Consider the following 57,671-nt stretch of genomic DNA (forward strand, 5'->3'; position numbering starts at 1 on the left):
ACCCGGCCGACGCTTTCCGCCTGTGGAACATCGCCGCGACCGAGGGCGTGGCCATGGCGTCCGGCATGACCGGCGCGGCGCAGGCCCTACCCGCCTGGGCGGCGCCCGGCTCGCTGCTGATCTGGCCGGTGCTGGCCTTTGCCCTGGCCCGGTTGGCGTTCCGGAGAGTCGAGCCATGACACGCCTTGCCCTGATTGCCTTGATCGCGCTGGCAGCCTGCAAGGAAGAACAGGCCGCCGCCCCGCCGGATCCGGTCGATCTGACCGAAACCGCGCTCAGCTATTTCTGCCAGATGAACGTGGCCGAACACGGCGGGCCCAAGGGGCAGATACATCTGGAGGGCTATCCCGCGCCGCTGTTCTTTGCGCAGGTGCGCGACATGGTGGCCTATCTCAAAAGCCCCGAGCGGGATGCCGAGATCACCGCGGTCTATGTCAGCGACATGGGCGCGGCCCCCAGCTGGCACGAGCCGGGCATCTCGAACTGGATCGCCGCCGATCAGGCCACCTTCGTGGTGGGCGCCGGCGTGGCCGGCGGCATGGGCGCGCCCGAGATCGTGCCCTTTGCCACGCCGGACGCCGCCGCGCGGTTCATCGAATCCTATGGCGGTGCCGCCCTGCCCCTGACCGACATTCCCGACGACGCGGCGCTTGGCCCCGTCGATCTGACGCAATCCCTGGAGACACCCGCATGACCGCCCTGTCCCGCCGCCGTTTTCTGACCATCTCGGCCGCCTGCGCCGCCTTGCCGACCATGGCGCGCGCCGCCCCGGTTGCCCGCTGGCGCGGCATCGCGCTGGGGGCACCCGCCAGCCTGCAACTGGTCGGGCTGAGCGACGCGCAGGCCGCGCCGATCATCGCCGCGCTCGAGGCCGAACTGGACCGGCTGGAGAACATCTTCAGCCTGTACCGCCCGGACTCGCAGCTGAGCCGCCTGAACCGTGACGGCACCCTGCCCACTCCGGCGCCGGAACTGCTGCAGGTGCTGACCCAAAGCGCCGCCCTGCATGACGCGACCGGCGGTGCGTTCGACCCGACCGTTCAGCCGCTGTGGATGGCGCTGGCCACCGGCGCGCCGGATGCCGAAGTGGAACGGTCGCGGGCGCTGGTCGGGTGGCAGGGGGTTTCGGTATCGGCCGAAGCGATCCGCCTGCCCCATCCTGGCCGCGCGGCGCTGACACTGAATGGCATCGCGCAGGGCGCCGTGACCGACCGCATCGCGGCGCTGTTGCGGGCGCAGGGGCTGACCGATGTGCTGGTCGACATGGGCGAAATCGCCGCCATCGGCACCCGCGTCGACGGGTCGGACTGGCGTGTCGGGCTTGCCGGACCCGCGGGCGTGACCCGGCGCATCGAACTGCGCGACCGGGCGGTGGCAACCTCGGCCCCTGATGCGACGCAACTGGCCGGTCGTCATGGCCACATTCTGGGCCCGCAGGGTCAGCCGGTCCGACATCGGGCGGTTTCGGTCTCGGCCCCTGACGCGGCGCTGGCCGACGGGTTGTCGACCGCGCTGTGCCTGCTGCCCGCCGACCGGATCGCGCCGGTTCTGCAACGCTTCCCTGAGGCCCGGCTCGAGATGCTGATCTGACCGGAATGGCCGTACCGGAACTCTGCCGTTGAAATTTGTCGCGCGATAAGAAAAGGTAAAACACCGACAAATTCAGAGTGGCGCGGGCCGTATCCCGCGCCAGAGGCAAGGCATGGCACCCAGAAAAATCCGGAACATGGAGGAGTTCGCCGCCGTCAGCGGGATTTCGCGCCCGACGGTCTCGAAATACTTCAACGATCCCGACAGCGTCCGCCGGTCGACGCGCGAACGGATCGAGCAGGCGCTGGAGCGGTTCGACTATCGCCCCAACATCTTTGCCATGAACCAGAACCGCAAGCTGACCAAGAATGTCGGCATCGTGGTGCCCTATCTGGCCGACCCGTTCTTTGCCGAGATCGCCCGCAACATCGAGGAAAAATGCATAGAGGCCGGGTTCCGCCCGACGCTCTACAGCGCCTATGGCGACCCCGCGCAGGAGGCCGAGATTCTCGACAGCCTGCGCGCGCTGAAACCGGCCGGCGTGCTGCTGGCGCCGCTGGGGCGCGATTCCGACCGATCATTCATCGAGAAGTTCTGCAAGGATATCCCCACCATCCTGTTCGACAGCAACCTGGAGGGCATGGGCGCGGCCTTTGTCGGGTCGGACAATGCCAGCTTCATCGAACAGACCGTCGATTACCTGTGCCGCAGCGGCGAACCGCCGGCGTTCTTCGAAATGCGGCATCCTGCCAACCCCAACGCCAACAAGCGCCGTATCGCCTATGTCAATAAGATTGAGAGCCTGGGCTTCGAACCGCAGGTGATCAAGGTCGATGGTCGCGGCTGGGGGTTCGAGGAAATCGGCCGCGAGGGCGCATTCAAGCTGTTGGAGCAGCCCAGGCTGCCCTCGCGCACCATTCTGTGCAGCAACGACCGGCTGGCCATCGGGTTCCTGTCGGCCTGCTATGAAAAGGGCCTGCGGGTCGGGTTGGGCGACGACTGCGACCTGCGCGTCGCCTCGCATGACGACCATCCGTTTTCCAAGTTCACCTGCCCGTCGCTGACCACCGCGGCGCATGACTACAACGCGGTGTCGAATCGCTCCGTCGAGACGCTGACGCAACTGGTCGAATCCGGCGGGCGGCTGAGCGCGCGCACCGAAACCCTGTTTCCCGCGCGTCTGATACTGCGGAGTTCGGCCTGATTTTCGACACTTTTTTACGCGCGTAAAATTTTAGTTGACGCGCGCCAAATAATTCGTGATGCTTTCCTCCAGGTAATTCGACACCAGGGAGGAAAGAATGTACCTGAAATCTGTTCTATGGGCGGCCAGTGCCGCGGCCCTGACCGCCGGCGCCGCGTCGGCCGAGACGATCACGATCGCCACCGTCAACAACGGCGACATGATCCGGATGCAGAAATACACCGACAAATTCACCGAAGCGACCGGCCACGAGGTGGAATGGGTCACGCTGGAAGAGAACGTATTGCGCCAGCGTGTGACCACCGACATCTCGACCAAGGGCGGCCAGTTCGACATCATGACCATCGGCATGTACGAAACGCCGATCTGGGGCGCGAACGGCTGGCTTGTGCCGCTAGACGGCATGTCGGCCGAATATGACGTGGACGACATCCTGCCCGCCATGCGCGGCGGCCTCAGCCACGACGGCACGCTGTACGCGGCGCCGTTCTATGGCGAAAGCTCGATGATCATGTACCGCACCGACCTGATGGAGAAGGCCGGTCTGGAGATGCCTGAGGCGCCGACCTGGCAATTCATCCGCGAAGCGGCAGCTGCGATGACGGACCGGGACAACGACATCAACGGCATCTGCCTGCGCGGCAAGGCCGGCTGGGGTGAGGGCGGCGCCTTCATCACCGTGACCGCGAACTCGTTCGGCGCGCGCTGGTTCGACGAAGACTGGAAACCCCAGTTCGATCAGCCCGAGTGGAAAGAAGCACTGACCTTCTTCGTCGACATGATGAACGAATCCGGCCCCGCCGGGTATGCCACCAACGGTTTCAACGAGAACCTGTCGCTGTTCCAGCAGGGCAAATGCGGCATGTGGATCGACGCCACCGTTGCGGCATCCTTCGTGACCAACCCCAACGACTCGACTGTCGCCGATCAGGTTGGATTTGCTCTGGCACCGAACTCGGAAGGCGTTGACAAGCGCGCCAACTGGCTGTGGGCCTGGGCCCTAGCCATTCCGGCCGGCACCCAGAAAGAGGATGCCGCCAAGCAGTTCATCGAATGGGCCACCTCGAAAGACTATATCGAACTGGTTGCCGAGAACGAAGGCTGGGCCAATGTTCCTCCGGGCGCACGCCAGTCGCTGTACGAGAACCCGAACTACAAGGACATCCCCTTCGCGCAGATGACGCTGAAGTCGATCCTTGCGGCCGATCCGGAAAACTGCTGCGTCAAGCCGACGCCGTATACCGGGATCCAGTTCGTCGCCATCCCCGAATTCGCGGGCATCGCCACCCAGGTGAGCCAGGAATTCTCGGCGGTCTATGCCGGACAGCAGTCGGTTGACGAAGCTCTGGCCAAGGCTCAGGCCTTCACGGCCGAAGAAATGGAAGCCGCAGGGTACTGAGGCCTCCTCCCGGCGGGTGGGCAGGTTTCTGTCCCCCGCTCTCCCCCCTTCCACAACCCGTGTTAGTCTCGCAGGCAACAAGCCGCCTGAACAGAGAGGTCTTGCGTCATGGCAACTCAACACTCCCGATCCGTCGCACGCCTGATGATGGCCCCCGCCGTGGTCCTGTTGCTGGGCTGGATGCTGGTTCCGCTGACGATGACCATGTATTTTTCCTTCAAGAAATACCTGCCGCTGCGCGGCGGTGATCTGGGTTGGGTCGGATTCGACAACTACGTCCGGTTCGTAACCTCAAGTTCCTTCTGGCCCGCCGTTCAGGCGACGCTGGTGATCGTGGGCGGTGTGCTGGCCATCACCGTGGTGCTGGGCATCCTGCTGGCACTGCTGCTGGATCAGCCGATGTGGGGCCAGGGCGTCGTGCGCATTCTGGTGATCGCCCCGTTCTTCGTGATGCCCACCGTTTCGGCGCTGGTCTGGAAGAACATGTTCATGGACCCGGTCAACGGTCTTTTCGCCCATCTGTGGCGGTTCTTCGGGGCCGAGCCGATCTCGTGGCTGTCCGAGGCGTCGATGCCGTCGATCGTGATGATCGTGTCCTGGCAGTGGCTGCCGTTTGCCACCCTGATCCTGCTGACCGCGATCCAGTCGCTGGACAGCGAACAGCTGGAGGCCGCCGAAATGGATGGCGCGCCGCCGCTGAAACGCTTCTTTTTCATCATCCTGCCGCATCTGAGCCGCGCGGTCACGATCGTCATCCTGATCCAGACGATCTTCCTGCTGTCGATCTTCGCCGAGATCTTCGTGACCACAGGCGGCGCCTTCGGCACCCGCACCCTGACCTACCTGATCTACCAGCGCGTGCTGGAAAGCCAGAATGTCGGGCTGGGCTCGGCCGGCGGGGTCTATGCCATCATCCTTGCCAATATCGTCGCCATCTTCCTGATGCGCATCGTCGGCAAAAACCTGGACGCGTGAGGAGGACGACATCATGGCCCGCACCGTCACCACACAACGCAAGCTAATCAATACCGCCTTTGCTTGGGCTGTTGGCTTGCTGATCTTCTTCCCGATCCTTTGGACGATCCTGACCAGCTTCAAGACCGAGGCCCAGGCCATCGCCAGCCCTCCGATCTTTCTGAACTTCGACTGGACGCTGGAAAACTATGCGGTGGTTCAGGAACGGTCGAACTACACGCGGTTTCTGTGGAACTCGATCATCATCGCGGGCGGGTCCACCCTGCTGGGCGTGATCGTCGCGGTGCCCGCCGCCTGGGCCATGGCCTTCGTGCCCTCGGCGCGCACCAAGGACATCCTGCTGTGGATGCTGTCCACCAAGATGCTGCCAGCGGTGGGCGTTCTGTACCCGATCTACCTGCTGTTCATCCAGCTGGGCCTGCTGGACAGCCGCGCCGGGCTGGTGGTGGTTCTGATGCTGATCAACCTGCCGATCATCGTCTGGATGCTGTACACCTATTTCCGCGAAATCCCCGGCGACATTCTGGAAGCCGCGCGCATGGACGGCGCCACGCTGAAAGAGGAAATCCTCTACATCCTGACGCCGATGGCGGTGCCGGGCATCGCCTCGACCGTGCTGCTGAATTTCATCCTGGCCTGGAACGAGGCGTTCTGGACCCTAAACCTGACCGCCGTCGACGCGGCCCCGCTGACCGCGTTCATCGCCAGCTATTCCAGCCCCGAGGGCCTGTTCTTCGCCAAGCTCAGCGCGGCATCGACCATGGCCATCGCCCCGATCCTGATCCTTGGGTGGTTCAGTCAGAAACAACTGGTCCGCGGCCTGACCTTCGGCGCCGTGAAGTAAGGAAAGACACATGGGACGCATCGTACTTGAGAAAGTCAGCAAGAGCTTTGGCGACGTGGAAGTCATTCCGCCGCTGGATCTCGAAATCAACGACGGCGAATTCGTGGTGTTCGTGGGCCCCTCGGGCTGCGGGAAATCCACCCTGCTGCGCCTGATCGCGGGGCTGGAGGACGTAAGCGGCGGCCGCATCCTGATCGACGGTCAGGACGCCACCGCGGTGCCGCCGGCCAAGCGGGGTCTGGCCATGGTGTTCCAGTCCTACGCGCTGTATCCGCACATGACCGTGCGCAAGAACATCGCCTTTCCGCTGCGCATGGCCGGGCTGGACAAGGCCGAGCAAGACCGCCGCGTCGAACAGGCGGCCGAGGTTCTGAACCTGACCGACTATCTGGACCGCCGCCCCGGCCAGCTGTCGGGCGGCCAGCGCCAGCGGGTCGCCATCGGCCGCGCCATCGTGCGCGAACCGGCGGCCTTCCTGTTCGACGAACCGCTGTCGAACCTGGACGCGGCGCTGCGCGTGGGCATGCGGCTGGAGATATCCGAGCTGCACAACCGACTGGAAACCACGATGATCTACGTCACCCATGACCAGGTCGAGGCCATGACCATGGCCGACAAGATCGTGGTCCTGCAGGCGGGGGTAATCGAACAGGTGGGATCGCCGCTCGAGCTGTACCGCGCGCCGCGCAACAAGTTCGTGGCCGGCTTCATCGGCTCGCCCAAGATGAATTTCATCGAAGGGCCCGAGGCCGAAAAACACAGCGCCCACACGATCGGCGTACGTCCCGAGCACATTGCCGCCTCACCCAGCGAGGGTCTGTGGAAAGGCACGGTCGGGGTATCCGAACATCTGGGCTCGGACACGTTCTTTCACGTCCATGTGGACGGGTTTGCCGAGCCGATGACCGTGCGCGCCGGCGGCGAGGTCGGCCTGCGCCATGGCGACACGATCCATCTGACACCGGAAGAAGACAAGATCCACCGGTTCGACGCGGCGGGGCTGCGAATCGCATGAACCGGCTGGTCGGCAAACGGGCCCTGATCACCGGGGCCGCGCGCGGCATCGGGCTGGCCTTTGCCCGGACCTATGCCGCCGAGGGCGCGCAGGTGGCGCTGGCCGATATCGACGTGCAGCAGGCGCGCAAGGCCGCGCGCGAGATCGGGCCGCAGGCGATCGCGGTAGAAATGGATGTCTCGCAGCAGGACAGCATCGAGGCGGGCGTGGCCGACGCCGTGGCGCGGATGGGCGGGATCGACATCCTGATCAACAACGCCGCGATCTTCACCGCCGCCTCGATCGTGGAAATCACCCGCGCGGATTACCAGCGCGTTTTCGACATCAACGTCGCCGGCACCCTGTTCACCCTGCAGGCGGTCGCGCGACACATGATCGGGCAGGGCACCGGCGGCAAGATCATCAACATGGCCAGCCAGGCCGGCCGCCGCGGCGAGCCACTCGTGGCGGTTTATTGCGCCAGCAAAGCGGCGGTGATCAGCCTGACCCAATCGGCGGGGCTGAACCTAATCAAACACGGGATCAACGTGAATGCCATCGCCCCCGGCGTGGTGGATGGCGAGCACTGGGACGGCGTCGATGCCTTCTTTGCCAAATACGAGGGCAAGGCGCCGGGACAGAAGAAGAAGGAAGTGGGCGAAGCGGTGCCCTTCGGCCGGATGGGCCGGGCCGAGGACCTGACCGGAATGGCGGTCTTTCTGGCCTCGTCCGAGGCCGATTACATCGTCGCTCAGACATACAACGTGGATGGTGGAAATTGGATGAGCTGATGGTGGAGCGCCCCGCGGATACCCGACCGGTCCAGTTGTGTCAGGCCAATCTGGGCGCGTTGCCCAAAGGTGTTCTGCGCCCGGAATACGATCGCGCGGCGCTGACGCCGGGGATCGTGCATATCGGAGTGGGCAATTTTCATCGCGCGCATCAGGCCTGGTATTTGCACCGGCTGATGCAGCAGGGCGCGGCGCAGGATTGGGGCATCATCGGTGCCGGCGTGCGCGCCTATGACGCCGAGATGCGGCGCAAGCTGCTTGCTCAGAACTGTCTGACCACGCTGGTCGAGCTGACCGAAGGCCAACGCCGCGCCGAGGTGACCGGCGCGATGATCGACTACCTGCCCCCGCAAGAGGACAACGGTCCGCTGATCGCGCAGCTGGCCGACCCGGCGATCCGCATCGTCTCGCTGACCGTGACTGAGGGCGGCTATTTCGTGCACCCCGTTACCAAGGGGCTGGACACCGACCACCCCGACATCCGCCACGATGCCGCCAATCCCGACCGTCCGCGCACCGCCTTCGGCGCAATCGTCGCGGGCCTGCGACGGCGGCGTGATGCGGGCGTCGGTCCGCTGACCGGGCTGAGCTGCGACAACCTGATCGGCAACGGGCAGGTTCTGCGTCAGGCGGTGTTGGGGCTGGCGCGCCTGTCGGACCCCGATTTGGCCGACTGGATCGACACGCAATGTACCTTTCCCAATTCGATGGTCGATTGCATCGTGCCCGCCACCGGCCCGACCGAGCTGGAGTTGGTGCGCGCGCTGGGGATCGACGACGCCGCTCCTGTCACCCATGAAAGCTTCCGCCAATGGGTGATCGAGGATGCCTTCTGTGCCGGACGTCCCGACTGGGACAAGGTAGGCGCCACATTTACCGACCGCGTTCATGACTATGAGGTCATGAAGCTGCGCATCCTGAACGCGGGCCATCAGGTTCTGGCCAATGTCGGCGAGATCCTCGGCCTGAATACGATCGCAGACTGCATGGCCGATCCGTTGGTTTCAGCATTCTTCCGAAAGGTTTTGGTCGAAGAGATCGCGCCTTTCGTGCGTCCGGTGCCCAATCAGTCGGTGGCGGACTACATCACCTTGATTGAGGAGCGGTTCCGCAACCCAGCCATTGTCGACACCACGCGGCGCGTTGCTTTTGACGGATCATCCCGGCATGTGGGTTTCGTACTTCCCACCGTCTATGATGCGTTGGCTGCCAGCGCGCCGGTCAACGGGCTGGCCTTGGTCGAGGCGCTGTGGGCCCGCATGTGCGCCGGCACCCGCGAGGATGGAAGTATCATCGAACCCAACGATCCCAACTGGTCCGATTTGGTCACCTCGGCCAACGCGGCCCGCGACAACCCGACCAACTGGCTTGAGCAAACCCAGTACTATCAGGACCTGTCACAATCCGGCGCGTTTCGCGATGCGTTTGACCGTTGGCTCAGGGTGATCTGGGATCAGGGAGCGCGTCAGGCCCTGACGACGTATCTGGGCGCCCAACTCTGACCGGTGCATGATCTAGCTGTTTGCGGCTTTGCCCAGGCCCTCTTCTGCATCGAACAGGGTTTCGGCAACCGACGCCGCATCGTCCAGATGCCGTTCAACGGCTCGGTGCGCGGCGGAGGGGTCGCCTGACTGAATCGCGGAACAGATGGCCTCCATATGCTCGATTCCGGGGCGGTCGCGTTCTGTTGCCGTCAAGGTCATCATCCGCAACCGGCTGATCCGACCGTTCAGGCGCTGGACCACATCCCAGGCCACATTATGCCCTGCCCCCTCAAAAATCTCTGAGTAGAAATCGGAAGTGGCGCGGAAGATCGAGCCCGGCGTCTTGTCCACGAAGCCCTGCTTGAGCCGCACCAGCGCCCCATGCAGGCTACTGGCCCTGTCTGATGTGATGTTGCGCGCGCAGTTCTCGGCGGCCGCGGTTTCCAGCATGCGGCGGATATCGTAGATCTGCCGTGCCTCGTCCCGTGTGATCGAAGCCACGATCGGCCCGCGCCCGGGCAGAATTTCGACCAGGCCTTCGGCCTCGAGATAGCGGATGGTTTCCCGGATGACTGTCCTGCTGACACCAAGCTGATCACATAGCGGACGTTCCACCAGCCGTTCGCCGGGCTGGAAAACACCTTCGATGATGGCCTCGCGCATGCGCTCCTGTACCATGTCGCGCAGGGTTGCCGGGGGATGATCGATCTTGGTCAGTCTTGGCGATGTCATGGACGGGAATCTATCGGTCGCGCGTTGCCTCAGCAAGGTATGATTGACATTCTGTCTTATGGTATACCATCATGCCGGAAACGGAATCACAGGACCTTTGCGATGCCCGCCACCATTCGTAAAACACTGCTGCATGTCGAAAACACGCTGATCGAAGGTGGCAAAACCGCCGAACGCCCTTTGACCTTAATCGCGGCGGTCGCCGTTGTGACCAACCCCTGGGCCGGCCGCGGCTTTGTCGAAGATCTGCGTCCAGAGATACACGATTGCGCTCCGGGGCTGGGCCACATGCTGACCGAGATGATTCTCGAGGCATCCGGCGGCGGTGACCGGGTTGAAGCCTATGGCAAAGCCGCCGTTGTCGGAGTGAATGGCGAGGTCGAGCACGGGTCGGCCCTGATCCATACCCTGAGGTTCGGAAATTCCTATCGCGAGGCGGTTGGCGCAAAATCCTACCTTGCCTTCACCAACACCCGCGGACCGGCAAATGCGGCCATGCAAATTCCCCTGATGGACAAGAATGATGGTGGGCGGCGCAGCCACTATTTAACCATCCACCTGCAGGTCGCCGACGCTCCGGCCCCGGATGAGATCATGATCGCTTTGGGCGCTTCGATCGGAGGGCGCCCGCATCACCGCATTGGGGATCGTTATCAGGATCTGAAGGATTTGGGCCATGACGTCGACAATCCGGCAGCTGTCTGAACCATTCGGACGCCTTGGCTTGCGCTTTGCCGGCCTCCCCGATGGCGAACCTCTGGTCCTGCTGCACGGGGTCGGTATGCAGTCGGAGGCCTGGGCACCGCAGATCGATGCCTTGTCCGACTTGCACGCGGTCTACGCACTGGATCTGCCAGGGCATGGCCAATCCGACCCGATCGCTGTGGGGGCGCAATTACCAGCATTTGTCGAGTGGCTGCGGGCAGCGCTGGACGCTTTGAACCTGGATCGCGTGAACCTTGCCGGCCATTCGATGGGCGCACTGATTGCCGGCGGGTTTGCGGTCGAACATCCCGATCGGGTCCGACGCGTCGCCTTGCTGAACGGAGTGTTTCGTCGGGACGATCAGGCCCGGGACTCTGTGCTGGCGCGCGCCGGCTTGATCAGCGCCGGAACGTTTGATCTGGAAACCCCGCTACAGCGCTGGTTTGCAAACAGTCCGGCCGACCGCACCGCTCGGGATAGGGTCGCGGCATGGTTGGCCGCGGTCGACATAAACGGCTATGCGACGGCCTACGATGCCTTTGCCCGCGGCGACATGGTCTACGCCGATCGCTACCCTCAGATCTCTTGCCCCTTGCTGGCGTTGACGGGTGCTGAGGATCCGAATTCCACACCCGATATGGCCCGCGCCATCGCCGCGGCCGCCAAGGGGCAGGCGGTTGTCGTCGAGGGTCATCGGCACATGGTGAACCTCACTGATCCAAAGACTGTCAACGCGGCCCTTGTTCAATGGCTGAAGACCCCAACGCACGAAAGGTCGCCCGCATGACCGATTTCGACCCTCGCGCCCTGCGCAGCGCGTTCGGAACCTTTCTGACCGGTGTCACGGTGGTCACGACCCATGACAAATCCAGCCGACCGATCGGCTTTACCGCCAATTCCTTTTCCTCGGTTTCGCTGGACCCTCCGCTGGTATCGGTCTGTCTTGCCAATACCTCCAGCAATTTCAACACATTCTCTGAAGCCGCCGGTTTCGCCGTCAACATCCTGTCGGAGGATCAGATCAGTGTTTCGAACACCTTCGCACGCCCTTCACAGGACCGGTTTGCCGGTGTCGAGTGGAAGCCCGGACCCAACGGCGCACCAATTCTTGCCGGGGTTTCAGCTTGGTTCGACTGCTCGGTTTTCAAGACGGTCGAGGCCGGCGACCACCTGATCCTGATCGGTCGGGTCGAGGCATTTGACCACTCGATCGCACCGGGCCTGGGCTATGCCCGCGGCGCCTACGTGACGCCTGCCGCCGAAGCCCGGGCGCTGAACCGTCGCGCGGGCGTCGTGGTTTCCGCGCTGATCGAGCGGGACGGCCAGATTCTGCTGCTGGACGATGGCAACGGCGGACTGACCATTCCGGCAACCGAGGACATGGCGAACGGCGCCGATACTGCGCTGGCCCAGCTGATCGCGGGATGTCGGATCAAGGCAGAACCGGGCTTCATCTATTCGGTCTACCAAGACAAGTCGCGACGACAGCATATCTCGTTCCTTTGTCAAGCCGAGGACGGCTCCCCAGCCAACGGGGCTTTTACGCAAATCGTCGAGTCGACGCTGATGGATGTCGCGGACCCAGCCATCTGTACGATGCTGGAACGTTTTGCCCGAGAAAGCCGTTTGGGCAATTTCGGCATATACTACGGAGATGAAACCAGCGGACGGGTTAAACCGTTGGTTCGGGGGAGTTGAAATGAAGTTCTCGCTGTTTGCGCATATGGAGCGGATTTCGCCAGAGCAGGACCAGAAGCAATTGTATGACGAGTTCATCCAACTGTGCAAAATCGCCGACGACGGAGGGATGCATGCCGTCTGGACAGGCGAACACCACGGGATGAACTTTACAATCGCGCCCAACCCTTTCCTCAGCCTGATTGACGTGGCTCGGCACACCCGGAATGTCCGGCTGGGCACCGGCACCGTGATCGCGCCGTTCTGGCATCCGATCCGGTTGGCAGGCGAGGCCGCGATGACGGACATCATAACCGACGGACGGCTGGATCTGGGCATTGCCCGCGGTGCCTACAGTTACGAATACGAACGCATGATGCCTGGCATGGATGCCTGGGAAGCCGGGCAGCGCATGCGCGAACTCGTCCCCGCCGTGAAACAGCTCTGGCAGGGAGATTACGCCCATGACGGCGAATTCCACCAATTTCCCAGGACCACCTCGTCGCCCCTGCCCCTGCAACCTGGTGGGCCGCCCATCTGGGTGGCCGCACGCGACCCCAACAGCCACGAATTCGCCGTACGCTCAGGGTGCAACGTACAGGTCACGCCATTGTGGAACGGCGACGACGAGGTCATCGACCTGATGGCCAAGTTCAATGCCGCCTGCGCAAAGTTTCCTGACATGCCGCGCCCCAAGATCATGTTGCTGCGCCACACTTATGTGGCCGAAGATCAGAACGACGTGAAACAGGCCGCCATCGAGTTGAACCGGTTCTACTGCTATTTCGGCGCATGGTTCATGAACAAGCGTGACGTCACACATGGCCTTATTGCCCCGCTGAGTGACGCCGAAATCGCCGAGCATCCGTTCTATTCGCCCCAGAACATGGAGCGGGACCTAGTGATCGGAACAGCCGATACCGTTATCGACCGGCTTCGGAGATGCGAGGAACTGGGGTATGACGAGTATTCATTCTGGATCGACTCCAGCATGCCGTTTGAACGCAAAAAGGCCTCGTTGGAGCGTTTCATCAAGGATGTGATGCCGGCCTTTCAATAGGGGAATTCTGGATGCAACGGTTTCAGAACTATATCGGCGGCACTTTCCGCGATGGCGACACCTGGTTCGAAAGTGTAGATCCATCCACAGGTGAGGCTTGGGCGCAGATCCCCGCCGCCAGCCAAGCCGATGTGGACCAGGCGGTGATGGCTGCGGACAAGGCCTTCAATTCCCCGGAATGGGCGTCACTGACCGCAACGGCGCGGGGCAAGCTGCTATACCGATTGGCAGATCTGATCGCCGAAAACGCGCCCGGACTGGCCGAGCTGGAAACCCGCGATACAGGCAAAATCATCCGCGAAACCTCGGCGCAGATCGCCTATGTCGCGGATTACTATCGTTACTACGCGGGACTCGCGGACAAGATCGAAGGCGCCCACCTGCCCATCGACAAGCCAGATATGGAGGTTTGGCTGCGGCGAGAACCCGTAGGGGTTGTCGCGGCGATCGTGCCTTGGAACTCGCAATTGTTCCTGTCGGCGGTCAAGATCGGCCCGGCCCTGGCCGCCGGTTGCACTGTGGTGCTGAAGGCTTCGGAAGAGGCCCCTGCCCCAATGCTGGAATTCGCGCGGATTTTTCACAAGGCCGGATTTCCCGAAGGCGTTCTGAATGTCCTGACGGGCGGGCCCGATGTCGGCGCTGCCTTGACCCGGCACGAAAGAATTGCCCATGTCGCCTTTACCGGCGGGCCGGAAACGGCTCGGCATATTGTGCGAAACTCGGCAGAAAACCTGGCCTCTACCTCTTTGGAGTTGGGTGGAAAGTCGCCCTTCATCGTGTTCGAGGATGCGGATCTGGATAGTGCGGTCAACGCTCAGGTCTCCGGAATTTTCGCAGCGTCGGGTCAAAGCTGCGTTGCCGGGTCGCGGCTTGTGGTTCAGGCATCGATCAAGGACGCGGTCCTGGACCGTCTGCGGCAAAAGGCCGAATCGGTCGTGATCGGCGCACCGGATGAGATGGCAACCGAAGTCGGACCTCTGTGCACGCAGCGACAGCAGAATTGGGCCGCCGAACTTGTCACCCGGTCGCAGGCCCAAGGCGCGCAATTGATTACTGGCGGCCAGCCACTTGATCGCGCGGGATTCTACTTTCCACCGACCATTCTGGATTGCAGTCGGGCGCGCGATGCTGATTGCCTGACGCACGAATTCTTCGGCCCCGTCCTGTCGGTTGTTTCTTTCGAAACAGAGGATGAGGCCATCGCGATCGCAAACGATACCCGGTTTGGCCTGGCCTCGGGCGTGTTCACGCAAAATCTCACGCGGGCCCATCGGATGGTTCGGTCAATCCGAGCCGGCATTGTCTGGGTCAACACCTATCGCGCAGTCAGTCCGATCGCTCCGTTTGGGGGGCATGGATTGTCGGGGCATGGGCGCGAGGGCGGGTTGCAGGCTGCCCTGGACTACACAAAAATCAAGTCCGTTTGGCTGCGCACCAGCGACGACCCTATTCCTGATCCTTTTGTCATGCGGTGACCCGCTGGACACCGGAAAATGCGCAATATTCAGCAGAAAACTCAGAGACGTTCGAGACTACAAAACGTTTCGGCTTGGCAGTAGATTGCCCACCTTTAAACACTGCGCATCCCGGTTGCAGCCTACCCAGGTTGCAAACAGGGATTCAGAATCCACAAGCCGATTTCAAGTAATGCGTGCGCTTCACCGCGCCCGCGTTCACTTCGCTCTGCCCGATGAAGCGACAGTCTGACTTTGCCCATCTGGCGATCGATTACATTCCGGGGGACCGGCTTGTCAGGTCGAAGTCGCTGAAACTGTTTCTGGGATCGATCCGAAACCACGGCGCCTTCCAAGAGGACTGCACCGGTTCCATTGCCCGGCGCCGAGTCAGGTTTTTGACGCAGCGATGGTTGCGGATTGGTGGGTATTGGTATCCACGTGGCGGCATCCCTATCGACGTGTTCATGCAGACATGCGCGATGCCCGAAAATGTCTGGATCTCCGATCAGCGCGTGCGCCCTATCGCGGACACGGTTAATCCTTTGAAAACCCTGCGCCTTGATCAGTCGACAAATGTCGCGGGCGCAGGGTCTGCGGTTTGGTCAAACCTGAACAGAAACAGCCTTACTTGGTGGCGCTGACATCTCCGGGAATGCACCCACGGGCGCAGAACCTCATGTCGCTGGGCGCAACAGACCAAACGTCAACATCATTCGGCGGCTTGTTCTTGAAGTCGATATCAAGGCAACTTGCGGCCTTCGGAGTGTAGTACTTGTTTCTGGGGTCGACATTGCCGAGTTGGTCAAACCCGGAAATTAGACGCATATCCGGTCCCCATCTTTCGCCATGCAGTGTCAGATTGGAATAATATGCCATCAGCTTGATCGATTTACCCTGCGCGAACATCTTGTAGTTCATCTGGACCCCACCGATTGTCTTGTCGATCGGCCCCTGTTCCAACCCAGAACCAATCGAGATAACCCACCGGCGCTTGAGCGGGATGGAAATATCAACTCCGTCTTCACTGCATTCCAGCAACTTGTACGAAAAAATGTTCAGCACGGCGTTTGTTCTAATCGGGTTCGTGTGAAGCCTCAAAACGCTGTAAACCGGCTTGATGGTTGCACTTTGGATCGGAGCACCGTTGACGACACAATTCTTCTGCAGCACCGCAAGTTCTGTCAGAACCATGTCCGAAAAGGACGATGCAAAACCGCCTTCCAGGGACTGCGCCATAAGCGCCGACATTCCGGGGGCTTCTAAAACCCGTGTGGAGTCTCCGTATTCCCGGAAAAGTTCGACGGGATCCAAGGAAACCAACTGACGGTCCGCCGAAAACAACAGGTTCTCAGGATCATTTTCGTCGACGACTTGATGATACTGAAAAGTAAACAACTCGGTGCCGCCGGAGTACTGCGGTATCCCATCTTCAAATTTTACGGTTCCGTCTTCGGACAAAATCTCCTGTGCCGTTGCTGGTCCGTGGATTGCAAGCGCCATTGCTGCGCCAAGAATTGAAACGCCTAAAGCCTTAAGTCTGAACATGATTATCCCCAGTTTTTTGATCTAAAAATCGAAACAATGCCATCAAACACTATCAAATTTTCGTATATGTTTCAATAATTGCACCTTTCGGCGGCCCTGCGGAAGTTATGTCTAGACCATAGATCTGGCGCGAAAAGGGCGTCGAACTGGGTGGCTCACTTCATTGCGACTTCGGACTGTGCATTGCGCAAGGCCGCCTCGACCCGGTCGGTGAACGGGAGCTGATACCGGACACTCCAGGATTTCTCACCCGCTCGCACAAGTTCGATCACCTTCAAGCCCTCGGCAATCTCTCCAGCCATCAAGTGCGCGTCTGCGAGCAATGTCTGAGCGTAGAGAACGATCTGAGTTGAACCTGTTTCAACATAGGCGTCGATCCCGGCCGCGATCTCGGCGATCCCCTCAGCATGGTGGCCTTCTGATGCCTGCGCCCAGCCGTGCAGGATTCGGCCCCAGGCATCCCAGTAGTGGAACTCCCGTTGCCCACTGATCTCGAGAGCCTGGTTGACCATATTCAGCAATGCACCCGTGTCGCCCAAAATCTGATAGATGGTCGCCAGGATGTTCAGCCCGTAGCACCGGGTGAAATCGTGTGGTTCACGACCGATCCGCCCAGCCAGTTCCGCCAGCTCGGCGCGAAACGTTCCGCCGTCTCCGCTTTGCAGCGCCATTGCCCAGCACCGCATCGCCTGATCAACCAAGTATATGTCTGCCTCGTGATAATTCAGCAGATCGTCCGGGCCGGTTGCCCCGCGCAACACAATCGCACGATCGAAAGCAGAGATTGCGACCTCGAGACGCCCAAGCATGAAGTTGCTCATGCCGATATTGTGCGCCGCGAGCGCCTCCATCGTCGGGTTTTCCGCGCGCCGTGCGACCTCCTCCAGGTAATCACACAAAGCCAACGCGCCCATCGGGTCGCCCAGGGTCAACTGAGCACCGAACTGCACATGCACGGCCAGAAACGCATCCGTCACACTGGCGGAAGAACGGTCAAGCAGGTGGCGGAACCGATCCAGATTGGCCAAAACCTCTTTCGACCCGAACGCCCTGGTACTGAGGGCCACGTTCAGCATCTTGCGCAGCGAAATCTCTTCTCGATCCCGGTCGGGGCTTGGGGCGATTTTGTCGTTCTCCGTCAAGGCTTCATCAAGATGGTGGATGGTCTCTTCGTTGGCAAATCGCTCGCCCGAGATGACTGCCGCCCGGCGCCACGCGTCCCGGGCCTGTTTGGGCATGTCCGCGCGGGCATAATGCTGCGCCAGCAATTCTGGGTTCTGACCCACCAGATCACTGAACGAAGTGTCCAGCACCTCGGCGATCCGGCTGTGGACCGCCCGCGCCCGACTGGGCAACATCAGGTCATAGGCCGCGTCCCGTATCAAAGCGTGGCGGAATGCATAGGCGCCTCCCATATTGACCCCGCGGCGCACCAATATTTGCGCCTCGACCAACTCGTCCAACATGCGCAGAGTTGCCTCGTACGATTGACCGCTGACCGAACTGACCATCGCAGGCAGGATGTTGCGATCAATCGCGGCGCAGACCGGCACTATATCGCGGGCCGTGCTCAGCCGGTCAAACATGGCCCAGAAGAGTTCCTTGAGCGTCGATGGCAGTGCCTGTTGCATCTGCATTGCGGACGCGTCGGTCTGGTCAAAGAACCCACCTTGGATCATTCGTGCCATCTCTTCCGCAAACAGAGGGACGCCATCCGTCCTGTTCGCGATCCGGTCCTTCATGGTCTGTGTCACTTGTTTGGACTGCAAAAGCGCATCCAGCATCTGGTGGACGTGGTCCCGGTCAAGGCGGGAAATAGTCAGTGGGACCACTCCATCCAGGCCTTCCCACGGTGGATGGTAGGACGGGCGGAACGTGCACATGATCATGACGGGCATGGACCTGAAGCGCTCGATCAACAAAGCGATGATTTCCTCAGTCGAGGGATCGATCCAATGCAGGTCTTCAAACAGCAACAGAACCGGTCGATGCCGCGCCAGCGCAGCAACGGTCTGCACCATGGCATCCTGAAACTGTTGCTTGAGCCGGTCAAAGGGCAGTTTCAGCAGGTCTTCCTCGGCCTCCACCGGCAAGGACATGGCATAGGCAAACAGAGGAAGGTAGTCTTCCGGAACCTCCGACCACTCCTGAAACAGTTGCCTGAGTTTGCGTAGCTTCCGCTGGTCGGAGTCGGTTCTGCGGAAATCGGCCATGTGGCTGATCCAGCTGAGCACCGGGAAATGGGCACTTCGCTCGTGGTTGGGCGAGCATTGGAACCCAAGCCGCAGATATTGTTTCTCTTCGAATCCGCGGGTCGCTTCTTCGACAAGACGCGATTTTCCGATGCCGGCCTCACCGGAAACCATAACCGCCTGCCCTGCCCCGTTCAGTGCGGCCTGCCAATGCGTCTTGATCGTCGCGATCTCATCAACCCGGTTGACGAAGGGCGAGCCTTGAACCCCGGGACGCGCCTGAAACCGCAGCATCGGCTCTTCCGCACTCAGAACTTTCCAGATGCCGATCGGGTTCTCAAACCCCTTGAGGCTTTGTTTTCCCTTCCACTCGCAGCGAAAGTTGCTGCCGATCAGTAGCTTGGTGTGCTCGCTGATGGCGACCGTCCCAGGGTCCGCCAGTTCCTGGATACGGGCCGCCAAATTCGGCACCTCACCGACCACCAGACCTCCCAAAGTCGAGTGATTGTCGACCACGGCTTCCCCGGAAGAAATCCCGACCCGAACCCCGATGACCTCACCCTTGCCGTGTTTGATACGGCCAATGGAGCCACAGATTTCCAGTCCGGCGGCAACGGCCCTTTCCGCATCGTTCTCTTCGACCGTCGGATATCCGAAATAAGCGACCACTCCATCTCCGATGAATTGGGCAATGTGCCCCTGGTGCCGGGTCACGACATCAAAACAAAGGGCTTGATAGTCGTGCAGAACGGAGCGGTACTCCTCAAGATCCAGATGACTGGACAATTCAGTCGATCCAACGAGATCGACAAAGACCAAAGTCAGATACCGGCGCTCGGGGACACCTTCCAATGCCGTGGGTGGAGGCGCCTGAGGCCCAGTTTGCGATGACGTGAGAGCATTCTCGGAATGTGATACGTCACCTTGATCCGAGCGAAGCGCCTCGATCGCCCGCATCATGCGTTTGCGATCCCCGAGGTTCAGTCCAAGCTCGACCAGGTCATTTTCAGTGAGGGTGGCAAGAACATCCAATTCGATCGCGTTCGAGGCAAACACATCATGGTATTTCTCAAGTGAATACCTCTCCAACCACGCCCTGATGTCAGCCATCTTCAGTCCTCGGTCGAAATTACTTCGATGTGTTTTGCCTTTTGTTCAATCGGCGTCGGTCAGAGGGACCTGGTTTCTGACGAAGCTAAAATATGTCCGACCGTATGCCGGCCCTTATAGTCAGCGCGTTGCGTATTAATTGCCAATGCAAGGCAGAACGTCCGCATTGTTGCCCCAACAAGAACCTATCCCAAGTCGGAATTTGCGTCTACTGGCTGGCGAAATGCACCTGCGGGCCAAGCGGGATTCAATCAAGAACGCATCCAGCCGGAGTTGGCCCAGCCGACGTTCACACTATCCGAGTTTCAGTCTGTCTTTCCGCTATTCATAGCGGAGGCAGTTTGGCGTCAAAAGGGCTTAACGCCGGCTTATTGGAAACAAAGCTAGCGTCCGCCATAATGATCATAATTATACCATTTTGCACACTACAAGGAAAGTGGCGGAAAGGTACCTGTTTACAGGAAGGTTTGGCCGGTGGAAGCACAGGCCAAACCAATGGTTAAAAATGGTCAGCCCAAATGCTCGGCCAGCCGGTCCAACAACAGCGCGGCTTCGTCAACACTCAGAGTCCGACCGCGAAGATGAATCCGCAATTCGCCCGCCGATACCTCTGCTCGCAATTCTCCGCCTTTGGGCAGCGTCTGAATTGGCAGCCGTTGAATCTGTTTCGGGCGGCCCCCACGCGGCTTTTCCTGAGTCGGTGCTGGCGCTTCCTTCAACGCAGCCTCTATCACGGCCAATTCCGATTTCGGGTCCGTCGCCTCACCCCGAGACAAGGCCTCCCTCAGCTTGGTCTGCGCGCCATCCCGAATAGCCGCGGCAATCCTGAGACCCGCCTTTTCCGACAACGCAACCGGGTACTGCAGTAAGTCGCCCAAGGCTTCATGAACCACCGCAAAGCTGCGGACCTTGGACCTTTTGGCCTTGGAGGCTGCGGCGAACAGAACATCCACGGCGGCTTCGGTTGACGGGAAGACACCCTGCCCCACGGCGAGGACTGCGATGCGCCCACGTTCATACGGGCTGAGGTTTGATCGAAGTTCGTTCTCCTCGACCATCGAAACATAGGCGCCCTGCCCTGCGCCAGCCTGGCGCACGAACGCGGGAATTTGGGCGAATTTCGGGTCACCGCCAGCCAAGCGGCGGAAGGCTTCCAACCGGCGATAGCCCGAAATCAGGCCATAACCATCCTCGGTTTTGGTCACCTCGATCGGCGTCCTCAGTCCATTGGAGCGCAAAGATTCCAGCAGCTCGGACATTGCCTCTTCGTCATCGACCATGCGGTCGCGCCGCAAGAAATCGGCGTCGATCTGGTCGATGGGTAACATCTCTGCGACCAAGCCCGCGTCCTGGGCATCCCGCCAACGCGCAGCGTCGCCCTGGTCTTTTGCAAGGGTTGCGCGGTCGGTCACTGCTGCCATGCCATTCAGCGTTGCGGCCTCGGCCGCGACCTGCGCGATTGGCGGAGTTGTCGGGTTGGCCTCGAACGGGCTGATCGAGGGTTTCGCGGCGAAACCAGCCTCGAGTTGTTCAAGTTCCGCCGCATCCGGCGCCGTCAGTCTTCTGCGTTTAGCCATCTGCCTGTCCTCCCATCTGGGCGTCGCGCCACCAACACCCGATCAGTACTTCTTTGAATTCCGCGTAGGTCCGATCGAAGGTCTCTCGCCCTCGGACATAGGTGTCGCGGTTAAAGTCACGGTAGTCCGCTTCATAGATTCCGTTCACCTGTTCTCCGGCCTGACCGACCAAGGCGGTGTAATCCTGCCGATAGGCGTTCATGAAGTCACCGAAATACGCCTGTATCACGTTGGCCATGTCCGTCTGCTGGCTGGCGTCGAACCGGGTGATGATCGCGCGCACGACATCCCACTCGAACTTCAGTTCGGGCAACCCAGCCGCCCTTTGTGCCGCGTTCTCGCCATCCTCGATGCTGGCGAACGTGGTGTAGAGCATGTCGAAGAAGCGCCCGGTGGAGTCAAACTCGAGGAATGAGGCTCCGAGCGGCACCAGCAAAATGTCCGCTGCGGCCAGCGCATTGATCGTTAGGTACCCAAGTGCAGGAGGAGTATCGAGGAACACGATGTCGTAGTCATTCAATACGGCCTCGTCCTGCAAGAAGTTGGTGAGCCCGTCCCACAGCGGCCAGCTGCGAAGGCCCATCCGCCAGACCGGGATCTGAAATTCGGCCCAATACAGGTTCAGTTGAGCGCCAATGAGATCAATGTTGGGCCAGTGGGTCTTCTGAATGACATCCTGAGGTTGGGTCCTCAATGCCTCTTGCAGAGTTTCGTCCAACGGAATTTCGGGTTGACCGGCAGCGGCGCGGACCCTGTTCTCTTCCTGGACCGCGCGCGCATAGTCTTTTGCGATCAAGGGGAAGACCGTCTGCCATTCATCCGCGACGCGACCACCCAGGATGGACGTCATGGATCCCTGGCTATCAAGATCAATCACCAGCACTTTATAACCGTCCAACGCAGCTGACATTGCCAGATGAGCAGCAGTCGACGTCTTGCCCACTCCACCTTTGAAATTGGCAACGGCAACAACTTTTGCCGGCAAGTTTTCCGGTCGGTAAGGCAGGTATTCCTTGGTGCTTACACCTTCAGCAGCGAAATGGTGCCTCAAGGTCAGAACTTCTTCGAGCGTGAACCATTTCGATCCCGCTTCGCCTTCGCCTTGCGGAAGGTCAGGATTCGCCTTGAGGACACGACGAAGGTGGGCCGGAGCCACCGGGATCAGATATTTGGTAATCTCCCAAATCGAAAACCGGCGAAGGCGCTTTTCGCCATCGGGCGCATACCCGCGGCGGGCCAGATCTTCGCGCCCTTTGGCACAGAAGGTTGCAGCTTTTGCGAATCGTGATGTCCCGATAGGATCGGGTAACTTTGATGCAGCCTTGGCCGGATCCAGATTGAAATACGGCGGTAGAGCAGGTTGTTTAGATTTTGTCACTGTCGATGCCTCGAATAATGTTCGCCTTTCCGGCGTATATCGGGAAATGTACCGAACATTTTCTTTCTGCGCTATCCTCGAAAGAGCAGTTTTCCACTGAAGAATGCCTAAGAGCTCGGTTTCGCGACGAAACCTGCATTAATTCATGAAGAGGTGCACACCAAAAAGTTTATTTTTTTTAAGAGTTTTAGATTCTTTGCATACCGAAAACATAGAAAAAACAAATATTTGCGTCTGCTTTGGCACCCGGATACAGGACCAAGGGTTCCTGGCTTCGGGATCAAAGGCACCTGTGTACAGGATCAAAGGGTCCCGAATCCGGGGAGAAGGGCACCGATTCGCGGTTGGGCTCTATCGTGGACTATTTAGGGTCTAATCCGATTGCGATGACCGCCGCCCACGCGGGACACGACTCCAAGTTTGAACCAATTGCCCCCCACTTCTGTGGATAACTGGGTCGCCGATTCGGATAGGTACCTGTCTACGGGATTCACTCCGTCCTGCATATGGGGACCCAAATTCAGTTGATCCACGGGTACCTTTTGTGTCACAAACTTGGGAAACGAGCAGCCGGGCAGAATCATGCCGGATACACAACTGGACATGGATCACCTCTCAGGCGCTTTGCGTCGGGAAACGGTGAAAAAGAATGTGGCCGCGATCCATATCAGCGGCAAGCTGACGCTGTTGCAGCGCAAGCTGTCCAACGTGTTGCTTCTCAATGCCTACGACTCACTGACCACCGCGCAGACCCATACGATCGATGCTCGCACCCTGGCGATGATGGTAGGCTACAACTCGAACGACTTCGACACACTGCGCGCCAGCCTGAGAGCGCTTGCCGAGACAGTGGCCGAATGGGACATGCTCGACGAAAAAGGTCGGCAAGAGTGGGGCGTGTCGTCGTTGCTGAGTTTCGCCAAGCTCAAGGGCGGGATCTGCGAATACGCCTATTCCCCGGCCTTGGCGCAGAAGCTGTACGATCCGAAGATCTATGCGTTGATCAATGTGCATATCCAGCGCAATTTCAGCTCGGGGCACGGGCTGGCCTTGTATGAAAATTGTTATCGTTTCGTCCGTACCGGGTCGACCGGGTGGTGGGCGCTCGAGGTGTTCCGCAAGTTGATGGGTGTGGACGGCAGTGACTATTACACGAGCTTCAAACACCTGAATGCCAAGATCATCAAACCCGCTGTGGCCGAGGTGAACAAGAGCTCGGATATTCTGATCGAGCCCGAGTTCCGCAAGAAGGGCCGAAGCGTCACCGACATTCGGTTCCTGATCAAGGCTAACCCGCAGAAGGCAATGTTCGAGATCGACGACAGCGATGGGGTGCGCAACCTGGCGGTCTACAAAACCTTGCGCAAACAAGGGGTGTCCGATCGGCTGGCGCGGCAGTGGATCTCTGAGCATGGTGAGGATTACGTTCAGCAGAAGCTGGACTATGTAGCCGGGCAGGGGGACGTGAAATCAACGCTGGGATATCTTTCGGCCGCCCTGCGCGATGACTACAAGGCTCCCGCGGCAGAGACCGTGAAGCCGCCTAGTCCCGAGGCGCTGGCCGCAGCCAAGCAGCGGGAGGAAGAGAAAGCGCGCGAAGATCAAGCTTATGCCGCGCGCGTGGCGGAGCGCGCCGAGCGTGCCCGCAAGTTGGCCATAGTCGAAGACCTGGTTTCGCGGCGAAACCCCACTCAACGGGATGCCGACAAACGCTTGTTCATGTCGACTCTGTCGGACGAGCTAGACCGAGAGAACTTCCGGCAACACGGATGGCGATCAGGTTTGAACGCCAATGCCATTTTTGCCTTTTGGGAGGAGTTGGAGCCCGATGCGTTCCAGACGGAAACCCCCGCCTGAACTTCAGGCGGGGCAGGGGGCTTATTGATTTTTAAATGCATTTCGCAGCGCATCCCCAATCGCACTGTGCTGCGCATTATGTGGTGATTTTGCGCGTTGTGATTTCGGTATGCCTGTATTCTTTCCGCGCGCGCTCTGGCCTTTGACGTCGCGATCTTGCCGGTCGGAGGCAGCGCCATCCTTGCGCATGCTCAGCCCGATCCGCTTGCGCGGCACGTCGACCTCAACGACACGGACGCGCACGACCTGACCGGCCTTGACTACCTCATGCGGGTCTTTCACGAACCGGTCGGCCAGCTGGCTAACATGCACCAGACCGTCCTGATGCACGCCGATATCGACAAAGGCGCCAAAGGCCGCCACATTGGTTACGGTGCCTTCCAGAACCATGCCGGGTTTGAGGTCGGTGATCTCTTCGACGCCCTCCTTGAAACTGGCGGTCACGAAGCTGGGGCGCGGGTCGCGGCCGGGCTTTTCCAATTCTGCAAGGATGTCGCGCACCGTGGGCAGGCCGAAGCGGTCATCGACGAACTGTTCGGCGCGCAGGCCACGCAGCGCACCGTCATTTCCCATGATCTGACGGATGTCGCGGCCGCAGGCCTGCACGATGCGGCGGGCCACGTCATAGGCTTCGGGGTGGACGGCCGAGGCGTCCAGCGGCTCATCCTCGTCGCGGATGCGGAGGAAGCCCGCGCATTGCTCGAAGGCGCGGGGGCCAAGGCGGGCGACCTTCAGCAGATCCTGTCGCGACCGGAACGCGCCGTTCAGGTCGCGATGCGCCACGATGGCTTCGGCCAGACCGGGGCCCAGGCCCGAGACATGGGCCAGCAGCGGCGCCGAGGCGGTATTCAGATCGACGCCAACGGCGTTCACCACGTCCTCGATCACCGCTTCCAGAGACTGGCTCAGCCGGTGTTGATCGACGTCATGCTGATACTGGCCGACGCCGATGCTCTTGGGTTCGATCTTGACCAGCTCGGCCAGCGGGTCCTGCAGGCGGCGGGCGATCGACACCGCGCCACGTAGCGAGACATCCAGGTCGGGAAACTCGCGCGCGGCCAGTTCCGAGGCCGAATAAACCGAGGCCCCGGCCTCGGACACCACGACCTTGGTGGGCGCCTGCACCCCCTTGGGCAGCAGTTTCAGCGTGTCGGCCACCAGCCGCTCGGTCTCGCGGCTGGCAGTGCCGTTGCCGATGGCGATCAGTTCGACTTTGTGGGTGGCGATGAGGTTCAGAATGGTGGCCTGTGCGCCGCGCAGATCGTTCTTGGGTTGGAACGGATACAGCGTGTCGGTCGCCACCAGCTTGCCCGTGGCGTCCACCACCGCGGCCTTGACGCCGGTGCGGATGCCCGGGTCCAGCCCCAATGTAGGGCGGGGGCCCGCCGGGGCGGCAAACAGCAAGTCCTTGAGATTGCGCGCAAAAACCTGAATTGCCTCCTCCTGCGCGCGGCTGCGCAGATCGGCCATCAGCTCGACCATCATCGACAGCGACAGCTTCACCCGCCAGGTCCAGCCCGCAACCTTGCGCAGCCACACATCGCCCGGCCCGTCGCCGCGTGTGTGCAGATGGGCGGCCACGATCGCCTCGGCCCGCGCTGCGCCGGTTTCGGGGTCGGGGGCAATGTCTAGCGTCACGATCCCCTCTTTCGAGGCGCGCAGCATCGCCAGCGCCCGGTGCGAGGGCACCTTGGCCCAGGGCTCGGCATGGTCGAAATAGTCGCTGAACTTGGCGCCTTCCTGTTCCTTGCCCTCGATCACCTTCGAGGTCAGCAGCGCCTCGGCCTGCATGAAGCTGCGCAGCTCGCCCAGAAGGGCGGCGTCTTCGGTCAGACGCTCGGTGATGATGTCACGCGCGCCGTTCAGCGCGTCTTTGGTGGTGGGGACGGCCTCGGTCACATAGGCCTGGGCCAGACCCTCGGGGTCGGCGCTGCGGTCGGCCAGGATCGCGTCGGCCAGCGGCTCCAGCCCGTTTTCCCGTGCGATCATCGCCTTGGTGCGGCGCTTGGGTTTGTAGGGCAGGTAGATGTCTTCCAGCTGTGCCTTGGTTTCGGCGCGGGCAATGGATTTGGCCAGCTCGTCGGTCAGTTTGCCTTGATCCTTGATCGAATTCAGGATCGTATCGCGCCGCGCCTCGAGCTCGCGCAGATAGGCCAGCCGGTCGGACAGGGTGCGCAGCTGGCTGTCGTCCAGCCCGCCCGTCACCTCTTTGCGATAGCGCGCCACGAAGGGCACGGTGGCGCCTTCGTCCAGCAGCTTGACCGCCGCGTCGACCTGCTGCGGCCGGGCATTGATTTCGGTGGCGATGGTCTGGGCGATGCGGTCCAACGGGGCCTCCTTGATCTTTGGTTGGAGGACCGTCTTAGCCAGCGCCTGCGCCGAGGAAAAGGCGTCGCGTACCGTCGGGGATTGAAAATGCGGGCATTTGCGCGGTTTTGCGCGAACTGGGTCAAAATGCGCGTTCAGATGCGATTGATCCCGGGCCCCGGGTGATTTATGGGAAGCCCTGTCAAACCAGAGTCACCCCGAAGCGGTATTGACCCGAAGCTTCGCGCGCTCCACGCAGATCGTGGCGCAACTCTTGGATCGCACGCCCCTGAAAGGCTCAAAAAGGTAAGGGAACATGGCAGAAAAATCGAACTTCGACATATTGTATACCATCGTAGACGAAGCGCCGGAGCTGGCCAGTGCCTCGTTCCTGCCCATCATCCGAAAATTCGCCTCGGCTGCAGGCGTCAGTGTCGGCACCAAGGATATTTCGCTGGCCGGGCGCATCATCGCGGCCTTCCCCGAAAACCTGACCGAAGAGCAGCGTCAGCCCGACGATCTGGCCGCCTTGGGTGAGCTGGTGAAGACCCCCGAGGCCAACGTGATCAAGCTGCCCAACATCTCGGCCTCGGTGCCGCAGCTGGTCGCTGCCATCAAGGAACTGCAGGGGCAGGGCTATGACATCCCGAACTATCCCGAGGACCCCAAGACCGACGGCGAGAAAGAAATCCGCGCCCGCTATGACGCGATCAAGGGCTCGGCCGTGAACCCGGTTCTGCGCGAGGGCAACAGCGACCGCCGCGCCGCCAAGGCGGTGAAACGTTATGCGCAACAGCACCCGCACTCGATGGGCGAATGGTCGGCCGACAGCAAGACCAAGGTGTCGTCGATGCCGGGCAATGATTTTTATGCCAACGAGAAATCGGCCACCATCACTGCGGATCAGGCCGGTGATGCGCGGATCGAATTCGTGGGCAAGGATGGTGGTGCTACCGTCCTGAAAGACGGCTGGACGCTGGAAGAGGGCACCGTTGCGGACGCTACCTTCATGTCAGTCAAGGCGCTGTCGGAGTTTCTGGATGCCGCGATCGAGGACACCAAGAAAGACGGCACGATGTTCTCGCTGCACATGAAGGCGACGATGATGAAGGTCAGTGACCCGATCATTTTCGGCTACGCCGTAAAGTCGTGGCTGGCGCCGGTGTTCGAAAAATTCGGTGACCGCATGGCACAGCTGGGCGTCAACCCTAACTCGGGGCTGGGCGATCTGCTGAACCGAGTCAAGGACGATGCCGAGATCATGGCCGCGATCGAAGCGGTCAAGGCCGAGCGCCCTACAATGTACATGGTGGACAGTGACAAGGGCATCACCAACCTGCACGTGCCGTCGGACGTGATCATCGACGCTTCGATGCCCGCCGTGATCCGCGCGGGCGGCAAGGGCTGGGACGAGAGCGGCAAGAAGGGCGACACCAACTGCGTGATCCCCGACCGCTGCTATGCGCCGGTCTATGACGAGACCATCAATTTCTTCAAAGCCAACGGTGCGCTGAACCCGGCCACCGTCGGTTCGGTCGCCAATGTGGGCCTGATGGCGCAGAAGGCAGAAGAATACGGCAGCCACCCGACCACCTTCGAAGCGCCCGCAGACGGCACAATCCGCGTCGTTCTGGCCAATGGCGAAACCCTGCATTCGCATGAGGTCGAAAAGGGTGACATCTGGCGCGCTTGCACCGCCAAGAAAGCCCCGATTGAGAACTGGATCCAGCTGGCAATGGACCGCCAGCGCCTGACCGGGTCCGAGGCGATCTTCTGGCTGGATGCGAACCGCGCCCATGACGCCGAACTGATCAAATACGTCAAACCAGCGCTTGAGGCTGCGGGCGTAGCCGACAAGTTCCTCATCCTGGCGCCGCGTGAGGCGACCCGCAAGTCCCTGGAAACCATCACCGCCGGCAAGGATAGCATCGCGATCACGGGCAACGTGCTGCGCGACTATCTGACCGACCTGTTCCCCATCCTCGAACTGGGCACCTCGGCCAAGATGCTGTCGATCGTCAAGCTGATGAATGGCGGCGGCCTGTTCGAAACCGGTGCAGGTGGCTCGGCGCCCAAGCACGTTCAGCAACTGGTCGAGGAAAACCACCTGCGTTGGGACTCGATGGGCGAATTCTGCGCGCTGGGTGAATCGCTGAACTTCCTGGCCGACAGCCGCGGAAACGCCAAGGCCGCCGTTTTGGGCGCTGCGGCCGAGGCCGCAACGCAGGGGATCCTGGACCACGACCGCTCGCCCAGCCGCAAGGTTGGCGAGCCGGACAACCGCGACAGCCACTATTGGTTCGCCCGCTACTGGGCTGAGGCACTGGCCGTGCAGTCGGATGATGCCGAACTGGCCGCGCATTTTGCTCCGATCGCCAAAGAGCTGGCGGAAAAGGAAGAGCAGATCCTGTCCGAACTGCTGGCCGCTCAAGGCAAGCCTGCTGATCTGGGCGGCTATTACCATGGCGATCGCCCCAAAACTGCGGCTGTGATGCGTCCCAGTGCGACACTGAACGCGATCATTGGCTGACCACAGAAGGCCGGGCGAATGAGCCCGGCCTTTCTTATTTCGTCCGATCAGGCGACAGTTACTATTTTCCTGAGCTATTGTTTGCTTTGGCTTGATTGGCCGGACCCGAACTGTTCCAGCGCGACCTAGGTTGGACAAAGGGAGTTGCGGCACGGCTCTCAGCCGGTATCATCCCAGAAAGATTGCACCGTCGAGCGTTTCGGCCGGACTGTGCAGTTGATTTGTTAAAGGATGTTTCAGAGCGCCTGTGTTCCCAGTGATTGGAACCAGGTCCGGCGCTTGATTTGGATTGCCGGACATGGTCGGCGGAGAGTGGTCATGAGTACGCTGAAGATCGCGGTACTGTCCGACATACATGGAAACGCCACGGCGTATGCGACCGCGATCCAAAAGGCCGAAGCTTTTGCGCCGGATGTCGTCGTCATGTTGGGCGATCTGTTGACATATGGTGTGCGCCCTCGGCAGGTGTTGGAACTGACCGACCAACTGATGGCTCGCCAAAACTGCGTGTTCATTCGCGGCAACCACGATCAGTTCTATTTCGATCTGGATAAAGGCAACCCGTCTTTCTACGACAACATTGCAGGATTTGTGTTGGAGTCCGTCGAGTGGACGCATGGTGAGGTCCGGGGCGACCCACCGTTGGCCGACCGATACCCCTGGGCCGACCGCCATAGCATGGGGCCGATCCTGTTCTCACATGCCAACCCTTACGATTATGGGGACTGGTCCTATGTCTCGAAACCGGATCAATGGGCACCAGCGGCAGCGGTCTTGCGACAAATGGGAAAAACGGTCGGGGTCTTTGGGCATTCGCACCGGGCCTTTGCCGTCATGATCGACGAAGCCGGAAGACCGACACCTGCGGATCAACGCAAGTGGGTAAGGATTCCGAAAGGGTCAGTGCTGCTGCTGAACCCCGGAGCGGTCGGGCAGGGGCGGGGCACGGGCCTGTCTTATCTGACCCTCGAGCTGGATGGCGACCGGGTGAGAATCGACATCCCGTCGATCAGCTTTGATCTGGAACAGATCCGCGCGGATATTCAGGCCACTGACCTCAGTCAGGGGACAAAGGAACGGCTTATTTCATTCATGGAGAAATGAATTGATCACGGTTTTGGTTACAGGTGCGGGTGGCGGAGTGGGCCAGGGCATCATCAAGTCGCTCAGGCTGATTTCTGATCTGCCGCTGCGTATTCTTGGAGCCGACATGTCTGCCCTATCCGCCGGCCTTTATGCCTGCGACAAAGCCTTTCTGGTCGAAGGGTGCCGCTCGCCGGGATACCTCGGCTCACTGGCACGGATATTTCAGGCAGAGTCCGTGGATTACTATTTCCCCGGTACGGATATCGAACTGGCATTGTGTGCCGAAAACCGGGATCGCATCGCGGAACAGTTCGGGACAAAGGTCGTGGTCAACAGTCCAGAGACGGTGCGTATTGCCGATGACAAGGGACTGACCTCGGCTTTTTTGGCGAATAACGGGCTGCCCTATCCGCGCACGTGGCCCATGGCCGAGGCCTTGGAAATGGATGATCTGATCTACCCGGTCATTGCCAAACCGGCGGTCGGGTTTCGGTCCATCGGGGTCGAACGGGTGAATTCTCGGGACGAGCTGGCCAACTACCCCGGTGATCCGGCGGCAACCATCGTACAGGAACTGATCGGCGATGACTCGCGCGAGTTTACGTGCACGATCGTCGGGGCGAAGGGGAGTCTGTCGCCGGTTCTGGCACTGCGCCGAGTGCTTCGGTCGGGCGATACATATCGGGCCATTCCCGAGCGGAATCCGGTGATCGAAGTCTATGTCACAGCTATCGCGCGCAAGCTGGACGTCGAAGGGGCCTGCAATTTTCAGCTGCGCCTTGGCGACGACGGAGTACCCAAGGTGTTCGAAATCAATGCCCGGTTCTCTGGTACTACACCGTTCTGTGCTCAACTGGGTTTCAACCCGGTTGAATGTTACCTCAAGACCGACCGCGGCCTTGCCTATGAGCCAGAAATCGCTTGGGACAGCATGGTTCTGCGGTACTGGAGTGAGCTGGTCGTTCCGCGTTCAATGACAGCTACATTGGATCAGGCCGGACAGTCGGAACCTCAGATCCCGGCCCAGTTCAGCCTCTATGGCGGGACGTCATGAAAGTTGCCCTGACAGGGGCGACCGGCCTGCTGGGTCGCCATCTTTTGGCCTGGTTAAGCCGACGTGACATTCCTGTTGCGCGGATCGACCGGTCGGACTGGGATCTGCAGGACGCGATCGCCCATGACAGGCTGGATCAACTGGCGCAAGGTGCGGATGTATTCGTGCACTGCGCGGCCCGGATTGACCTTGCCGGGCCTGCGGGTGACGGCTCGGCTTGGCAGGTGCTGTTTGACAGCAATGTCCGAGCCACGTTGAATGCGGCGCGTTGGGCGACAGATCGTGATGTGCACTTCATCTTTGTGTCCAGCGGGTCGGTTTATCGCGATCCTCATGCCCGCAGAATCGACGAAAGCGCGGAAACCGCCCCGGGGCCGCTCGGGGGTGATTACGCTACAACCAAGCGTCTGGCTGAAGCGGGGCTGGCTGAGCTTGCCCGGACTTCTGGAGCGCGGGTGACCGTGCTCAGACCGTCGGCGCTCTATGGTCATGGGCTGCCTGATGACAAGTTTCTTGTGCGGATGCTGAATGATGCGGCCGCGGGGCAAAACATCACAGTAACCGGTCCAAAGAACAGCATTGATTTCGTACATGCGCATGACCTGAGCCGGGCGATTTTGCAATCGGCCCAGGCCGCAGCTTGCGGTGTATTCAATATCTCCGGCGGAGATCCGGTTTCCTTGGCGGATTTGGCGCAGGAGGTCATGTCCGTCGCAGGTGGCCGGGGTATGATCGAAACCCGATCCGGAGACAGTCCGCCATTCACGAGATTCGATCTGTCCTCAGACGCAGCCCGGGCTGCATTCGGCTATGCGCCGGTCGTGGACATTGCAACGGGTCTGGAAATGACGTTGAGGGGCCAATTGCTGCCGGCAGCGGCATGACCCGGTCCGGCAGCCGGGTGATTGGAGCCGGAAACATGTTTTTTGAAGGTATCTTGGGTGATACCCTTGTATTTCGGGTACCAGTCTGTGGGCCAGGTAACCCACCGCCGTTTGGATTGTAGAATATGGTGCCAGTCAACAGTATCAGCCGGCGTAAGCCGATTTTGGAGCAGATCGAATTCGCGTGTCTGATGACTGCGTTGCTGTTCAGCACGTTCACTGCCTTTCGCCATCCGGCGGTTCTGTTCACGGCCAGCGACATGTTTCTGACGATTGCCGTGATCCTGCGGTGCAACCGCAGCCTGCCGCTGTTTCCGTTGCAATCCGCGTCCTCGATCTGGTTTATCGGCATGCTGATGATGGTGGCGGGACTGTCGATCGGCTCTATCGCGCACGGCGATCCGGTGTCGGCTTTCGTGGTCATCGTTCAGTATTTCTTTTCGTTTGTCCTTCTGCCTCTGGCTATCCTGGGCCGCCCGTATGAAGAGGCGGTTACGCTTGCAAAGGTCGGCGTGATCTCGATTGCCCTGAACTGTCTTGTCGGGATGATCGCCTATAGCGTTGGCTATTCCGGTGGCGAATCCCGGTATTTCATGCTGGTCAGCGGCAACTACCGCGTGGCGGGGCTGGTGGATAACCCAAACGGGTTGGCTGGACTGATCGTCCTTTGGTTTCCGGTGTTGTGGTATCTTGGGTTGACGGGTGCGCTAAGAAAACTGCCATTCTTGGCCCTCTTCGGGCTGCTCGCCATCACTTTGATCTACGCAAGTTCGAATTCCAGCCTTGCGGGTGCGGTCATCTGCGGTGCTTTGTTCCTGCTGCTGGTCGGAAATCAGCGCGTGCTGATGATCTGGGGAACAGCTGTGACGACGATGGCTTGGATCAGTATCCAATGGGCCGAGTTCATCTTTCCGCCGACGTTTCGCAACCGGGTATTGTCACCTCTGCTCGAGGGCGACCTGAGTCATGCGGGTACATTTGAAGACCGTGCCGATCTCATGATCGAAGCCTGGCGGTTTCTGCCGGATTACTTCTTGGTCGGTATGGGCGCGGGACAGTATCGCGAACTGAGCAGTCAAGGCATTCCCGTTCACAACCTGTACCTGTTGCTGGCCAACGAAGGGGGTATTCTGGCCTTGCTGGGATTGTGCTTCGTTTTGGGGTCCGCCATCGTCTACGCTGTCATGGCTCGGCACAACGTGCCGAACAGGGTGTACGGGCGCGCGACCGTTGTGACGGTCACGCTGACCTTTGCGGCGCTGTCAATGAACTACACCCATGTTTACCAGCGCGGTATGCTGATCCCGTGGATCGTGGCATTGGGGCTGTTGGCTGCGTCCGATCGGTACCGGCGCCGCTAGCGTTACACGTCAGGGGTTGCTTTGTCCCATGCCGTTCCCGTCGCCAGCCAATTCGTGCAGGAACTCCTCAAGGTTGGTCCAGCCATCGTCGTCCGAATCCGCAGTTGCATCCGTCGGGTCGGTGGGATTCAGGCCCCGTTGGGTTTCCCATTCATCAGACATCCCGTCGACATCGCTGTCTGCATAGGGCAGGGCGCTTTCAAGCTCGGGCCAACCGCCGACCTTTTCAGGGTTCTTCTTTAGGATTTTGCCGGAACGGTCACGGACCTCCTGAACAACCCTCTGATCCACCGCGTCGCGAGACGGGCGTGTCGCTCCGGCGTTTTGCAGGACCGTTTCGAACACTGTCGAAACCGGATCGGCCTGGACCAAAGGCGGGGTGACCGGCTCATCAACGACATAGACACGATGTTCGGGGGCAAGGACCAGTTCTTCGGGAAGGTCCAGGCTGTTGCGGTTGTCTTCATCAAGGTTGTCCCGAAGGTACAACCGGTAGCCATTCTTGAAGCCGTCGAACAAGTGCACCAGTAGATTGGAATCGATGCTTTCACCCGAGAGCTTCAGGTTGCCAATGATATTGGCGTCCAGCTCGGTCCAGCGATTGTCCAGCGACACGACATATTGCCAGATCGGTGAGTACATCAGGTTGTTTACGATTTCGGTCGTGGTACCCGGAGTCTGCGGTGCGATTTGCGGGTTTCTGAACATCCCATGAGAGAACAGGTTGTGATGGATGCTGAAGTTGCCGCCCTTTGTCAGCAGCATGTTGCGGGCCCGGTTGCTTTTGCCTGGTCCGCCATGCAAGAGGGGCTCGCTGACGATGCTCCACTGAAAGGTCAGCCGTTCGGCGTTCTCTGAGTCAATCGTCTCGTCGCTGCCCCAACTGGCCGAAATGTGGTCGAAGATCACGTCACGCGCGGCTTTGGTGTAGACGCCAATGGCCCCTGAACAGCAGGATTCTACGTCGTGCGGTCCGGGCCGGAACCGAACATGGCGCACGATGACATCGTGCGTTCGGATTTCCAGTGATGGGCGCAATTGACGTGGGCCGTTTCGGATCGCAATCCCACCGCCCGGAGCGGTTTCTCCGGCGATGGTCAGAAAAGGACTGTTTGCGATCAGAGACGCCTTTTCCAGTGTAATCGTTCCGCTGACCCTAAAGATGCAGGTTCGAGGTCCTTTGGCGTCGATGCATGCACGCAGGGAGCCGGGCCCGAATTCTTCGGTGTTCGTGACATAAATCGCGCGCCCGCCGCGCCCACCTTTGGCGGCGGCGCCATGCCCTTCAGCGCTGGGAAATGCTCTTTGGGAGCCATCTGGCAATTGCGCCGAAAGTGACCGGTTCGCGTTCTCGGCCAGCAGCGTACCGGGGCCGCAACCGATCGCCAGAACAGTCGCAAATAGCGAACCATGGAATACGGCGAGCAGTCTTGGCCTTTTTGCAATGGGCATTCTGAAAACCTTGGCTGTTGTCAAAAATCTTTTGTCTTTTGCCTTTGGTCTAGGGCGCGGTGTCCCGGGTTTGGGCTTTGGTCGCGCAGACCATCATTGAATCCCGCAGGTGCACTGGGATCACTAGGTCAGCCAGCCGTGCCGGAACCTTGAAGCGCGCCCACCTGGGTAGATAACGATGCACTCTTTCAACCAGATATCCTAACGGAAAATACCATGTTGGACGATGAAATTCGGTTTGCTGTAAGCCAGCTTTGGCCAAGGCAAAGCGCAGTGTTTCAGGGTCGAAATAGCCGATATGCGCAACACGATAGTGCCACCATTGGTCTCCCATGATACGCGCCAACAGGGACGAGCGGTCGGGCGTAACGACGACCAGTACTCCATCATCGGCCAGCAACCGCGCAGCCTGAGTGATCAGTTCCAGCGGATCCGGAACATGTTCGACCACGTCTACCAGAGTGACTACATCGTAGGGGCCGGTCAGATCGGGATGTGGAAGAACGCCTTGGACCACTGGCAGGCCATGGTGTTTTGCCCGGACGCAAAACCGTCGCGACGGCTCAACCCCGATCGCGTCGTAACCACCGGCGATGGCCTCCTCGACCAGAATACCGGTTCCAGCCCCCACATCCAACAGCCGGTTCGCGCCGGCAGTGGGTCTTGGCAGCCTGTTCAGCAGTACTCGCTTCTGCCGCGCCCTCTGCAGGCGCGTCATCTCATAGGCCGGGTCTTCGAGGTCTTCGTAGAATTTAAGGACATCGACCATATCCGTGCATTGGCAAAAACCGCAGCGGACGCATTGGTCGATCGCGGCGGTTGTACCGTAGTCGGCATTCGAAATTTCAAAGTTCCGCGACGTCGGATCCCCGCGTAGGGTGCTTTCCTTTATCCTCCTGAGGCCGCCGGTGCCGCACAGCCAGCATCGCCGGATCGGTGCGGATACAACATCATCTGAAGGCTGGTTCACCATGCGCGCATCACCTCCAGTCTGGCAGCAAGCCGGTCCGTTGCCCGGCACCTATGACCCGACTGGCCGGATTTCAAGCAACTGTTCAAAGAACGGAAGCTTGATCTCGAGCAGAACGAACATGACCACCACCAGCAGAATAACCTGAAAAACAAGGCCGCGTTGTTTGTACAGATTTTCGGGGGCCTGTGCGATCGAGTCCCGGGCCAGCCCGACGGCAAGATAGCGCCCGAACAACATCGCCACGAAGGGCAGAGACAGCAGAAGCTCGACCTTGTACTTTGTCAGGAAAACGCCCAGGAAAGCGGTGGACAAGATTGCGTAGACCAGCGCCGACACCAATAGCTTCGACTCGTCATAGTCTTTGAAAGATGCGCGGTACCGCGCGGCAAGTGCCGGGTCGTCAATGGTACGATATTCGGCAAAGCGCTTGATCGCCATCAGATACGCGCCGCCGAACCAGTACGAGATCAACACGCTGGACGGTGCCACGATCGGCGGAACCATAATGAACCAGCCCGCAAAGAACCGAATGGGGTTGTTGATGGCCTCGCTCAGAACGTCCAAATAGGCGCGGTCCTTGGACCGGATTGGTTTGACGTTGTAGATGATCCCCATGATCAGCAGGGACAGCGCGGTCAGGAAGAACGGCGTATTGATCAGTAGCGCGAGTCCGAGACCGACGATCGCCAGACCCAGCCATTGCAACCAGACGATCCGGCCATCGATCTCGGTCACGACCGAGGCACGCTCTTTCTTCTTCGGGTGGTGTCGGTCGAATTCGCGGTCCAACCACTCATTTATAGTATAGTTGGCCGACGCGATCAGACAGATCGAAAATATCCCGACGGCGAGGTCGATTGCCGACCGACTGGTGAACTCGGCACCCATGATGACCGCAAGAACGGCACCCGGCAGAATGAAGATGTTCTTGAACCAATGGTCGATGCGCGCAATGGACAGATAGTCTTTGAATCCGGCTCTTACCATTGCAACCACTTTCACCGACACAACAACATTTGCCGGGCCCGAAAAGGCGGGAAACAGAACACTACGGGCGGCATGTCAGATTTCCAGACTGCGCCTTGCGTGCTTCTTCCGGCGATCATAAAGCTTCAAAACCACAAGAAAACTAGCACATATGACCACCGCGACGATAGGCCAAAGTGCTGCAAGATACCTTACCGACGCGATGGATAGTGTTGCAGACAGAAACAATAGCGCGTGCAGGCTCAGCACCCCCAACCCGGCCAAAGTCAGTATTTGACGTCCGGCCCAGTTTTGGCGCAGCCAAAGGATTGAGGCCGCCAGGATCAAGATCGAAGCCAGCCAACCTATCGCAAGCGCGGAATGGATAAGACGTGCATACGGCGGATCAAAAACATCGCGGGTGATGTAGCCGAGCGCATTGTCCATCGGGAACGGCCCATTCTGCGCGATGTAGGCGGTGATGTCGTTCGCGGTCACGGCATGGTAGAAGGGCTGCCAGAGGGCGACATAGTGCTGTAGCGGCAACCGCAGAAACCCCGTCGGGTTCGCCAGAATTCGTTTTGAACCGATTTCGGCCATGAGTTCGGTCTTTGGGATGCCAATTCGGTCGGCAATGGACTGCAACCGGTCCTTCTCGTACAGAAACATCAAACTGGCTTCGTAGCTGTGCATCAGAAAGAAGGAGACCGGTCCAAATGGCGCCCGGGAAATCGCCTCGCGTGCGTCTGCCGGACCCTCTTCTTCAAGAATAATCCAGACGTCGGTTCGTGGGTCATCGGGGGCATAGGGGCTTGGGCCTGCAGCGAACATGGCGCTTTTAGCGAATACGACGTTCCCCAGCACACTTTCGCGAGGTTCATCGTGGCGAAGATCGTAAGCGGCGCGGTCTGCAAGCAGCACGAAGGTAACGCCCAGAACCGCCAGAGCCAATCCAGCCCACGGGCGCCTGCCATTGATATAGCTCGCGCAAAGAACCACCACGATAAGGATGGGCAGAAGAGCAAAACCAACTGGACGGATCGCGATCATGGCGCCGACTGTCATGCCCAGGGCAGCAAAGTGCCAGGGCTTGGGGCCGTGGATCGCTTGCACCAGACAGGCAAGATAGACGCATGTCGCGCTTTGGAACAGAGACTCGGACAGGATGCTGTAGTTGAAGTAGAACGTCATCGGGTTGATGATCAGAATTCCAAGCAGGACCAGACCGGCACGGGGATGGCCAGTGGCCCGAGCCAGTGTGACCGACAATAGACATGCAGCAGCCGAGAATACCCAGATCTGGCCCACAACAGCGGCGCGCAGCGGGTCTGCGAACCCGTCGAAAAGGTCCAGAAAAAAAGGATATGCAAAGCCGCGATAGGCGGCGGCTTGAACGTAGTCTGCCGAGTCACTGGAGAAGTTTACGTCAACCAAGGGAAAAGCCGTCTGAATCACCGCCAGGACCAGTGCCAGCGCGATGATTATGAGCCCCCCGTTTTCATCTGCCCTTGAAGAAGCTTTCCCCAAAACCCACTCCAAGCAAAGTCCGGTATTTCCGACCGCGCCGCACGTCGATCAGTACCCGCGCGCAGCATCCGGTACTCGCATGGTAGCACAGACTCGGCCACCAGACATCCCCGATGGCCGGAACGGAGCGGTCGCCAGATTTTCTAGTAGTCGTCGTAAGTGCCGTAATACCCTTCGTAAGTGGTCCAGCGGTACTTCTTGGGATCGACGTCATTCAGAATCGTACCCAGCACATTGAAGCCGGATGACTGAAGCCGTTTTGCCGCGGCTTGCAACGCATGCTGTGGCGTTTTTCCCCAGCGCGCGACCAGCAGAACGGCGTCGGCGAGGATGTCGTTGCGGTACACTTCATCCATCACCAGTGCCGGGGGTGTGTCCACGATAATGATATCGTATTGATCCAGCAGCGTTTCTTTGAGTTGCTTGAGCTTGTTTGACGCGGCATCAGACAGCTCGTGCGTAGGCGAGGCTGCGGTGATCAGATCCAGTGACCCCTTGGTTTCGGTGGTCAGAGCATGTTGCAGGGTTACACTGTCAGAATAGATTTCCGAAAGTTGCACCTCATCCATGTCCGGAATGAACGTCTTCGTCGCGCCGCGACGGTGCGTGTCCAGATCAATCAGCAGAGCGTTCAGTCCGTCGACCGCCGCCGAGGTCGCCAGAACGCTGCTGACGAAGGATTTGCCCTCGTTCGGCAGGCCTGAGGTGATCAGGATCACCTTGGAATGCTGGAACTTGATACAATTGGTCAAGATGCCTCGGGCGGCTTCGGCCAGCGGCGATTTCTGGCTCTGCAACAGGTTTTCGATCGCTTTGTTCTCACCGGCGAACATTTTGCTGCGTCGCTGCCGGGCGATATATCCCAGGTTGCTGAGACCGGTCATCCGGATGATCTGGTTTTCGCTGCGCACCGTTCTGTCCAGGCCCTCGCGCACCAGCGCGATGATGAAGCCAACGATCATGGCGAACAGGCCGGCCAGCACCGTGATCAACGACCTGCTGGGGGCATAGGGTTCAACCGGAATTCGCGCTTTGGAAACCTGAACTGTGCCGTCCTCAAGCTGGCCGATGCGGGTTTCCAGCAAGGTCAGGTTGTCGATCGTGGTTTGGTAGCGAGTTCGCAGTAGTTCGACCTCGCGTTCCCGGCGCAGCAACGACAGCTCCAGACGGGTGCGGGCCTCCAGCTCCTGCTCAGATGTGATCAGCTGCTCCTGGAGGGCCAGAATTTCGTCTTCCGGTAGGTTGCGTTCGATGCCGATGCGCAGCTGGGCCTTGCGCCGCTCAACCTCGGCGCGCAGCCGGGTCACGAACTGTTCGTCGTCCAGATTGTCCTCACGGATGAACTCGGCCAAATTCGATTCCGCTTGGGTCAACTCTTCGCCAAGGATACCGACCCGGCGTTTGAGATTGTCGATCGATGTCATCAAGCGATTGACGCGTGCGTCGCGCTCGTTCGCGATATAGACGGCAATGACGGTATTGGGCAGGGCTGCAGCCAGCACCGGCGATGTGGATCGGCCTTCGATGCTGATGGCGAGGCTTTCTCCCGCGCGGGAGACGGAATAAGAGGCCAGAACCTTGTCAGCGACCGCAGCGCGGTGAATCTCTTCATCCGCCTCGCTGTCCGCGCCGGGGGCACGGCGCACAAAGCTGGGGTCGTCGAACAGACCCAGGCGGTCTGCCACCTGCTCGGCAAAGTCGCGAGACCGCAGTCGGGCCAACTCGGTTTCCACGCTCGACCGGTTCAGTTCATAGGTTTCCAGCTGTCCGGTTGACTCGCTGAATCGTGTTTCCGTGAGAGCCAGAACCATCTGCGCGTCCGACCGATACTGGTCGGGGATGGTCGACATGTAGAAGGCTGTTGCCGAGACCGCACCGACGACCAACAGAAAGATGACCAGCAGGTTCCGGCGCAGCAGCAACCAGATATTGATGAAATCGTTGGTTTCATGCTGGCTGGCAATTGCGTCGTCACCGGATTGCACGAGTGTTCTCCATTTTTTTCGGACCGTGAATACGGCTTAAAATCGGCGTCAGAATCGAACTGTTATTTATCATATTGTTTTACCTGTACTTTGATCGGCTCGATAGATTTATCTAGCCATATCAGGCCAAAAGGCCGTCCCTGTGCGTTTGGCGGGCAAAAAAAGCGATGCAAATCCGAGAGCAGAGAGTTTTTGGCCATTCTGGCGTCGGGCGAAGAGCTGCCTTTTTGAAGTTTTAAATTCGTGAACAAAGCGCTTTGTTGCCGGCGTTGTTGCCAAAGCCGATACAGTGGGTTTGGTCCGGCATACCTACCTTCCGGCGTCCTGCGCCCGGGCTTCCGGTGGTTCAGCAGCAGGCTCGCGAAATGTGATTTTCCAGTTCAGGGTAAAATTCAGAAGGAATATGCACCCGGTCACGAACGCCTGAATGATCAAGTAGTGGAAAGGCAACAACGCAAAGAGAAGAGAGAACAGCGCCACGTTTATCGCCGACGTCGTCGCCGTGACCAGAATGAACCTCTGCAAGGCGCTGCGATGTGGAACGCTGGACCGAAACACCCATAGTCTTTGGATGCAGTAATTGAAGGTGGCCCCCATCAGGAACCCGATTGCCGAAGCGATCGTTTCGTAGATGCCCAAGACCTCGACCGAGAACGCCATCGCCGAGAAATGGATGATGACGGCCGTGCACCCGGTCACGAAATAGCGACCGACCAGAACCGAGACGTGTTTGAGGTCTTCAAACTTCATCAAGCAATCCTTCAGGGCGTGAATGCAGGGCCACCCGATTGAATATCATCGATCCTATCATTGTTCGGCCGCGAGTGTTGGAACAAGCTTCATGATAAACGATCCTTCATTCGATCGGTTTGAAACTGGCGGGAGATCCATAGATCCGCCCGTCGGCCTCCTCATAGAGCAGCGTCAGATCGGCTTCGCGGATCAGCCGTTCCTCATTGACCAGATAGAACCGCCAGTCGACCTCGTTCAGGATGGCGACAACCGCGTTTTGGTCGGCCACGCGTTCGCGGACCTCCTGAATTTCTTTTTCTGGCGACGTACCAGGGTCCGGCCTGCCGGTTCTGCGCTCGAACAACTCAGGGGACTTGAGCGCATCCACACCCTTGACCAGCCGAATGACGTCATAACCGTTGGAATAGACCACGACACCGTCCCGCAAATTGTCCAGATGCGCCAAGGTCGGAGAGTTCCGCCAGACCGGTGAGGCATAGAAATTCCCCTCAGTCATGTGGGTGCGGGTCATCGCTGCCGTGCGTACGGCATAGGTTCCGGTCAACACCAGCGCAAGTATGAGGGCTACGGGACGCAGCCGGTTCATCATATCTGTTCCGGGCTGACCGCCAACCAGAGCAAACCCCAGAACCAGAGTCGAAATGAACACTGGCAACAGGTATCGGGCATGGATGGTCAGATTCGCCTCGATAAACAGGGCCAGAACCAGGAAAGGAACGTAGACCAACAAAAAGAACGAGATCGGACGCGCAACGGGCAGACCGGGAAGGTCATCAGGGTTGGTCTGAACCTTCAAAGCTGTGCCGATCAAAACAACGACGAACCCCAAAACCAACACCAAAGCGGTCAACGTGATAATTGGCGGCAGGGAGCTTGGCAGCACGTAGGCTGAAAGCGTGGTCAGTGCAGCGCGGAAGGTCTCGGCGTCGGGATCCCCAAGGAACGCTGCTTGACGCCCGATGCCGGTCCCGCCAGAGGTTTGATTGTACAGGTACCACCCGATGATGATTGCGGATGCGATCAGGCCGAACACAATCGCCGAAACCAGTCGACGGCGCAGGTCGCCGTGACCATAAACAAGGATTGTCAGCGAGCAGGCCGCGATCAGAGGGACCAGTGCGAACCGGGTCAGCACGCACAGGGCGGCCACAAAGCTTGCCAACACAAAGGCGGACACGTTGTCGCCGCGCAGGTAACGGGACATGAAGAAATAGGTGCCCAGCAAGCAGTTTGTCGTGAGCGGTTCTGACAGGATCGTGACATGCGCGTACATGAACTGGGGGCTCAGGACCATGACCAGTGCTGCCAGAAAGATCATCCGTGGCCGAACCTTGCAGTCGTTCAGGATCAAGAACATCAAAGCGATGTTCAGGACCAGGCTGAGGATATTCAGCACCGTGGCCGCAAGCACGGGCTGGACACCCATTCCGGCCAGCAGATCAATCAGCGCGGTATAGGTTGGCGCCTGTTGAAACCGGTCGGGGGACAGCCCCAGATAGGCCATAGAATCCGGACGCATTCCGATTCCGTGCCATGTGCCGGCCGCAAAAAGCCCGGCGGCACAGGCAACGAGGAAAAAGAAAAAGACCTTCAGTTCGGTGGACTGCCGCATGAATTCAACCCAAAAAACACTTTTACAACCAACAGCGTGAAACACTTCCGAACGGCGCAAGTAGCAGTTTGCGAATTCGGCGTATCCTTAATTTTTCACCGGCGGAGACGATGACCCAAAACGCTAAGTAGGGTCACTTTTGTTGTCAAGTTTATCCACAGCCGCCGCCCAGACCGGCCTAGTTTCGACCTCCGTGCGGACAGCATTGCACCGGATCGAACGAAGCCGGATCCGCAAGAGGCGGTACATTCACATACAGGCTGAGCGCCACAATTCCACTCAACAGCAAGACTAGTCCCGGCTTTTCCCTCAGCAGAATGACCGAACCCAGGATAAGGGCCGTGGTCCAGTGAGAGCTGTAGAGCAGTACTTCGAGCGGGTTGAAAAACAGGTAGAACACAAAGAACGTGCCCACCAACGTCCACACTGCCAGCACAAGCGGGGCGCGGCCAGCTGTTCTTGCGCCGGAAACAATTGCCCATCCCACCAGGATTGTCGCCAGAATTGTCAGGGCCAAGCGGCTTGGATCGCGGAGAATCTCCCATAGTCGATCCAGCAAAAAGCGGCACTGAACGGTTTCGGCCGGCGCAACCCAGGAAAACAGGAAGAAGCCAGCGGCATAGTCTTTGATGATTTCCGGGTTGGTGAAGTTCGCGGCGTCCGCGTAGCGGCCAACCATCTCGGTCGGTTCCATGAAAGGATCACCGTCCAGAACGATGCCAAGAAAAACGACCGGAGCCATCATGCAGATTACGGCGATCACCGACGGAACCGCCACTCCGAACGTCAGTTTCCGCCCGACACCTCCGCTGAGAGAAGCCCATGCAAATCCAGCATAAACCAGTGAGAATGCGGCCGCCGGCAAATGGGACCATCCGGCCAGCACACCGCAAGCCAGGCCAGCGATCACGCTGGTAAGGGCCGGGTACTTGGCGCAGTGTCTGGCCATCTCGGCCATGATCAACAATGACATGGCGATCGCCCAGAGTGAGACGCTGTAGGTCTCAACAACGCTGAGCGTGGTGACGGTTCCGAAGGTCAGAAGAACAGCAAGCGTCGCCAGAATGGAAACGGAGAGCGACAGGCGTTGGCGCAACAGGAATAGCGCGATCGTGACAGACGACATGGCCGCCCAGAATGCGAGGCTGATCGAAATCGCGACAGGCTGCCGGATGCCCAGCCAGGTCAGCGGCTCGGCGATGGCGGCGTTCAGCATCACCACCAGCGGGTGGCGCGCAAGGTGGAACGCCAGGTAGTGCCCCTGAAACAAGCCATGCGAGTAACGGCCAGGGTCCGAGGCAAGGATGCAGTCGTCGTTGTAGAACGGTTTGCCCGACGGTGCGGGCATGTCCAGAAACTGCCGCGCGAATTCCAGCCGGAAATAGAAAAAAGCAAAGACCACGCCAAACAGAAGCAGTAGCGCGAGGCCCGCCTGCCGTCTCGTTGCAGGAGAGTGTAAAGACCGAAATTCGGACCGGATATCGCGCCAAAGGCCCGAGCAGGATGCAATCAGTTCAGTCATGAACAGACTTAGGCACGTCGGTACGGCGCGTGACAAACGATAGGGGCGTGCACCTCTGTTTCGCATGACAATCGTCCGGATTGCGTGCTTTTGTGCGAATTTGGCAAACAGAAGTCCGCGGTTTGAGGATCAGGCCAGCCATTTTTTCTGCCAGAAATGATACATCAGAACCGTCCACAGATGGGGCCCCCAATTGCGACGCCCGCTGAGATGCTCGCGCCATCGTCGCGCCAAGGTGGCTGTGTCGAATACGTCCTCGACCCCCTGTCCTGTTGAAAATACCTCGTTTGCCACAGGCTTCAGCGGGCCACGCAGCCAGTCGTTGACGGGAATTCCGAACCCTTGTTTCGGGCGATCATACAAGGCCTTTGGTACGCGCTTGTCCACTAGGCGCCTTAGGGCCACCTTGCCCTGTTTACCGTCGAAACGCAGGGATCGGGGCGCCAGCCAAGCGGCGGCGACAACGCGGTCATCCAACAAGGGCGCGCGCGCCTCAAGACCGACGGCCATCGATGCTCGGTCGACTTTCACAAGAATGCCTTCGGGCAAATACAGGCAGGAATCCAGCAGCAGCATCGTGTCGATTTCATCAAGGCCGTTGGGCAATCCGAGTGTTTGATAGACCCCGCCGTCATTCACGTCCTTCAGCACTGCGGACGGGTCCCAAAGACTGAACAGGGTATTGTATCGGCTTCTGAAATCAGGCTGCGCGATGACCGAGGCGACTTTGGAGATCCTGTCGGCTGTGATCTGGTCGCGCATGGTGCCTGAAACGAGTTTACGCAGGATCGGCGCAACGGCTGCACGCAGGGCATCAGGCGATGCTGCCAAAATCGACGCAGCCGGCCGAGGAAGTTTTCGGCCCAGGCGTTCCATCGCCATCATTCGGGCATAGCGTTCGTACCCGCCAAAGGACTCGTCGCCGCCATCACCCGACAGCACGACGGTCAGTTGATCGCGGGCCAGTTTGGAAACCAGCAGGGTTGGAACGCCGGACGGGTCGGCAAAAGGTTCGTCATAGACGTGCGGTAGGTCATCGAGCAATTCGAAGGCCATGGATGGTGTTGCAGTGACCTCGTGATGGTCCGTGCCCAGATGTGCAGCGATTGCGGCGGCATGGTCTGCTTCGTTCAGGCCTTCTTCCTCGAAACGGACTGTAAAGCTTGTTACCTTGCCGTTGGTTTGTTCCTGCATCATGGCAGTGATCAGGGTTGAATCTATCCCGCCGGACAGGAAGGACCCCACCGAGACGTCCGCGACCATGCGCTCCTGCACGGCACGCTGCAGTTCCTCTTCAATACGAGCCAGCGCCCGTTCTTCGTCGTGGATCGGTGCGGCAAGTCCCCGTTTCGCGCAGTCGCGAAGGTCCCAGAACGTCCGGATGGCATCTACCAGGTCCTGAGCCGTCGCGGGCGGCTGGTCCAGGCGGACTTCGACCATTGATCCGGCGGGCAACTTCATAACTTCGCGATAGATCGAGAGTGGTGCCGGCACATATCCGTAGCGGGCGTATTGCGCTTGGGCCCGCCGGTCGGCTTCCGGCGAGCCAAATGCGGGGTTCGCGCGCAGCGCCTTGAGTTCGGAACCAAACAAAAGCTGGCCGGACTTGAGGCCTAGATACAGGGGTTTCTTGCCCAGCCGGTCGCGTGCAAAAACCACCCGGTTCAGCTTGCGATCCAAGACCGCGAAGGCGAACATGCCGTGCGCCTGTTCCAGTGTCTTGCGGATGCCCCAGCGGTCCATCGCCGCCAGTAGCACCTCGGTATCGGATGTGCCGCGAAACGTTACGCCCTTGTTCAGCAACGTCTGCCGCAGGGCCAGAAAGCCGTAGATTTCCCCATTGTAGACGATGGTGAACCGGCCGCTGGGCGAGGTCATTGGCTGCGCCCCGGTCTCCGACAGGTCGACGATCGAAAGGCGGCGATGGCCCAGAGCCACGCCGGCGTCTGGATCGACAAACAACCCGTCGGCATCGGGACCCCGGTGCTGAATAGCGTCGCACATGGCCTGCAGCGTGGCGCGGCCCGAGTCGGAGCTCATCGGCTGAAAAGTCAGAAATCCGGCGATACCGCACATGGGTCAGGTCCTTTATTCGACTTGGGGCGCTGTGGGTGGCGCAGGGTTGGCAGCTTGGTTCAGGGCCTGATCATAGGCGCGGGCAATCGCGTCGAGGGAGTAATGTGTGGCGATGCGGTCGCGGGCAGCATTGCTATGGGATTTGTAGGTTTCGGGCGGCCAGTTGGAAGCTTGGACGAGGGCCTCCGCCAATGCCTGCGGATCACGTGGCGGCACGACATAGCCGCACGAGTCCACCACTCTGGCGCTGTCGCCGACATGAGTCGTCACGACCGGGCGGCCGTGGCTCATGGCTTCGGCGATCACATTCGGAAAGCCTTCGGTGCGCGAGGCCAGAACCAGCAGGTCAATACTCGCATAGAACTCGGACATATCGTGCAGGTCACCGCACAATGTCACACTGTCTTCGGGCAAATCGTTGTCGGCCAGCATCGCGCGGATCTCGGGGTTCTCCAGCGTCACGCCGTCTCCGGCCAGACGGGCGTGCAGGTCCGGGACGGACCGGCGCGCAATCGCGAAGGCGCGGAAGAAGGTTTCGAAGTCTTTCTGCGGGTGAAACCTTGCCGCCACTCCAAGCACGCGGGCGGGCCCCGGCCGCGCCGTTGGATCGGGCGGAAGGATAAACCCGTTTGGAATCACTGTGGAATGGTCCCCGGCAAAGCCGTATTTCTCGTGCTGAGTTTGAGCGCGGGTCGAGTTGTAGAGGATTCCCTGACAGAACCGGGAAAGCACCTTCGAAAGCGCCACCGCAGCGCGGGTGTTGCGGGTGAAGGCAGCCGGGTCGTCCAGTGCTTGCCGCACGGTCCAAAAGACGGGAACGCGCTGCCCGGCAAGTTTGCCGGCAATCAGGCCCAGGACCATTGCATGGTACATCCAGCACAGAACCACATCAGGCTGATGGGTCCGGATCAAACGTCGGATCTGCCAAACCGCGCGAAACAGGGCCAATGGCGATCTGGCACGCAGCGAAACGTATTCGACCTTGTCATTCGCCGCCATCGCGCGGCAGCGCTCCGAAACCTCGGTCAGGGCGACGACGCAGGCCCGTTCGCCCGAATGGGCCAAAAGTCGGGCCAACATGGCTTGTGCGCCACCTTGGCCCGAGAAATCAGTGGTGACATGCAAGATCATCGGGTCACCCTCCGCAGCTCACCGGTGGGCGTTCGACACAAGCTGTATGTTGATCGGCCACACATCACCAATTCGCGCTCAGCCCTGTGCCATGTGGCGGGCCGTCGCCTTTTGGCCCACATCAACGATGACCTGCGCCAGACGAGCGACGTTCTCGGCGGACCAGGCCGGGTCGACCAGGAAGGCAAGGCTGGTTTCGCCCAGCTCGCGCGCCACGGGCAACGGTTCCTTGGGTCCCAGGCCTCGGCTGGTGAAGGTTTTCTCGAGGTAAATCTCCGAGCAGCTGCCGGAAAAGGCGGGAAAGCCGGCCTCGGCGATCTCGGCGATGATGCGGTCCCGGCTCCAGCCGGGCGCAAGTGTTTCCGGCCGCACAAATGCGTAGAACCTATAAAATGCGTGGGTAACGCCGTCGGGTGGCATTGGCACGCGAAAGGCCGGGCAGGTCGCAAGGGCCTTGTGCAGGATATCCGCATTTGCCGTCCGGTGCGCGCGCCACGCGTCCAGGCGTTTCAGCTGTATTCGACCAAGTGCCGCCGAAGGGCCGTTCATCCGCAGATTGGTGCCGGGTCCTGAGTCGTGCAGCCAGCGAAAGCCGGGTGGGTGTTCCGTGTTGAACACGGTGTCATAACCTTTGCCGTGATCCTTGTAGCTCCAGATGCGACCCCAGAGATCAGAGTCGTTGGTCACCAGCAGACCGCCTTCGCCGCCTGTGGTCATGATCTTGTCCTGGCAGAAGGAAAACGATCCCAAGGTCCCGATGGTTCCGACATGGCGGTCGCCAATCATCGCGCCGTGGGCCTGGGCGCAGTCTTCGATGACCCAAAGGTCGTGGGCGCGGGCCAGATCCATGATGCCGTCCATGTCACAGGGCCAACCGCCCAGATGCACGGGTATGATCCCCCGGGTGCGCGGCGTAATCGCCGGGGCGATGGTGTCGGGCGTGATATTCTGGGTGTCAGGATCGACATCGACAAAGACCGGAACACCGCCCGCCAGCATCACCGAGCTGGCCGAGGCGATGAAGCTGCGCGGGGTTACGATGACCTCGTCACCTGGTTGCAGGTCTAGCCCGAGCATCGCGGCGTCCAGCGTCACTGTCCCGTTGGCCATGGCGATCGCATGTTTGGCTCCGGTATATGCGCAGTATTCGGCCTCGAATGCGCGAACATCTGGGCCGGTCCAGGCGTTGACTTTGCCAGAGGCCAGAACTTGCGCTACCGCGTCGATCTGTTCCTGGTCATAGATGGGCCACATCTGCATTTCGCACCTCCTGTCAAATCACCGATCGGACCAGAACAAAGCCTTCCGCCGCCGACCGGTGCACCGTCGCGCCGCGCAGGGTGGCCAAGGCGCGCAAGCTGTCGACCGAGCGTTCGTGCGGCGCCTGCTTGACCTGGCTTTCGAACTTGCCGAACGCCTGAAGCTTCCGTTCGATCGTGTCCGAGATGTCGACAAACACGTTTGGCACGAAGGCCGGGGTCAGATAGGGGGCGTTCCAATTGGTTTCGGAAAGGGTTTCGTAGGCCAGAATATTGGCTGGATAGTCATGTTGATGCGGGCGGCTTGCCACCAGCGTGGACAGAAAACTCAGCTGGTGATCCATATGAATGTCGCCCGGATGCGGAGCGAGGATCAGGCTGGGGGCGATGTCGCGGACCAGCTTTCCTAGTGCACCGTTCAGGTCCGAATGGGCATGTTCTGACAACTCCGCCGCATTGAAATCCATCCAATGTGTCTCGGTGACGCCCAGCAGATCATGCGCATTGCGTGCCTCGCGCCGTGTGGTTGCGACCTGTTCATCGGTAAACTTCGGGGGTTTGCCGCGAGTGACGACAACCACATGCACTTCGCGCCCAGCATCGGCCATGCGGGCCATCGTGCCGCCGGCGCCCAGAACCTCATCATCGGGATGCGGAGCGACGATCAGCGCGGGGCCGGCGTGGCCAGTGGTCAGGTCGGAAGCGATCATGGATGTGTCCTCAGTTTCGCGTGAAGGGCAGGGGGGGTGTCGGCCCCTGACCATTCGGTTATGTCCAGACAGCGCCCGTCGCCGCAGGCCACCGTGAAGCCGCCATTGCCGATGGCCTGGATCTGGCCGGGCAAGCCGATGAAGTAGCCCTCCGGCTCGGTATACGTGACCCCTGTCAGAACCAGTTTCACGCCATCGGGGCCAAAGGTGTAGGCGCCGGGGTAGGGCGGACCCGATGCACGGATCAGGCGGTGGATGTCCGCGGCAGGATTGGTCCAGTCAATCAGGCCGTCTTCGGGGCGGCGGCGGGCGCACAGGCTGATTCCGTCGGTGCGTTGCGGTTCGGCCGGGATGTCGCCATTGGAGATCTGGTTCAACAGAGGCGGCAGCAGTCCTGAGACGGCACGCAAGGCTCGATTGTACAACTCGCGTGCGGTGACGGTTTCGGGATCGACCGCATAGATGGCCTGAGCGGCAATAGGGCCGTCATCGGCGCCTTCGCCCAACCAGAAAAGCGAGGACCCGACGTTTCGTTCCTGCAACAGGATCGTCCAGGGGATGACACCGCGCCCCCGCAGGCGGGGCAGGGCCGACGGATGAAACCCGATGCAGCCAATCCGCGCCAATGCCCGGAACTCGGGGCCGCAGATCTGTGACCAACCGAGCACAAGGATCAGGTCGGGTTTGACCTTGGCAATCTGTTCAAGGGTCTCGGGGTCGTTGGTTTTTTCGATATGCAGAACCGGGACGCCATACTTCTCGGCCGCCGGTGACAGGTCGACGAAATCCGAATGCCGTGCGGACAGGCGCGGCGACAGGGTTACCAGAAGGGCCGGCACATGCCCGGCGCCGCACATCGACATCAGGGCTGCAAGCGTGGTCTCGACGGCGCCGACAAGTACGATATTCACGCGTTCATCTCCCGCATGTCCTGGGCCAGCGAGCCATTCGAGTCCATCCATTTCCGCGCCGCCTCGATCCGGTCGTCGCGGCGGGGTTCGTTGTGCAGGGCCGCTCCGACCGTTTCGCCCAAGATCTGCAGGTCCAGCGCCAGTGACCGATGCGCCACGTACCATAGATCAAGGCTCAGCTTTTCACTGTTGCTGAGGTTGGTGTTGCCGCTGACCTGCGCCCACCCGGTCAGCCCCGGCCGAACGGAACATCGGTATTGTCCGGCGGGTCCGAAGTCTTCGATCGTCTCAGGCAGCAAGGGGCGTGGCCCAACCAGGGCCATTTTGTTCTGCAGGATCAGGACAAGTTGCGGGATCTCGTCGAGGCGCAGGCGCCGGATCATTGCCGTGGCGCGCGTCTGGCGATCCGCATCGGGGTGCAACGAGCCATCCGCCGCGCGTGTCTCTTTCATGCTGCGCAGTTTGTAGAGTCGAAAATTGCGGCCCTGTCTTCCGGCTCGGATCTGCGAAAACATCAATGGACGGCCGATGGACAAAAAAACCACGACGCACGCAATGACAAAGAAGGGAAGCGCGAGCAGGCCCAGCAGCAGGCAGATCAGGATTTCAAGCAACCGATTCACAAATCAAATCCAACTCGCAACACGCGGGGTCCCGCGACACACAAAAAATCAACCAATACAAAGGGACGCGACACGCCACCCGAGCAACCGCGACTGAAATACCGACAACCCGGGTCGACAAGCGGCGATGCAGCAAGATTGGTCGAAACGGATTCTGTTTGCAAGCCGTCGATGCCGCCGCGGGATGCGGGGGCTGAGAATGCAGGGCTGACTAGACGCTGATGCTGATTTGCCTTCGTTATTACGTCAACGATTCGAACTAAAGCCGTGAATTGTTGCCATTCAGGAAAAGCGAGAGCTCAAGCCGCGCCATGATTGCCGCGAAACAAGGCGGGGTGTTCTGATCGGGTGTTTCGCGCAAAGATCCAGCCTTCGGGCTGCATTCACAGGGGGTTGCGAACGCGGCCGACGCGGTGGCCCAAGCGCTGACAGGTCAGTGTCGACAGGAAAACCAGCACCAACGGCGACGCGCCATTGGCTTTGCTTGTCAGCCTGAGGCCAAGCGCCTATGATTTGCCGAGCGGGATCGTTTCTGTTCCGTCGATGACCGAAATTGCTTTTGACGACCGACTTGCGCTGTGGGTGCGGTTTGTGTTTTCGAGATTTGAGTATTGTGCCCGGCGCCCACGCCCGGCTTGTTGGTGTTTAAGAGTTGGGAGGCCAGGTTTTGCGCAGCTTCTTTCAAGTAATTCTGGCGACGCTGTTGTTTGTGCTGGCCGCTGTGCCGGCCCTGGCCGAAAGCTATCGCCTGCTGCCGCAGGATCGCCTGTCGGTTCGTGCCATGCGTTGGGACCCATTGTCCGCAAGTTACATGATTTGGGATGGCGTGTCCGGTGAGTTCGCTCTGGCCGGTGACGGAACGCTGATGTTTCCGCTGGTGGGGCAGGTTGAAGCGGCCGGGCTGACTACGCTGGAACTGTCGCAGATGTTGGAGCTTGAGCTCAGCAGCCAGACCGGCATGGCCGAGCCGCCAAAGGTCGCGCTTGAAGTGATCAGCCACCTTCCGGTCTTTGTTCTTGGAGACGTCAATTCGCCGGGCGCTTACGCCTACCATCCCGGGATGACCGCCCAGCAGGTTCTGGCCCTTGCAGGTGGCCCGATCCGTCCTCCGATCCAGTTTGGGGCAAACAATGATTTCCAGATCATGCGGATGGGCGGCGAAATGCGGCTCCTATCCACTCAGATCGATGAGTTGGAAGATGAGAGGCAGCGGCTGAAAGCTGACCTTGCGAGCCTGCAGGAAGAAGGGACTGAGACCGGCACCGACGCGGCGCCTGACGCTCCCGGAGGGCTCGAGGGGGAAATCCTCGAGGCGACAATGAACGCCCGCGAGGGTTTGGGTGAGCGAATTCGGGATCTGCAGGAGATGCTCAAAGAGCAGATCTCGAGCCTGACCATCCAGTTGGAGCTTCGCAAAACGCAGATCGAGAATGTCAGCCGGGAGTTAGAAAACCTGAACCAGCTCAAGGAAAAAGGTCTGACCGTATCGAACCGGGTGACGACTATGACCAATCTTCTGAACGATCTGGAATCCAAGCGTCTGGATCAGGAGGTTGCGCTGATGCTGGCCCGTCAGGAGCTGAACCGCGCCGAGCGCGACGAGCTGGAACTGGATGACAAGGCGCGCTCTGATGCTCTGGTCCAGTTGAACGCGGTCGAACGCGAGTTGGCCGCGCTTCGGACGCGCCTGGATACCGCGGCGAGCCTGCACGGAGAACTGGCCGCCGCCGGCTTGCTCAGCGAAGATGACATCGCAAGTGAAGTCGTGATTGAATACATCGTCACACGGGCGGGTGGCACGGCGCCACGCAAGATCGACGGGACCGAGGCGGTTCAGCCCGGGGACACCATAGAAGTCGTACGAAGAACCATTGTTACGTCGAATTGAGTTTTCCGGCGCGAAGTTTGCCGGGTTTGTTTTTTAGTCTGTTCGCAAGGTCACGAGTATTCCAATGTCTCTCCCTGACGGTCGTCCGGTCGACTTTCTGATTTTTGGTGCCGCGAAATGTGCAACCACCTGGTTGCAAAAGTCGCTGATGCAGACGCCGGCCATTCATATGCCGGGTCCCGAGTTGCATTTCTTTTCTCGGTATTTTGGAAACGGACTGGACTGGTATCGTGACCAGTTCGAAGACTGCGATGGCGCAGATCTGATCGGGGAAAAATCGAATTCGTACCTGACTGAACCCTTGGCTGCGCAACGCATCCGAGACAATTTCCCTGAAACTCGGTTGATCCTGCAGATGCGGGACCCGGTTCAGCGCGCCTATTCCGACTATTGCATGCTGTTCCGCCGCGGCGAGGTCTCGGGAAGGATCGAAGATTATCTGGATCCGGCGGTCGCGGCCGACCAGCGGTTTCTGTCCGATGGGCGATACGGCCACCATCTGAAGCGGTTCTACGACTTGTTCCCAGAGGACCAGATCCTGCTGCTGGCCTATGAGGATGTACGTGTGAACCCTCATGGGAACCTGAAGAAGGTGGCCGGCCATATTGGATATGACGGACAGCTGGAACCGCCGGTGCAGCAGAAGGTCAAAGATAAGAATGCACCCATGGTGCCACTGTCGCTGCGTCGCGTGCTGAAGCCGGTTCGAGCTGTTCTGGACCCTGTACGTCACACCTGGCCGGTACGGTCCATCCGAAACGCCGTCGCTCGAAAGGTGACCTACCCGGCCCTGTCGCCCGAGTTGGAGGCGAAGATGACCGAGTTCTATGCGGCCGACGTAGAATTGCTTGCCCGCCGCAATCCGGGTCTCTGCCAGAATTGGACGGTTTCGGATGCAGTTCACAGAAGCGAATCGCAGGCCATGTCATGATCGAAGCCATAGTTTGGTTTCCATTCAGGAAACAAAAGCGCCTTAGGGCTTTGTGCGTGCACGATGAACCGGGACTATCGGGCCCTGAGGATACAACAATTGATACTGCGACGGCGGTCGCGTGCTGAAAAAAATGGCATTTCTGTGATTTTATGGTGTCCAAGTGGTGGAAAGGGGATTTTGATACCAATGGTGGTGTGGTAGCCTTGAAGACGTGGGTTCGTGGTCGGGACCCTGTGATGGGCCAGACGACGTATAGTGTAACGAGTTGACGAGTTAAAAGGGGGTTTGGTTCAGGGCGGAGGTTTCTAGGCGCCCGGATTCACGTGGGGGACTTTTAGCGAAGCAATGTGTTTGCCGGCCGGCGCCATGTGGTGTCGATCGGGAATTGAGGCTTTTTAGTGGTGGAGCGGGCGTGTTTGGCCCGTCTCATTTCAGTCGAGTGGTAAGTGGCAATTTTTGCCGGGGGTTCTTATGAGTATGTACGAGCAAGAGTTGGTTAAGCTCAAGAGTGGACCGGATGCAGATAGCACGATCGAACAGGATCGCGCCTTCGGAGACATCCAGTCGAAGCTGCGACAGAAGCTGACCGAATTGAGCGCCAACCGGCGCCTGCTGATCGGAGATGTATTCGCATCCGCCGGAGCTGTGGCCGCGGCCGTCGTTCTGGCTAATGGTGGCATCGTTCCTGAACAGTTCGGGTCTGTTCTGTTGCCGTTGGTCGTTATGACCTGCCTGGTGGCGCTGGCGGTTTTGCCGCTTTCCGGCATCTACAAACGCCACACACGGTCGACTTCGCTGCGCGATGTGACGCTGATCGTGCGTGCTGCAGGGCTGTCGGTTGTTTTGTTGGCATTGCTGGGTGCTGCCCTTCCCGTTACCGCACAGGTGCCGCTGGCGGTCTATGTTATTCAGTTCCTGCTGTTGGTTCCCGCCTTTGGTACTCTGCGCGTCCTAGCGCGCAGCACCGAGCTGACGAGCGATCCGGCGCGCCGTTGCCCGGATGCGTCTAACGGGAAAATCCCGGTTATTCTGGTCGGAACCGGCGCCAGCTGCGACCTGTTCGTGCGGTCGCTGCACAATCAGGAATCCAAGTATGAACCTGTCGGGATCATCGACGATGCGCGGAACACACAAGGCCTGTATTTCCACGATGTGAAGATCATCGGGTCGCTGTTGGATGCAGACGCCGTCATCGAACGCCTGAAGTATTATGACCAACTGCCGCAGCGCGTTCTGTTGACCGAGCCCGTTACCCATTTTGAAAGTGATGGTATTCGCAAGCTGACCCGTTGGGCTGAGGCCAACAGCATTCCGGTGTCGCGTCTGGCGGGTCTCGAAGAACTTGGCACCGAGAGCAACGGCATCCGGACCGTCAATCCCGAAGATATCTTGGACCGTCCGCAGAAAGCGGTCGAACGCTCGATGCTGCGCGAGATGTTCAAGGGCCGCCGTGTCCTGATCACCGGCGCCGGAGGGTCGATCGGTAGCGAGCTGACACGCCAGATCGCCTCGTTCGAGCCGGCCGAGCTGGTGATGATCGAGAACACGGAATACAACGCCTATTCCATCGATATGGATCTGGGTCAAAACTTCCCGGATGTCGCACGCCGCATCTACGTGGCCGACATTCGCAACGCGTCCCGCGTGAACGCGATCTTTGAACGTCACCGCCCCGAGTTGGTCTTCAATGCTGCTGCACTGAAGCATGTGCCGATGGTTGAGCTGAACCCCTGCGAAGGCGTTCTGACCAACGTGATCGGAACCCGGAATGTGGCGGACGCGGCCCGCAATGTGGGTGCAATCGCCATGGTTCAGGTCTCGACGGACAAGGCGGTGAACAGCACCAGCGTCATGGGCGCCACCAAGCGCGTGGCCGAGTTCTACGTTCAGGCGCAGGACCGTGTGACCAACGAAACCGACGAGAAGACCCGCTTCTTCTCGGTTCGGTTCGGTAACGTGCTGGGGTCGTCCGGTTCGCTGATCCCGCTGTTCCAGCGGCAGATCTCGGAAGGTGGCCCGCTGACGGTGACTGATCCGAAAATGGAGCGGTACTTCATGACCATCCGTGAAGCCGTGCAGCTGACACTGGTTGCCGCCGCGCGGGGTTTGAACCTTGAAGACAGTCACGGCGAGATTTTCGTTCTGGATATGGGTCGGCCGGTCAAGATCGTGGACCTCGCCGAGCGCATGATCCGTCTAGCCGGCCTTGAGCCCTATCAGGATATCGACATCAAATTCATCGGTATCCGTCAGGGTGAAAAGCTGTACGAAGAGCTGTTCGACGTGACCGAAGAGCGTCGCGAAAGCGGTATCCCTGGCGTTTCCTCGGCTATTCCCGAAGGCGTCTCTGCCGCGCGTTTGCGGGCGCTGATTCTCAAGCTGGAACAGGCTGCTCAGGACGGCAGTGATCTTGGGGTCAAAAAGCTGCTCAAGGATCTGGTGCCGGGTTACGGCGCAAACGGTCTGCGCCCGATCGATGGCAAAGAGCTGGCCGCGCGCACCGGCAAGCCGCAGATCAAACCTGTGCCGACGCCCAAGCGGATTGCAAACTTCGCACCGCAGAAAAATCTGGAGACGATCAACGCCGGTCGCTAAAATTTGTCAAAAGTACATTTAAGTGAGCGGCATTTTCGGCCGCGGGTTACGATTTCAGAAGGGCTCTTCGGAGCATATTGTTGATGACTATTTGCGACCCTGGCGGTTCACGGCAACCTGCAGATTTTGGCGGGCCCGTCCGAACGGGCAAAGCGAGAACGATATGACGGCTGAGGCCGAACATATGCGTGACCGGGCCGTTTCTCAGGCCGGGTCTGGTCGTCGTCAGCCGGTGCTGTGGCTCCTGTTTGGAGGGCTGCTGGCCGTGATGTTGGCGGCCCTGTTTGGCCGGATCATGTCCTTTGGTTTGCGTCGGGACGAACTGATGTTCGTGGCACCGGCAGAATTGTTAGGCCAGTGGCGCCTGTACCAGGACTTCTTCTACAATCACGTTCCGGATTCGGCGTGGTATTTCCGCGGTTTCTATTTGATCACCGGTCAGGAGGGTCTGCTGGGCTCAGCGCGCCTTGGTGTGTTCTTTGGCTGGATTGCGTTGATCGGCGGTACCGGTTGGGTGACCTGGCGCCTGTCCGGATCGGCTCTGCTGGCGGCATTCTTCATCGCGGTCTTGATGGTTGATGGAACACTTCTTGCGCAGGCCGGAATGGCCGCCAGCAACAACCTGCTGCCATTGCCCTTCGTTGTATGGGGTGTCGGGGGTTTTCTGCTGGAAACCCAGCGCGACCATCCGCGGCCAGTTGTTTTTGTACTGATTGGAGTCTGCCTGTCGATCGCAGCGGGGATGAAAGTCAGCGCAGTGGTCTTCATTCCGCCCGTCGCGATTGCCACTTTTCTGATGCCCGGACATATGGCGTTTGCAGAACGTGTTCGACGGGTGACCCTGCCGATGCTGGCGGGCGGGCTGCTGGGTGCCTTGCCGTTGTTTTGGTACATGGCCGTTGATCCTACGGTTTTCATCGCGCATGTCCTCAAGTTCCATACGGGTCCGCACGTGGCCTACTGGCAGGCCAACGCCGCCTCTGAACCCGATCTGGCTCTGGGCCTTGGGGGCAAAGTGCAG

At 59.8% G+C, this 57,671-nt stretch carries 45 protein-coding genes and 1 pseudogene (2 of these 46 running past the window's edge); 26 read left to right on the top strand and 20 right to left on the bottom strand.

Annotated features, from left to right (window positions below; all coding sequences use genetic code 11):
* The 10 genes from AC2FNZ_RS10620 to AC2FNZ_RS10665 all read left to right on the top strand — a co-directional run.
* On the top strand, positions 1-179 hold the 3' end of the coding sequence (locus tag AC2FNZ_RS10620) for an ABC transporter permease (RefSeq protein ID WP_170369486.1). The gene continues 643 nt to the left of window position 1, outside the view; the window shows 179 of its 822 coding nt (coding positions 644-822); its start codon lies off the left edge, out of view; its stop codon occupies positions 177-179.
* The gene (locus tag AC2FNZ_RS10625) at positions 176-694 is read left to right on the top strand and encodes a nitrous oxide reductase accessory protein NosL (protein ID WP_093963207.1); all 519 of its coding nucleotides are present in this window, start codon (positions 176-178) and stop codon (positions 692-694) included. Before AC2FNZ_RS10620 ends, AC2FNZ_RS10625 begins: the two co-directional genes overlap by 4 nt.
* Positions 691-1,590 (top strand): FAD:protein FMN transferase, encoded by a 900-nt coding sequence (locus AC2FNZ_RS10630; protein WP_093963208.1) that lies wholly within the window; start codon positions 691-693, stop codon positions 1,588-1,590. Before AC2FNZ_RS10625 ends, AC2FNZ_RS10630 begins: the two co-directional genes overlap by 4 nt.
* Before the next feature lie 112 nt (positions 1,591-1,702).
* Positions 1,703-2,734, top strand: a complete 1,032-nt coding sequence (locus AC2FNZ_RS10635) for a LacI family DNA-binding transcriptional regulator (RefSeq protein WP_170369492.1) — start codon at positions 1,703-1,705, stop codon at positions 2,732-2,734.
* A 97-nt stretch (positions 2,735-2,831) separates the two neighbouring features.
* A complete protein-coding gene (locus tag AC2FNZ_RS10640) occupies positions 2,832-4,133 on the top strand; it encodes an ABC transporter substrate-binding protein (RefSeq protein WP_093963210.1) in 1,302 nt (433 codons plus the stop codon).
* A 108-nt stretch (positions 4,134-4,241) separates the two neighbouring features.
* Entirely contained in the window at positions 4,242-5,108 is an 867-nt protein-coding gene (locus AC2FNZ_RS10645; RefSeq protein WP_496840570.1) for a carbohydrate ABC transporter permease, read from the top strand.
* A 13-nt stretch (positions 5,109-5,121) separates the two neighbouring features.
* Positions 5,122-5,952, top strand: coding sequence for a carbohydrate ABC transporter permease (locus AC2FNZ_RS10650; protein ID WP_093963212.1), 831 nt, complete (start codon positions 5,122-5,124; stop codon positions 5,950-5,952).
* 10 nt (positions 5,953-5,962) lie between these two features.
* Positions 5,963-6,967, top strand: coding sequence for an ABC transporter ATP-binding protein (locus AC2FNZ_RS10655; protein ID WP_093963213.1), 1,005 nt, complete (start codon positions 5,963-5,965; stop codon positions 6,965-6,967).
* Positions 6,964-7,737 (top strand): L-iditol 2-dehydrogenase, encoded by a 774-nt coding sequence (locus AC2FNZ_RS10660; RefSeq protein WP_093963214.1) that lies wholly within the window; start codon positions 6,964-6,966, stop codon positions 7,735-7,737. The genes AC2FNZ_RS10655 and AC2FNZ_RS10660 overlap by 4 nt, the downstream gene beginning before the upstream one ends.
* On the top strand, positions 7,737-9,239 hold the full coding sequence (locus AC2FNZ_RS10665) for a mannitol dehydrogenase family protein (RefSeq protein ID WP_496840572.1): 1,503 nt from the start codon (positions 7,737-7,739) through the stop codon (positions 9,237-9,239). Before AC2FNZ_RS10660 ends, AC2FNZ_RS10665 begins: the two co-directional genes overlap by 1 nt.
* A 12-nt stretch (positions 9,240-9,251) precedes the next feature.
* On the opposite strand, the gene AC2FNZ_RS10670 is transcribed toward AC2FNZ_RS10665, so the two are convergent.
* Positions 9,252-9,953, bottom strand: a complete 702-nt coding sequence (locus AC2FNZ_RS10670) for a GntR family transcriptional regulator (protein WP_496840573.1) — start codon at positions 9,951-9,953, stop codon at positions 9,252-9,254.
* Positions 9,954-10,055: 102 nt separating this feature from the next.
* On the opposite strand from AC2FNZ_RS10670, the gene AC2FNZ_RS10675 reads away from it, so the two are divergent.
* The 6 genes and pseudogenes from AC2FNZ_RS10675 to queF form a co-directional block, all read left to right on the top strand.
* Positions 10,056-10,658, top strand: coding sequence for an amino acid synthesis family protein (locus AC2FNZ_RS10675; protein WP_496840575.1), 603 nt, complete (start codon positions 10,056-10,058; stop codon positions 10,656-10,658).
* Positions 10,630-11,445 (top strand): alpha/beta fold hydrolase, encoded by an 816-nt coding sequence (locus tag AC2FNZ_RS10680; protein ID WP_496840576.1) that lies wholly within the window; start codon positions 10,630-10,632, stop codon positions 11,443-11,445. Before AC2FNZ_RS10675 ends, AC2FNZ_RS10680 begins: the two co-directional genes overlap by 29 nt.
* The gene (locus AC2FNZ_RS10685; protein ID WP_496840578.1) at positions 11,442-12,356 is read left to right on the top strand and encodes a flavin reductase family protein; all 915 of its coding nucleotides are present in this window, start codon (positions 11,442-11,444) and stop codon (positions 12,354-12,356) included. The genes AC2FNZ_RS10680 and AC2FNZ_RS10685 overlap by 4 nt, the downstream gene beginning before the upstream one ends.
* Before the next feature lies 1 nt (position 12,357).
* Positions 12,358-13,395, top strand: coding sequence for an LLM class flavin-dependent oxidoreductase (locus tag AC2FNZ_RS10690; RefSeq protein ID WP_170589065.1), 1,038 nt, complete (start codon positions 12,358-12,360; stop codon positions 13,393-13,395).
* Positions 13,396-13,406: 11 nt separating this feature from the next.
* A complete protein-coding gene (locus AC2FNZ_RS10695; RefSeq protein ID WP_093963221.1) occupies positions 13,407-14,870 on the top strand; it encodes an aldehyde dehydrogenase in 1,464 nt (487 codons plus the stop codon).
* A gap of 143 nt (positions 14,871-15,013) precedes the next feature.
* Positions 15,014-15,390: pseudogene (gene queF / locus AC2FNZ_RS10700) on the top strand (preQ(1) synthase); the annotation flags it as partial.
* Positions 15,391-15,476: 86 nt separating this feature from the next.
* Here queF and AC2FNZ_RS10705 read toward each other — a convergent pair.
* From AC2FNZ_RS10705 to AC2FNZ_RS10720, 4 genes are all read right to left on the bottom strand, one after another.
* The gene (locus AC2FNZ_RS10705; protein ID WP_480727755.1) at positions 15,477-16,397 is read right to left on the bottom strand and encodes a hypothetical protein; all 921 of its coding nucleotides are present in this window, start codon (positions 16,395-16,397) and stop codon (positions 15,477-15,479) included.
* A gap of 155 nt (positions 16,398-16,552) precedes the next feature.
* Positions 16,553-19,699, bottom strand: a complete 3,147-nt coding sequence (locus AC2FNZ_RS10710) for an adenylate/guanylate cyclase domain-containing protein (RefSeq protein WP_496840580.1) — start codon at positions 19,697-19,699, stop codon at positions 16,553-16,555.
* 509 nt (positions 19,700-20,208) lie between these two features.
* Complete coding sequence (locus AC2FNZ_RS10715; protein ID WP_496840581.1) at positions 20,209-21,276, bottom strand: ParB/RepB/Spo0J family partition protein; 1,068 nt, start codon at positions 21,274-21,276, stop codon at positions 20,209-20,211.
* Entirely contained in the window at positions 21,269-22,654 is a 1,386-nt protein-coding gene (locus AC2FNZ_RS10720; RefSeq protein WP_170589055.1) for an AAA family ATPase, read from the bottom strand. The genes AC2FNZ_RS10715 and AC2FNZ_RS10720 overlap by 8 nt, the downstream gene beginning before the upstream one ends.
* Before the next feature lie 582 nt (positions 22,655-23,236).
* Here AC2FNZ_RS10720 and AC2FNZ_RS10725 point away from each other — a divergent pair.
* A complete protein-coding gene (locus tag AC2FNZ_RS10725) occupies positions 23,237-24,511 on the top strand; it encodes a replication initiation protein (protein ID WP_093963740.1) in 1,275 nt (424 codons plus the stop codon).
* A gap of 21 nt (positions 24,512-24,532) precedes the next feature.
* Here AC2FNZ_RS10725 and AC2FNZ_RS10730 read toward each other — a convergent pair whose 3' ends face one another.
* Positions 24,533-26,839 (bottom strand): Tex family protein, encoded by a 2,307-nt coding sequence (locus AC2FNZ_RS10730; protein WP_496840583.1) that lies wholly within the window; start codon positions 26,837-26,839, stop codon positions 24,533-24,535.
* 295 nt (positions 26,840-27,134) lie between these two features.
* On the opposite strand from AC2FNZ_RS10730, the gene AC2FNZ_RS10735 reads away from it, so the two are divergent.
* The 5 genes from AC2FNZ_RS10735 (at position 27,135) to AC2FNZ_RS10755 (ending at position 33,733) form a co-directional block, all read left to right on the top strand.
* A complete protein-coding gene (locus AC2FNZ_RS10735; protein WP_496840585.1) occupies positions 27,135-29,348 on the top strand; it encodes an NADP-dependent isocitrate dehydrogenase in 2,214 nt (737 codons plus the stop codon).
* A gap of 318 nt (positions 29,349-29,666) precedes the next feature.
* The gene (locus tag AC2FNZ_RS10740) at positions 29,667-30,452 is read left to right on the top strand and encodes a metallophosphoesterase family protein (RefSeq protein WP_496840587.1); all 786 of its coding nucleotides are present in this window, start codon (positions 29,667-29,669) and stop codon (positions 30,450-30,452) included.
* Position 30,453: 1 nt separating this feature from the next.
* The gene (locus AC2FNZ_RS10745; protein WP_496840589.1) at positions 30,454-31,488 is read left to right on the top strand and encodes an ATP-grasp domain-containing protein; all 1,035 of its coding nucleotides are present in this window, start codon (positions 30,454-30,456) and stop codon (positions 31,486-31,488) included.
* Positions 31,485-32,372 carry an NAD-dependent epimerase/dehydratase family protein gene (locus AC2FNZ_RS10750; protein ID WP_496840590.1) on the top strand — a complete coding sequence of 296 codons (888 nt, stop codon included), beginning with the start codon at positions 31,485-31,487 and terminating at the stop codon, positions 32,370-32,372. Before AC2FNZ_RS10745 ends, AC2FNZ_RS10750 begins: the two co-directional genes overlap by 4 nt.
* A 125-nt stretch (positions 32,373-32,497) precedes the next feature.
* Complete coding sequence (locus tag AC2FNZ_RS10755; protein WP_496840592.1) at positions 32,498-33,733, top strand: O-antigen ligase family protein; 1,236 nt, start codon at positions 32,498-32,500, stop codon at positions 33,731-33,733.
* Between the two features lie 9 nt (positions 33,734-33,742).
* Here AC2FNZ_RS10755 and AC2FNZ_RS10760 read toward each other — a convergent pair whose 3' ends face one another.
* The 14 genes from AC2FNZ_RS10760 to AC2FNZ_RS10825 form a co-directional block, all read right to left on the bottom strand.
* Positions 33,743-35,185 carry a hypothetical protein gene (locus AC2FNZ_RS10760; RefSeq protein ID WP_496840594.1) on the bottom strand — a complete coding sequence of 481 codons (1,443 nt, stop codon included), beginning with the start codon at positions 35,183-35,185 and terminating at the stop codon, positions 33,743-33,745.
* A 49-nt stretch (positions 35,186-35,234) separates the two neighbouring features.
* Positions 35,235-35,954 carry a class I SAM-dependent methyltransferase gene (locus tag AC2FNZ_RS10765; protein WP_496840595.1) on the bottom strand — a complete coding sequence of 240 codons (720 nt, stop codon included), beginning with the start codon at positions 35,952-35,954 and terminating at the stop codon, positions 35,235-35,237.
* Between the two features lie 252 nt (positions 35,955-36,206).
* Positions 36,207-37,145 carry a UbiA family prenyltransferase gene (locus AC2FNZ_RS10770; protein ID WP_093963234.1) on the bottom strand — a complete coding sequence of 313 codons (939 nt, stop codon included), beginning with the start codon at positions 37,143-37,145 and terminating at the stop codon, positions 36,207-36,209.
* Positions 37,146-37,220: 75 nt separating this feature from the next.
* Positions 37,221-38,651, bottom strand: coding sequence for a glycosyltransferase family protein (locus AC2FNZ_RS10775; RefSeq protein ID WP_093963235.1), 1,431 nt, complete (start codon positions 38,649-38,651; stop codon positions 37,221-37,223).
* Between the two features lie 143 nt (positions 38,652-38,794).
* A complete protein-coding gene (locus tag AC2FNZ_RS10780; protein WP_093963236.1) occupies positions 38,795-40,636 on the bottom strand; it encodes a GumC family protein in 1,842 nt (613 codons plus the stop codon).
* A 309-nt stretch (positions 40,637-40,945) separates the two neighbouring features.
* The gene (locus AC2FNZ_RS10785; RefSeq protein WP_170367210.1) at positions 40,946-41,386 is read right to left on the bottom strand and encodes a GtrA family protein; all 441 of its coding nucleotides are present in this window, start codon (positions 41,384-41,386) and stop codon (positions 40,946-40,948) included.
* 106 nt (positions 41,387-41,492) lie between these two features.
* Positions 41,493-43,001: an ArnT family glycosyltransferase gene (locus tag AC2FNZ_RS10790; protein ID WP_496840598.1), complete on the bottom strand. Its 1,509-nt coding sequence runs from the start codon at positions 42,999-43,001 to the stop codon at positions 41,493-41,495.
* 178 nt (positions 43,002-43,179) lie between these two features.
* Positions 43,180-44,523 (bottom strand): hypothetical protein, encoded by a 1,344-nt coding sequence (locus tag AC2FNZ_RS10795; RefSeq protein WP_496840599.1) that lies wholly within the window; start codon positions 44,521-44,523, stop codon positions 43,180-43,182.
* A gap of 129 nt (positions 44,524-44,652) precedes the next feature.
* Positions 44,653-46,599, bottom strand: coding sequence for an asparagine synthase (glutamine-hydrolyzing) (gene asnB / locus AC2FNZ_RS10800; protein WP_496840601.1), 1,947 nt, complete (start codon positions 46,597-46,599; stop codon positions 44,653-44,655).
* A 12-nt stretch (positions 46,600-46,611) separates the two neighbouring features.
* A complete protein-coding gene (locus AC2FNZ_RS10805) occupies positions 46,612-47,730 on the bottom strand; it encodes a glycosyltransferase (RefSeq protein ID WP_496840603.1) in 1,119 nt (372 codons plus the stop codon).
* 78 nt (positions 47,731-47,808) lie between these two features.
* Entirely contained in the window at positions 47,809-48,990 is a 1,182-nt protein-coding gene (locus tag AC2FNZ_RS10810; RefSeq protein WP_496840605.1) for a DegT/DnrJ/EryC1/StrS family aminotransferase, read from the bottom strand.
* A 13-nt stretch (positions 48,991-49,003) separates the two neighbouring features.
* Positions 49,004-49,699 (bottom strand): PIG-L deacetylase family protein, encoded by a 696-nt coding sequence (locus AC2FNZ_RS10815; RefSeq protein WP_496833622.1) that lies wholly within the window; start codon positions 49,697-49,699, stop codon positions 49,004-49,006.
* Entirely contained in the window at positions 49,696-50,610 is a 915-nt protein-coding gene (locus tag AC2FNZ_RS10820) for a methionyl-tRNA formyltransferase (RefSeq protein WP_496840606.1), read from the bottom strand. Before AC2FNZ_RS10820 ends, AC2FNZ_RS10815 begins: the two co-directional genes overlap by 4 nt.
* A complete protein-coding gene (locus AC2FNZ_RS10825; protein ID WP_496840607.1) occupies positions 50,607-51,233 on the bottom strand; it encodes a sugar transferase in 627 nt (208 codons plus the stop codon). The genes AC2FNZ_RS10820 and AC2FNZ_RS10825 overlap by 4 nt, the downstream gene beginning before the upstream one ends.
* A gap of 667 nt (positions 51,234-51,900) precedes the next feature.
* Here AC2FNZ_RS10825 and AC2FNZ_RS10830 point away from each other — a divergent pair.
* The 4 genes from AC2FNZ_RS10830 to AC2FNZ_RS10845 form a co-directional block, all read left to right on the top strand.
* The gene (locus tag AC2FNZ_RS10830; RefSeq protein WP_496840609.1) at positions 51,901-53,121 is read left to right on the top strand and encodes a polysaccharide biosynthesis/export family protein; all 1,221 of its coding nucleotides are present in this window, start codon (positions 51,901-51,903) and stop codon (positions 53,119-53,121) included.
* 64 nt (positions 53,122-53,185) lie between these two features.
* Positions 53,186-54,052: a sulfotransferase family protein gene (locus AC2FNZ_RS10835; protein WP_093963246.1), complete on the top strand. Its 867-nt coding sequence runs from the start codon at positions 53,186-53,188 to the stop codon at positions 54,050-54,052.
* A gap of 474 nt (positions 54,053-54,526) precedes the next feature.
* The gene (locus AC2FNZ_RS10840) at positions 54,527-56,650 is read left to right on the top strand and encodes a polysaccharide biosynthesis protein (protein ID WP_093963247.1); all 2,124 of its coding nucleotides are present in this window, start codon (positions 54,527-54,529) and stop codon (positions 56,648-56,650) included.
* A 163-nt stretch (positions 56,651-56,813) separates the two neighbouring features.
* On the top strand, positions 56,814-57,671 hold the 5' portion of the coding sequence (locus AC2FNZ_RS10845) for a hypothetical protein (RefSeq protein ID WP_496840611.1). It continues 765 nt past the right edge of the window; the window shows 858 of its 1,623 coding nt (coding positions 1-858); it begins with the start codon at positions 56,814-56,816; the stop codon falls past the right edge of the window.

Source organism: Ruegeria sp. SAZA006, assembly GCF_059613465.1.

Bases quoted from the DNA above. Each gene is read 5' to 3' on its own strand.
- AC2FNZ_RS10695 (WP_093963221.1), top strand. From the start codon at position 13,407: ATGCAACGGTTTCAGAACTATATCGGCGGCACTTTCCGCGATGGCGAC.
- AC2FNZ_RS10795 (WP_496840599.1), bottom strand. From the start codon at position 44,523: ATGACTGAACTGATTGCATCCTGCTCGGGCCTTTGGCGCGATATCCGG.
- AC2FNZ_RS10815 (WP_496833622.1), bottom strand. From the start codon at position 49,699: ATGATCGCTTCCGACCTGACCACTGGCCACGCCGGCCCCGCGCTGATC.
- AC2FNZ_RS10635 (WP_170369492.1), top strand. From the start codon at position 1,703: ATGGCACCCAGAAAAATCCGGAACATGGAGGAGTTCGCCGCCGTCAGC.
- AC2FNZ_RS10835 (WP_093963246.1), top strand. From the start codon at position 53,186: ATGTCTCTCCCTGACGGTCGTCCGGTCGACTTTCTGATTTTTGGTGCC.
- AC2FNZ_RS10735 (WP_496840585.1), top strand. From the start codon at position 27,135: ATGGCAGAAAAATCGAACTTCGACATATTGTATACCATCGTAGACGAA.
- AC2FNZ_RS10685 (WP_496840578.1), top strand. From the start codon at position 11,442: ATGACCGATTTCGACCCTCGCGCCCTGCGCAGCGCGTTCGGAACCTTT.
- AC2FNZ_RS10675 (WP_496840575.1), top strand. From the start codon at position 10,056: ATGCCCGCCACCATTCGTAAAACACTGCTGCATGTCGAAAACACGCTG.
- AC2FNZ_RS10740 (WP_496840587.1), top strand. From the start codon at position 29,667: ATGAGTACGCTGAAGATCGCGGTACTGTCCGACATACATGGAAACGCC.
- AC2FNZ_RS10650 (WP_093963212.1), top strand. From the start codon at position 5,122: ATGGCCCGCACCGTCACCACACAACGCAAGCTAATCAATACCGCCTTT.
- AC2FNZ_RS10640 (WP_093963210.1), top strand. From the start codon at position 2,832: ATGTACCTGAAATCTGTTCTATGGGCGGCCAGTGCCGCGGCCCTGACC.
- AC2FNZ_RS10750 (WP_496840590.1), top strand. From the start codon at position 31,485: ATGAAAGTTGCCCTGACAGGGGCGACCGGCCTGCTGGGTCGCCATCTT.
- AC2FNZ_RS10770 (WP_093963234.1), bottom strand. From the start codon at position 37,145: ATGGTAAGAGCCGGATTCAAAGACTATCTGTCCATTGCGCGCATCGAC.
- AC2FNZ_RS10810 (WP_496840605.1), bottom strand. From the start codon at position 48,990: ATGCAGATGTGGCCCATCTATGACCAGGAACAGATCGACGCGGTAGCG.
- AC2FNZ_RS10755 (WP_496840592.1), top strand. From the start codon at position 32,498: ATGGTGCCAGTCAACAGTATCAGCCGGCGTAAGCCGATTTTGGAGCAG.
- AC2FNZ_RS10680 (WP_496840576.1), top strand. From the start codon at position 10,630: ATGACGTCGACAATCCGGCAGCTGTCTGAACCATTCGGACGCCTTGGC.
- AC2FNZ_RS10655 (WP_093963213.1), top strand. From the start codon at position 5,963: ATGGGACGCATCGTACTTGAGAAAGTCAGCAAGAGCTTTGGCGACGTG.
- AC2FNZ_RS10630 (WP_093963208.1), top strand. From the start codon at position 691: ATGACCGCCCTGTCCCGCCGCCGTTTTCTGACCATCTCGGCCGCCTGC.
- AC2FNZ_RS10690 (WP_170589065.1), top strand. From the start codon at position 12,358: ATGAAGTTCTCGCTGTTTGCGCATATGGAGCGGATTTCGCCAGAGCAG.
- AC2FNZ_RS10645 (WP_496840570.1), top strand. From the start codon at position 4,242: ATGGCAACTCAACACTCCCGATCCGTCGCACGCCTGATGATGGCCCCC.
- AC2FNZ_RS10805 (WP_496840603.1), bottom strand. From the start codon at position 47,730: ATGATCTTGCATGTCACCACTGATTTCTCGGGCCAAGGTGGCGCACAA.
- AC2FNZ_RS10840 (WP_093963247.1), top strand. From the start codon at position 54,527: ATGAGTATGTACGAGCAAGAGTTGGTTAAGCTCAAGAGTGGACCGGAT.
- AC2FNZ_RS10625 (WP_093963207.1), top strand. From the start codon at position 176: ATGACACGCCTTGCCCTGATTGCCTTGATCGCGCTGGCAGCCTGCAAG.
- AC2FNZ_RS10760 (WP_496840594.1), bottom strand. From the start codon at position 35,185: ATGCCCATTGCAAAAAGGCCAAGACTGCTCGCCGTATTCCATGGTTCG.
- AC2FNZ_RS10710 (WP_496840580.1), bottom strand. From the start codon at position 19,699: ATGGCTGACATCAGGGCGTGGTTGGAGAGGTATTCACTTGAGAAATAC.
- AC2FNZ_RS10665 (WP_496840572.1), top strand. From the start codon at position 7,737: ATGGTGGAGCGCCCCGCGGATACCCGACCGGTCCAGTTGTGTCAGGCC.
- AC2FNZ_RS10790 (WP_496840598.1), bottom strand. From the start codon at position 43,001: ATGCGGCAGTCCACCGAACTGAAGGTCTTTTTCTTTTTCCTCGTTGCC.
- AC2FNZ_RS10670 (WP_496840573.1), bottom strand. From the start codon at position 9,953: ATGACATCGCCAAGACTGACCAAGATCGATCATCCCCCGGCAACCCTG.
- AC2FNZ_RS10715 (WP_496840581.1), bottom strand. From the start codon at position 21,276: ATGGCTAAACGCAGAAGACTGACGGCGCCGGATGCGGCGGAACTTGAA.
- AC2FNZ_RS10705 (WP_480727755.1), bottom strand. From the start codon at position 16,397: ATGTTCAGACTTAAGGCTTTAGGCGTTTCAATTCTTGGCGCAGCAATG.
- AC2FNZ_RS10785 (WP_170367210.1), bottom strand. From the start codon at position 41,386: ATGAAGTTTGAAGACCTCAAACACGTCTCGGTTCTGGTCGGTCGCTAT.
- AC2FNZ_RS10725 (WP_093963740.1), top strand. From the start codon at position 23,237: ATGCCGGATACACAACTGGACATGGATCACCTCTCAGGCGCTTTGCGT.
- AC2FNZ_RS10765 (WP_496840595.1), bottom strand. From the start codon at position 35,954: ATGGTCGATGTCCTTAAATTCTACGAAGACCTCGAAGACCCGGCCTAT.
- asnB (WP_496840601.1), bottom strand. From the start codon at position 46,599: ATGTGCGGTATCGCCGGATTTCTGACTTTTCAGCCGATGAGCTCCGAC.
- AC2FNZ_RS10660 (WP_093963214.1), top strand. From the start codon at position 6,964: ATGAACCGGCTGGTCGGCAAACGGGCCCTGATCACCGGGGCCGCGCGC.